Source organism: Paenibacillus arenilitoris (assembly GCF_014705655.1).
Taxonomy (GTDB): Bacteria; Bacillota; Bacilli; order Paenibacillales; family Paenibacillaceae; genus Pristimantibacillus; species Pristimantibacillus arenilitoris.
In genome coordinates this window covers 115,344-173,014 of sequence record NZ_JACXIY010000013.1, presented here as the reverse complement: position 1 = coordinate 173,014, position 57,671 = coordinate 115,344, and the positions used below count along the sequence as shown (strand labels likewise).

Below are 57,671 nucleotides of genomic sequence, written 5' to 3'. Positions count from 1 at the left end.
CGCCCCGCTCTTCAGCGCGTCGAGTGCATATTGATCGTCGTTAAAAGTCGTAAGCATGAGCACCTTGCAGCGCGGCCACCTCGATCGGATGATTCTCACCGCCTCCAGACCGTTCATCTCCGGCATCCGGATATCGAGCACGGCGACGTCGAACGCGTGCGTCTCGCACAGCGCCACCGCTTCCTTCCCGTTGCCCGCCTCTCCCGTTACGCGCATCTCCGGGTCGGTCTCGATCATCATCTTCAGCCCCTGGCGCACCATCGCCTGATCCTCCGCAAGCAATATTCGAATCATGTCTCTTCCCCCGTTCCCATCCGCAACGACACCGTACCGCAAATGACAAAACGATTGTCGTACGCTTCTACCTCCAGCTGCCCGCCGGCCTGCTCCAGCCGCTCGCGCATCGATCGCAGCCCGAAGCCTTCCTTGAACGGCTTGCCGCCGGTCCGAAGGTTCACCACTTCAAACCGGAATACGCTTCCGCCCCCGGGCGCCTCGAACATGATCTTGGCCTCCCTGGACTGACCATGACGCATCGCATTCGTCAGCGCCTCCTGTACGGCGCGGTACACCGCAATCGACTGGGCGTTGCTGAGGGGCGCCGACAGCGCTCCGTCCTTGACGGTAAAATGAATCCGCATGAAGCTCTCCGCCTCCAGCCTCCGGATGAGGCTCAGGATCGCCGGCAGCCCGCCGGTCTCTTGCTGCTTCAGCGCTTTAACGGCGTTTCTTGTTTCATCCAAGCTTTCCTTGGCAAGCTCTTTCAGCTTAAGCAGCATCTCTTGCGCCTGCTCGCCGGACTGCATCCGGTACACCTCAAGCTGCATCAGCAACGCGGTCAGCCTATGCCCGACCGAATCGTGGATTTCCCTGCCGACGTGAGCCCTCTCCTCCTGCCGCGCCGCTTCCTCGTCCGAGATGAGTCGGCGCTTCAGCATTCTGTACTCGCTGAGCAGCGCTTCATACCGCGCAACCGCCGCTTCCCGCTCCGCCGATAAGACGGCGAACACCGATAGCGCGATCGCAAGCAGCAAGGCGTATAAGCCGATGAACGGCAGCGGCAGGCCGGACGATCCGGCCAATCCGTGACCCGCCGCCCCCGCGAGAGCGGCAGCGCCTGCGACGGCCGCCATCTTCGCGGGCAGCCGGTAGACCGCTTTCCCGGCGAGCACCGTAAACACGAGAAGCGGATACGGATTGAACGGTCCGCCGGCAGGCGGCCAAAGCGCCGCAGCCCCAAGCAGCGCCGAGGCGCTCAGCAGGACCGTGAGGGCGACGGGCTTCTCCCTACAAATCGGCGACAGGAAGAACGCCGTCAGCGATAAAGCGCTAAGCAGCAAGCGCCAGGCCAGTTCGGCCCCTTCCGGGGCAATCCGCAGCATCGAGCCAAGCCACGCGGCGATCAACAACCCAAACCACAGCCAGAACGAACGCACGCGATCCCCCGCTTCCCATTTAAAAAGTGTTCCGATGCCAAAGTAGTAGGTTACCTGTTCAAAATTTATCATAGCAAAGCATGACAAAGGAGTCAGGTTTTAAATGAACATTCTATCAAGGGTTCTGTTAAGTGTGGTAGGTTTAATTCTTGTATTTACAATGAAAAGAAAAATCGTGAACATAAGAAAAATAAGGAGTAATTATTAAACAAAGGTTTCATTTAAAAAAACAGCCGGCCTTCCGGCCGGCTGCCCTCGTATCGCGGAGCGGAATTTTGCTATCTATTGCTGCGGCTGTTCGCCCGGGACGTTCACTTGGAACGTAACCCCGAACTTGTCCTTTACGATTCCGTACAAGGGGCTCCAATCCGTCTTCTGAAGGGGCATGACGACTTGTCCGCCGTCTTCCAGAGCGGCAAAGATTTCCCTCGCTCTTGCCTCTTCACTCGGATGGATGGCAATCTGAACCGTTTCGCCCGGTTGATGAGGCATACCCGGGAACGTATCGGAGAACATGAGAACCGCGTCGCCGACATTCAGAAGCGCATGCATGACGCGATCCTTCGCGTCATCCGCTAACGGATAATTCGGGTCCGCCGGCATATCTCCGAACGTCATGATGCTGACCACATTCCCGCCCAGCGCTTTCTCGTAATAATGGACCGCTTCTTTCGCTTTGCCTTCAAAAACCAAATACGGATTCAAACTGATCGACATCAGTCAACAGCTCCTCTGGAACGAAATGGACATCCTCTTTCAATATACACCAAAAAGAGCCGCGCAATTTCTTCTCGATTGCTGGTTTCAGTGAACCGTCATTCCTAACCGATATTTTCCGCGTCGATTTCCAGATTCAACGTACTCTCCCACCATACCGACCTATCTCCGTTAACGAGCTGCGGAATCAGCTTTCTGAACGGGAACGGTTGCAACCGGTAATTCTCAAGCTCATTAACGGACACCCAAATAAACTCGATGTGAGATTCGCGAGACGGCGGATTTCGGGATACGTCCAGCTCAGGTACGATCACTTTGAAAGCTTGATTAATCTCGCAATGCAGTTCATTGTTTTTTAGCCACTGATGCTCCACTAATCCCAAATACCCCTCAATGCGGCACGACAAGCCAAGCTCCTCTTCGATTTCCCGCTGTAAGGCTATTGGCGCGCTTTCGCCAAACTCGACATGACCGCCTGGCAAGAATGTGTTTTTATGCCCGATCGCCCGCGCCGCTAAGACCTTTTCTCCGTCCGTAATAATGCCTCTGACCAAATGATGAAAATTCGAGCTCATCTATTCCTCCTGTAAAGCAGCTTTTTTATTAAAATAAATCGTCAATTAACGAAAGCCCCTTAACGATCCGCATTCGACTATCTCGCAGAAAATCGCGTGTCCAATCGTCCGGTTGACTTAAATCCCAGCTCCGGTGCATACCGACGAATACGATTATTTCGCGAAGTCTAAGAAAGAGCGCCAGCTGCTCCTTCCAGCCGGCAGGCAACTGTCGGCCTTCCTCTGAATAGCCTCGTTCGAAATGTTTAATGAACATTTCGTACTGCGCCTTCCGTTCGGACTTCGAATCTTCACCAAATACATACAGCAAATAATAGAGCTGGATGGCAATATCCTCGGCATACCAACTGTACTGGCATTCGTCGAAGTCGAAAAGCGTAATTTTACCCGATTCATCGACCGTAAAATTGCCTACATTGATATCCCCGTGAATCAAACCGAAATGGTCCGGAGTAACAGGCAGCCTGACCAATTGTTCTTTAAGTTCATCAAGAGCCTGAAGAATGGGTTCATGCTCTGTCGGTAAATACTCTCTGGCTCGTAAGAGGTAATCGTTACCCTCCCACGTGTGCCGTCTGGCCAAAGGTTTATAGCGCTTCGCCAGTTCATGAAGTTTGCCTGTCATGCGTCCGCATTGTTCATAAAGTAAGGGATTTCCTAAGCATTCAGGGTATCCGATTTTCCGGCCGGGCGCATGCCTGAAGGCGGTCACGTAGAAATCCAACCTTTTTGCCGGGATTCGTTCAATGTCCTTCCCGTTAACTGAACATATCGGTTCTGAGACGGACATCCCCTCCTCCGCCAGATAACGAATCCATTCCAATTCGGCTTCAAGTCCTTCCGGCTTGCGCAGGGTGCTGGGGGTGAAACGAAGAATGTATTTGACTTCTTCGCGATTGTAGGAGTAGATAAAGTTTTGAAAGCCCCCGATGAAAGATAGGTCCTTTTGGCTGACACCAAATCGCGCAGCACCTTCTAAGACGTGCTCGTCCAGGAACAATAATTTTATTTGCGGATCCATGGGTCTTCCTTTCCTGATGAGATGAGATGCTTTTTTTATATCCACAATAAGCCGGCAATGGATGGATAACAAGGGATTATTTTTTTTAAGATCGAACACTTCCTATTTCCGGCTGCACGAATACATTCGAAACAGCTGAATGTACAACAAAATACTGATGAATGAACATACGAAAATAATGCTGAATATGCCCATAGGCGGCACCCAGCCAGACAGGAAAACCGTCACCGGCGCCAAAAATTTCCCGATCGTGAACTGCAGGCTATTCGCTCCCATGTACTGTCCTCTTGCATGCTCGGGAGCATAGCCGCTAATAAAGCTCTGGGTCACCGGGGAGCGCACCATCTCGCCAAAGGTGAACATGATCGTCACGATAAACAAATACCATATGTTGGAGTTGAGCCCTACGGCGAAGGTGCCTGCTCCGGACAACAGCGATGACAGAATAAAAACATTGCGCTCTTTCCAATTGCCGAACCACTTCGTAACCGGAAGGATGAACAGAACGAACAAAAGACCATTAAGCCCCAGTATCCATCCGAATATCTCCGTACCGGACAGCGTAAGGGAATCACCGTTCCATGCGATTAGAGTCTGGGCAGGGATTTCATGAATCACGTAAACAGGCAAATAAAGATCCAGCTGCATGATGGGTACCAGGGCAAAGATGCCTGCCAAAATATAAAGCAGGAATACTTTATCCCGAAAAATAAGGCCATACCCCTTCCACTGTTCCGTGATCATTCGGGAAACCGAAGTCGAGCCTTCCCGGCGTTTCGTCGAATCCGGCCATGTTTCACGAACCATGATCGAAATGGCAATCGAATACAGCAGCAACACCAATGCGCAAGTCCATAACAATTGTTGCCTGTATTGGAAGAAGAAAATAGCCCCAAGCGCCGGCCCAAGTACCGCGCCGATGTTATTGGCCGTCGTAAATGTTGCAAATACCTGGCGGCGGTTTTGCGCAGGAACCAGATCAGCAACCATAGCCGAGCTGGCCGGACTATAGAAGGCGCCCCCGAGCCCAATGCCGATAAAGGCGATATAATCCATCAAATGGGATGGTGACGCCGCAAACCATGTAAACATCGCCGTCTGAAGCACAGCACCCAGCAGCATAACCGGCCGCCGTCCTAACCGGTCCGCCATAGCACCTCCTAGCAGCGTTCCGATCATACTGAATAGCGGAGGGACGATCATCAGAAGGCCTGCGATATGATTGCCTAAAGCCGCGCCAAAATATACGGTTATAAACGGGAAGTATATCCAAAACAGCAGGTTAAACAGTGCTTCGCCGATTAGCCGGACTTTCAAGCTGGTATTCCATAAACGTACCGGCACAATCCCCCTCCTCTATGCGTCACGCACCTAACATTTTTCCAGGCCTGGTCCAAACTATATAACTTTACCCGGATAAAATATAGACTTATAATTTAGGCTGGTTTATACTAATAATAGGTAAGTCGAATAAGTGCCGATTTCATTTAATCGCTCCAAGAAACGAACATCCGTTCTGAAAATGGTAAAGACGCTCCCATCGGAAGCGTCTTTTTTGATGCAGATCGATCATCATTTAGATTCAGGCAACCTATCCTGTAAGAGAAGATTTATTATAGGTGTTCATACAGATTATCTAAAGTTGTTATCATTCGCTGAACAGGCCTCTCAAGACGTTCATTCTGCCTGTTTAACCAGATACCTCTCATATTGAGCTTTTCACAAGGAGCGATATCTGTAGAAAAATCATCTCCTATATATGTAATCGCATGCAGATGTTGACCCGTCATTTCAGATGCTACTTCAAAAATCCTTGTGTTCGGCTTTGAGACTCCAACGTCCCCCGAGGCAATTACAACCTCGAAATATTCCAAAATCCCCATTCGTTCCAGCTTTTGCTTTTGTTGATTTAGATCGCCATTCGTAATAATACCTAGTCGATTACCTTTTAAGCTCTGAAGACAAGGGATGACATCTTCATATGGCCTCCAATTGTATTCGAAGCTTTTTAAATAAAATTGAAAATACTCCGCAGCTTCACAATCCTGAAGCTCGCCTATAAGTTCTTTCATCCTCGCGATTTTTTGTTGCTCAAAGGACAGCTCGCCTTGTAAAAACCGCGAATAATGTTTTTTTCCGATACTGCACCATTCTCGATAAAAGTCACTTTGATTACCAGAAAAATTGAATAAAGAGCTGAATTGGTTGTGAAACGCAAGAACGGCTAAGAACTCTGCACCTTTAAAATCTAGAAGCGTCCCATCTAAATCAAAGAAAATCATTCCTATTCCTCCATTGGAGATTGAAATATTTCTAATAGTGTTTGTAGCCGGCAAAGGCTTCAAATACCTATCCATAAGGAACATAGTGCTTTAAATCGGCTTCGGTAATCCCTTTTTGTTTTCCTTCATCCGAAATGCCGTATCCAAATTGCAGTACGTCATTATGCGCAAAATAAATATATTCAACAAACGGTTCATCATTAAAAACAACAACCGCATAAAAAGGGGGTAGTTTAATTCCCCAAACTCCCTTAACGGACCTTATTTCCTCCGCCTTGTATCCTTCTTCTTCAATGAGGTAATTCGTTACTCTGTCATCGTATACTATTTTATTTATTTGAACATATACATACGGAGTAACAACAAGTGCAAATGCAAAAACCAAAACCATTACGATGAAGAACTTTTTCGTTTTGCTCATACCGAAACTCCTCCTGCTGCACTCTTGGTGGCATTTGAAGCCTCTCATTCTAGAACTCTCACTTCTTAGCAATCATACTAACCCAGCTTTTTACAGTCAATTACCTCAATGAAAAAACAGCCGATCGTTCTGAGCGGCTGCCTTGGTATTTCCTGCAAGTCATCACAAATTGCATCGGGTAACTTAGTTTATGTTATCAGGGTCCATCATACACGACTTCCGTTCCCGCGATAAAATCATGAATCGACCGTTTGTCTTCGCGGACTCCTACCATGATCGCACTTACTATAAAGGCAATGCCGAGTGTTATGGCGTAAATTAAGCCTGTCACCACATTTCGCAGCAGCATCGTGCCAAGACCCGGCGGCTGCCCGTCGCTCACCTTCACGATTCGAATCCCGCAAATCCGTTTGCCGATCGTATAGCCATTCCATAGGATTGGCGTAAGCAATGTATACAGGAACGATAAGATATCCGTGACATACTCCTCTCCCGTTCCTCCGGTGAAAACAAGCGCAATAATGGCCAGCGGGACTCCGACGATAAGCGCATCAAGAATCGATGCGCCGAATCGAATCCAAAAACCGGCAGGGTCCTTTGTGTTCAAGTCAAAACCCACTCCATTCGATTGTTCTAATTGCCTGCCAGTAGCACCATCTTTTTATTCCATTTTATATGCGGATACTCAGCCTGGTATTCGGTGTTGCAACGGATTTGGGCGCAGCGCTGGCAGCCCGGTAGGAATTACGGAGTGTATCGGGCCATCCAAGCTTTCTGCCATTCTTGAAACGACTTTGGTTGAATTTCCTCCAGCGTCTTGCCGTCCATGGACCAGTATCCGCCGTCGTCCCGTCTGCGATAAGGAACGGACGTTCCGCCAAATGGTTGGCCTTCGCTGGAATAAACATAGACTTCGACTTTTCCTTTGGCAAGCGGATGATCTTCCACGACGAACTTGTCAATGATAATTTCTTTTCCCACATAATTCAGAGGGTCGACGGACTGCAGCCCCCAATACATCATGTAGGGAAGTTCCGTCAGCTTTTCTTTGGTCAGCGTGTAAGAGTGAGCTACTCCTTCATAGGAATTAACCTTGTAATCCTTCGCTTCCAGAAGCGCCTGCGAGGCGTTTGCTCGACTGTCGCGAAGCGGCACTTGCTTTTCTTCGTTGGCGGCAGCGGCGCAAGCCGTGGACATTGCTAACAGTAGGAGCGCGACGATCAACCTCATTCGCATTCTTTCAACCCCCTTGTATCCTCTCTAACCACCAGACGAACGCACGAACGTGGTTGTTGCACTGCCACTTCGCATGCGAAAGGAACTTGCCGTATTTCCGTTTGCATAGTCGGCTTAATAATCATTATTGTTCATGTTCCCTTGTTCCTTCTGAAAGTTCCTCATAACTGCCCTGATCATGTAATAAGGACCAGCTGCCGTGGCAACTGATCCTTATCAAAGTTCTAATGTCCTTTTAACAAATACTGTTCGATGATCGGCAAATCGGGCGGACTGATATCAGCCGGCATTTCCTTCGCATCAAAAAAGCGTAATTCCATCGTTTCTTCTCCATCCATTTCTAACGAGCCGCTATAATCATGGCATTGATACGCGGTTACGACATTATACACTTCGTCGCCATGAGGATATTTGTAATAAAACGCATGGCCTGAAAACACATCAAACAAGGTTAACGCGTTCGCGATTAAACCTGTCTCCTCAAAAAGCTCTCTCTTGGCCACTTCCGGGAGACTCTCGCCCGGCTCTAATGCGCCGCCAGGCAGTCCCCATAACCTATTGTCGGTTCTGCGCTGCAATAATAGCCGATTCTTATCGTCGACCAATAACACGCATGCGCCAGCCATGATTATGGGGCGTGTGCCTATAAGCCGTCTTAATTCCTTCATGTAACCCAAGATCATTACTCCTCTGAAAGTGATCGAATTCTACGGACTGTTTACCAAAAAACGGAGCTCCCGATTATCCGAGAGCTCAATTCGTCCGAATACATTATAGATTTCCGCTCCATTCCGGTCAACACTCAGCTCATTAGTTCGGCCGGCAATCCGTGAAGGCACATTTGGACGCAGTCCGTGTTTTGTTTTAACGCCCGAATCGTATGGGGATGCGGATGCGCATAGATTTTCGGATAATCTATTTCGTTGCAAGCTTCCCGTACGGGGAAAGCGAGCTGTTCCCCATGCAGCGAAAATTCGGCATGAACGCCCGGCTTATTGCCCCGCGCATCGAGTCTGATCCAGCGGCCAAGGGACTTCAAGAAAACGGCATTTAGAGCATGAACGCAGTAGCCGGTATCCGGCGCATCGCCCAAAGTAAGCTTCTGATAACAAAAGCCCGCAGGAACCCCTTGGCTCCGCAAAACCGCGCATAGCAAATGAGACTTGGCGTAGCAGATGCCTTCCTTGAAATAGAGAACCTCCGACGCTTTGCGCGTAATTCGCGGGCTTTGAATATCCCAGGAATGCGAAATTTCGTCCCGGACGAATCGATATGCATGCCCTATGAACTCTTCATCGTTAGACGAGATTGCATATAACTCGGCCGCCTTCTCTCTGATGGAAAGATGGCTGAAATCTACTTCTTCCGATTCTGCCAAATAGTCTTCCAAGGAATCGGATTCGGTTATGAATATCAAAGAGGCCACCTCCCTATAAACTAGACAATACCGAGAACAAAAACCAACAATGCTGCATACCTTTTTTTCATGCTCCCTCCGATTACGCGATTATCTAAAAGCGTTAATCATCCAGCGAAATATCGATCCTGCCGTCTTTCGTTTCAAAACCGACTTCCTTCTCGTCTCGCCAAATCGGATGATCAAGCCCTAAGGTTTTCCGTGCGTTTGGGTATCGATCTCGATCTTGGTAATGAACAATGATTTTGAAGTTCTGTTCGGCCAGCTTTTTCATTACAATTCCCGACTTTCGATAAAACTCATAAAAGTATTGGCTCTCGCCCAAAGTGGCAACCCGATGCTTGATGATCAGCGTTTCAGTCCCTTTTGGGGAAACCGCATAGTCGTAATGCCAGCCATAAAATAAAAATCCTAATCGAAATAGAATTAAAAATAAGATTAGCACGGAAACGGGAATCCATAGGATCTTCTTTTTGGAGATAAAGAATAAGATTACTAACGACACGACATTAAACAGAATGGGCATATGCCATCCGGAAGTGTGCAAGAAATAAACCGCATAGTCATTAATGCTTAATAGGATGAATATTACATCTATCCCGGCCAGTGCCGCCAAGAAGAAAAATACGGTTTTGTTCTTTGTTCCCGTACCCCTTCGAATCATATTTGCTCCTCCTACACATTGATGTTCCAAATCCTTCCTCTTATTCGACGCGCGGAAGGAAGCCATTGTTGCGCAAGAGGTTAGCGGCATTAAAAAAAGCGCCTATTCAGGCGCAATGGTCTTGCCGATAACGCTCGTCATATAGTTGATCACCGAATGGGATACGACATGCCGGTCGCGGTATATCGAGCTTACGGCATCCGGATTGGCGCTGAGAATGCCCCGCTGCAATATGGCGGCAGGGAATCCTCTCTCCGCCGCGCCGTTCGCGGTAAACGTGACGCAATACTCGGCGGAGAAGCCGGAGACGACGACAAACTCGACGCCCTGATCGCGAAGCATCTGCTCCAGATCCGTTTTCCAGAAGGCGTTAGAATACTCCTTCTCCACCCGCAGGTCATTCGGTCCTACGACCACCTCCGGGATAATCGATCTCGCTTCCGGATCGGCGTCGTGCTGCGCCCCTTCCATATCCTGAATGTGAATAACGGGCTGCCCCGCCGCTCTGAGCAAGCCGGACACGTAATTGATATATTCGCAAGTTTCCGCCACTCGGTGCTTGTCCGCCACCTCATTCATGAACAAGCGCTGCATGTCCACGATCAGCAAACCGATTCTCATCGCTATCCCCTTCCCTTCATCAGGCTTCATAGTAGATGATACTCCCGCCGGCTAAATAAAAGCAACCGGTTTCCCATCCGTACGCGATCACCCGCCATGAAGCGCCGCTGCCGGTCAGGTCAAAATAGTATCGGTCGTTATATACTCGGCCCCGGCTTCTATGAAGGGCATAGCGTCCGCACGCGAATTGAGCGTCCACATCGAAACCTTCGTTCCGAGCTTCGCCAGCCTCTTGATGTCCGCCGCCGAAGCCGACTTGTAATCGTAATCGAGAAAGGCCGGGCTTAATTGTTCAACGAGATCCAGATCGGCGAACGAGGGGCGGCCGGCCGATAAATATCCGAGCGGAACGTCGCGGTCGATCGCCCGTACCTTCTTCAGATCGTCGGCATTGAAGCAGATGAAGCTGCACTGCCGCAGCATGCCGCACCGATCGACAAGCGCTACTAGATCGATCAGGTTCCGATCATGATGGTACAGCTCGATTTCAATGAATGCGTGCAGCTGATAGTTTTTGCAAACTTCCAAAACCTGTTCCAAAGCCGGGATGCGGAGTCCGGGATATTGCTCGATCTGACGGCCGCTCACGATATTCAATTTGCTTATCTCTTCGAAGGAGAAGTTTTGTACGATTCCCGTACCGTCGGTCATTCGATCCACCGTACGGTCGTGGTGAACGATCCAGCGGCCGTCCGTCGTACAATAGGTATCGCATTCGATACCCCAGAACCCGGCTTTTCCCGCCAGCTCGAAAGCGGGAATCGTATTTTCGGGCGCTTGCATGCTCAGCCCACGATGAGCGACATATTTGGTTGGCACAATGTAACCCTCCCGTCTTCGTTTCCTTACGTTCAACCTTTGACGGAACCCAGCATGGCCCCTTTATTGAAATGCTTTTGCATGAACGGATAAATCAATAATAACGGAAATGCCGTCAATACGATAGCCGCCATCCTCGAAGCCGGCGTGTAGCGGTACGAAACGCTCGATGCGTTGGTGATCGTCGTATCGTTCGATATACGAAAATACCTTGACAGATCCTTTCGGTTCTATCAAGGCATTTGTTGTTAACTTATTGTAAATGGCCGGTCGATCGATCCAGGCCATACTTTCCCGGCACATTAGACGTTACAAGGCCCGCATCCGGTTGTTTCTCGGATGATGCTCGACCTCTGCAAGCCCCAATGCTTCCATCAGCGGCGGAATGTACATGCCGAAGCGGCCGCGGTACCCTTTCTTCAAGCCGTACCATCCGCCGGCCGGATTGTCGGCCGAACGTCCCCATGCTTCGACGGTGCCTTCCTTCGCGGGCTTCTGCTCGTCCGCGCTGCCCAGCTCCATCCAATCGCCGTGCCGCTTCAGCATGGCATGCAGGTCGCCGATGCAGCGATAGTCGTAATACAGCACCGTTTTGCCTACGGTACACACCAGTATTTCCTTCCCGTCCTTCTCGTCCATGTACATTTCGTACTCCGACGTCTGCGGCGGCGTCTTCAACTTCCAGGGGTTTTCTTTCGTCCCCGATTCGGTTGCCATGATGCGTTCTCCTTCCGAATATTCATTAATTGCTGCATCGCTTCAATATAACATAGCCGGCGCGATTCCGCCTTAATCTTTGTGCGGGAGGATTGATCTCTCGATTCCAAAGTCAAAAAAACGGAGCCGTCTCTCCGGTCGCTGGATGACCTTTGGAGACAGCTCCGTATGACCTGATGAAACGGCCCTGTGTCTAAGCCGCGACGCGATTCTACGCCTCCTTGCGAGCACGGCGATGGTTGTCCCCGAGGACACTGGAAAGCTTGCGTTCAAGCGCGATCGCCATTTTTTCAACCGGGGAAACCGGCTCTTATTCAACCATTCCGTAAAATTTCCAGTTAGGAACTGCTTACCTTAGCAGGTTTGTTGCTCGGTGCAAACCACCCAATTAGAGCTATCGCTACCAATACGGTATAGAAGATGGAAGTCCAAAGCGTGCTATGAGGAAAATGATGATCCAAAACCCCGATATCCTCATGGGCAAGCGTAATGACGGCAAGCTTGACCCCGACCCAGGCAACGATCGCGTAAGCCGTTGTCTCAAGTGCCGGGCGTTGGCCAAGCAGTTTTACAAACCAAGTAGCCGCATATTTGATTAAGATTAAGCCGGCGATTCCGCCAAGCACCACGACAATAAATTGTCCGCCGTCCATCCCGCCGAAATCTCCGAGCGGCGAATCTGGCAGTCCGAGGGCAAGCGCGACCGCAGCTAGAATGGAATCGATCGCAAAGGCGAGGTCCGCCAGCGCAATTTTTCCAACCGTCGGCCAAAAGCCTTTCCCTGCCGCTTCCCGCTTCTGATCCTTGTGAATATTCTCGTTTTTCTTACCGAAACGCGCTTGGATGATGTGCTTTAGCCCAAGGTATAGAAGATAGGCTGCACCGATCGCCTGCACCTGCCAGACATTCGCGATAAAGGATATCGCAAAAAGGGCAGCAAAACGAAAGACAAATGCCATGATGATGCCATAGTTAATCGCCCGTTTCCTCTGTCCGTCCGGCAAATGCTTCGCGATGACCGCCAGCACCAACGCATTGTCAGCAGACAGCAATCCCTCCAAACCGATAAGAATGAGCAATGCCCACGCATACTCCAGCCACAATGTTTCCAACTTTAATTACTCCCCTCTGTATAGGCAGTCCACAAGTCATGTAGATAATATTCACCTGCCAGACAATAGGTATACGTAAAAATTCGCCAATGGCATTCAATTTTTCCAAACGCCTTCAGGCGGCTCCAAGTTTAACAGGCGGTCTACTGAGGAATTAATAAAAAAGCTCTCCGGAAATGACTTCCGGAAAGCTCTGTTTTGTACGGAGTCGTTGAAAAAAAGCGGTTGCGCCGTCAGCCGGGGCCGGAAAGCTTCCCGAATGCCTGATCGACGAACCGCCGGTGCCTCTCCCGCATCCGCCGCTCGACCTCCGGGGCGAGTCCCCAGGAAGACAGCCTGCAAGCCCGCAAAGCCGCGCACAGCTCCCAGTACGGCAGGCTCGCGTCGTCCAAATCCGGCATCCGGGCAACGTAGTGCCGCGTGAGCGCCCGCATCGCTTCCTCGCCGAACGCGAACAGCGTCTCCAGCCGCGCGTTCGCGAGATCGGCCAGCGGATCCCCGAGCGCCGCGTCCTCCCAATCGATCACCGCGGCGAGGCGTCCGTCCCGCCACAGCACGTTGCCCGGCCAGAAATCGCCGTGCAGCAGCACGCGCTTATTACGCCGCTCCGGCGGCCACCCTAGTTCCAGGCAAGCCCGGATGCGCCCCTCGTCCAACGACTCGTCCAGCCTGGCGGGCCTTGCGGCGATCATCCCGGCGCAGACGGCTTCCTGCGCAGGCAAGTACCCTAGCTCGTCCCGCTTGCCTTCCACGCGGTGAATGTCCGCCAATACGCCGGCCAACTGAGCGATAGAACCGTCCAAATCCACGGGGGCGAAGTCCGCCTTGCCGTCGACGAAGGCGATCGCCACATAAGGCGAATCGAAGATTTCGCCCGATTCGTCCGCGAAATACGGCTCCGGCACGGGCAAGCCCGCGCCGCGCAGCAGCCGCAGCAGCTTATATTCATCCGCGGCGACGCGCGGATTCCGCTCCAGGTCGGCGGCGCCGTGCCGCCGCACGACCATTTGTCGCTCGCGTCCCCCCGCGAGTACCGCAAGCTCCGTCACCTGCGCGGATACGCCGCCGGCCAGCTCCCGCATGCCGAGCAGCTCGGCCCCCGGGAATGCCTTCCGGGCGATCTTCTCGAACGCTTCCCTCGTCATACTCCAATCACCTTCCGCCTTCTCTCCGCTAAAGCTCCATTATACGCCAAACTTGCACACGTGCCGCAAGTACTCCTCCATCTCGTTCAAGTCGTATTGATGCCGGATGAAGGAATCCGGGTGGATGACGATCGTAAGCTCCTCCGTAAATTTATTGCCCTCGACCGCCTGCACGAAGGTACGGACGATGTCGTGCATCAGCTCGAACCGGTTTATATTGATCCGATGCCTCCCGCTGCCCATGATCGGAACGACGAGCGGCTCCCTGCTCCCCCTTGCCGCGATATAGTGCCAGACGGCCGTTAAGCCGTCCCTTAGATCGTCCCGGCTCGGAACCGCTCTGCCGTAGTCGTTCAGCCGGGCCGTCGCGACCAGATAAGCCGCCTTGATCGTCCGGGACGCCGGCTCCATCCGAATGACCGTGCCGACGGCATATTCCTTGACCGGCTCGCCGTTGAACGTACGCATAACGTGGGACTCGCTTGCCAGCAGGCTCCCGGCCTCCCGCTCGAATTCCGCCGCGCTGCCGTAATAGCGGCTGCAGAGCTGCGCCTGCACCGACGCTTCGGAGACATGGCCGACCTTAAACCAGCCGTTGGCGGGAATAATGGCCGCGCAGCCCTTCTGCCGGAACAGATCGTCCACCTTCAGACGGATCGCGACATCCTTATCCCGCAGTCTGACCGTGCGCGTCAGGCGCGGGCGGCTCAGCCACCCGGCGATCAGAATGCCGGCGAGCAGCACGCACCAGACCGGCGGATTCCATAGCTCCACCTTCGCTTTGGACGCGTAGAAGTCGGCGAAATCGATAAACGTCCACAGAATCGCGAACGTAGAGAACCATTGCAGCAGAAACGTCCGCAGCGAGAACGAAACCTTCCAGGCATGCCTCGAAAAAAACGCTTGTACCCGCTTCACCACGAGCCCCTCTCCTCCAATCCGGCGGATGCCTTCCTACAGCCGGAAGCTCCGCACCGGCTTCTCCCGCTGAGGGACGAATTGCTGGACCTGAATCCGGACCGGTCCTTCCGGATGGCGTTCGAACCGATACGCCCGGAAATCGTCCTTGAAAAAGCTGAACTTGCGCCGGAACAGCGTCGCGACCTGCGGATTGGCCGTCGTAAAAAAGATTTGCGTCCCTCTCGCGACCGCCAGCTGCCTTAAAAAATCGAGCAGGCCGAGCACGTTCAGCTCGTCCATGTTGGCCACCGGTTCGTCCAGCATCAGAAACTTCGGCGCCGTATCCATCGCCAGATGCATGACGAAGAAGATGGCCAGTATGACCGCCGTTCGCTGCCCCGTGCTCATCTGGTAGAGGGCGCAGCGGCCTCTCCCGCCTTTTCGTACGGCCGTCAATTCGTTGTCTTCGGACAGATGAAGCCCGGCGAACTCGTTCGGCGCATGGAGCGCGACGAACAGCTTGCCGATCGCTTCGAAATTGCTCTTCACGAACTCGGCGCCGTATTCGGTCAATGGCTTCAGCCGGGAGAAGGCTTCGAGCGCCTGCCGGCACCGGGCGTTCCGCTCCGTCAGCTGCCGGAGCTCGCTCTCGCATTCCTCCAGCCTTCTCGCCTGATGCTCGATCAGGATCGCGGGCTCAAGCGCCTGTCTCAGCGCGTCGGATTCCCTCTGCAATTGAAGCAGGCATGAGCGCCATTCGGACCAGGAATCCGCGTCGCTTAGCGTAACGTTGCGTTCGGCGAGCGAAGCGAAGGCGGCCTGCATGCGGCGGAACGTCTGCAGCCTGCTTGCGGTTTCGTTAAGCCGCGCATCGGCGGCCTCCAGCTCGTCCCGGTATTGCCGCCGCAGCTCCTCCGTCCGATCGGCCCGCTCCCGAAGCGCCGCCAAGCCGGCGGCCAGCCGGTTCCCCTCGTCCGTTAACGACTCCCGCTCGCGCTGCAGGCCGGTGATGGCCTGCTCGCACGTTCCACCGGATTCGCCGGCCTCGCCGGCGAGGGCAAGCTCAGGATCGGCAAGCAGCTCGTCCAGACCGGCGAGCGCCGCCAGCGTGAAGCCTTCGCGGTCGAGCCGGCCGATTTCGTCGTCCGCGCGGCGAAGCTCCTCGCGCCACGCCTCCAGCCGGCCGCTCATTTGCATGAAGTAATGCTGCAGCGCCTCGGGGGCAAAAGACGGCCGGGCGTCGAGCCCCGCCTCCCCGGCCGCTGCCGTAATGGCGGCAAAGGCCGCCCGGTGCTCCTTGTACCGGCGAATATGCGCCGCAAGACCGTTGCGGTCCGATTCGGCCTGCTCGGCCGCAGCCCGCTTCCGCGCCTTCTCCGCCAGCCCCCTAGCAAGCGCCTCGTCCTCGGCGAGCACGCCCCGCTCGACAGCCTCCTCCAGCATATGGCGGTCTTCATAGTCGTGCCCGCATAATGGGCACTGCTTCTCTTCGCCGTGATCATGCAAGTACTGCTTGCCGAGCTGCTTCAGCTCGGAGGCCAGCCGCTTCAGCCTGCCGACCTTCCGCTCGCGCGCTTCCGCCTGCTTGGCCGACTCTTCGTACCCGGACAACGCTTCCATATAATCCGCTTCGAGCCGGGCTAACCGCCGCTCCGCATCGGGCAAATCCAAGCGTTCCACCTTCTGCCCGGCCAGATGCCGGTATTCGGCGAACAGCCGCTTCAGCCGGGCCCCCCTGCCGGTCAGCTCGGCCTTGCGCTCCTGCAGCTCCCGCCTTAACCGGCGCAGCTGCGGCTGATCGAAGATCGCTTTCGCGCTTTGCAGGCGGGCTTCGAGTCCGCCGAGGCGTCCGATCCGCGCCGTCAGCTCCGCCAGCCTCGTCTCTTCCTTGCCCGCTTCGGCCCGCAGCTCGCCGGAATCCGGCAGCTCTTCAAGCTTCGCGGCGATCGCCGACTTGTCGCCGGCAAGGCCGAGCTCCGCCTCCGCCAGCCGGTCCATGGCGGCGCCAAGCGCGGCCCCGTTATCCGGCAGCTCGCCGCTTCCGTGGAGCAGGGCGGCGCTCATGACGACGAGCCCGTCGACGATCGGAGCGAAATGCCGCTGCCATTCTTCGATCTGGCGAAGCGCGGCCTGCTCGTCCAGGGTCGGGTACGCCAGCTTGCTCGCATGGATCCATTTCTTCATGCTCATGGCGGCGGATACCGCGCGTTCGCGCATCATCTCCGACGCCCGGAAATCGTCGTTTCGCAGCGACTCCATCGCCGCCATCCGCTCGTCGATGCGCTTCTGGTCGCGGCTGCTATGCAGCTCGAACTCCCTTTTATACTGATTCCACCGCTGCTCCATCCGCTCCAGCTGCTCCCCGTAGATCACCCTGGCGAAGTCGCCGCGGAAGTCCGAACGGGCATCCGGGTTATAGCAAAACTGATAGAGGGCTTCGGAGGAGAAGTAATTATACTGATGGAACGCCCGGTTGATCTGGCTGCGCGCCCGCGGGGCGACCTTGTGCTTGTAATACGCCGTCTCCCGATCCCGCTTCTCCTGCTCGTCCGGCATGCCGTCGAACGCCTGCCCGTCGCCGGCAAAGGTGACGATCCCGTCCCAGCCCTCCGGCTCGCGCGACTGGGAGAGCAGGTTCCGCTGCACGCTGCCCGTGAAGGACAGCTCGATGCCTTCCAATACCGACGTCTTCCCCATGCCGTTCGGGCCGTGCAGCAAATTCACCTTCACGAAATCGAGCCGCGACGCATCGGCCAGCAGATGAGGCCGGAACGCCGCACCGAACTCCAGCGAGCGTATGGGGCCCGCGGGCTGCGCGGCCGGCGCTCCTCCCTGGTCGTCGCCGGCCGGACGAACGAGCGGCTGCTCCTCGCCGCGCAAATAGGATTCGATTCGGGCTTCCCGGTAATCGTCATGCAGGCAGAACGCCAGCCCCGGCGGGGCAAGCTCCCGCAGCCAGTCGGCCGACGGATCGGCCGCCGCTTCGCCGGGCAGGCTGTCCGGGATTTTGGCCGCGGGGAGCCTCTCCCGCAGCTCCGAGAAGCCGAGCACGATTTTTTTGCCGTACTTCTTGCCCCTCTCCACCTGGGCAACCTTGTCCGGCGGAAGCCTTGGCAGATCGTCGTCGGCGAGAATCAGGCATAAGTACAAATTCCAGCCCCAATCCCCGCGCAGGCGGAAGTAGAACGGCGACAGCGCGCTTTCCTCGAAAGCCGAATACGCTTCCGGACTCTCCGTCGCCGCGAGGAACCGCGCAAGGCTTAGCGGAACGAGCAAATATTGGCCGAACGCCGCGTTGTCCACCTTGTGAGTCGCCTCATACAGCTCGATGTCGCCCGGCAGCCGGTGCTTCCGTACGTAAGTGAGGCCGCAAGCGCGAATCGTTTCAATCATGCGGTCATTCAATGGAAATCCCTCCCTGCGTATAATCGGCGTCCGGCTCGACCCGGAATGGCGCGGTCATGTCGTCGTTATGCTTCGGGCAATGGTCGATTTCCCCGCTTCCCCCTATCGTCGTGAATACGCATAGCCTCTCGGCCATCCAATAGCCGCCATGCGCGTCGATCATCCGCTGCGCGATCCGTCTCATCTCCCGGCCGTCGGCGGCATAGGCAACCAACGCGCCTTCGGTAGCGTAGGGCAGCTTCGAGCTTAAGTTGAACGGCAATCGAGGCGGCGCGGCGAACCGGAACCCGCCCGGGATGCGCCGGATTTGCGACGGATAGCCCTCATGCCGCAGCCGCTTCAAGCAGCGGATCAAGCTGACGATCCGCTCGACTTGTCCTTCTCGCAGACTCTCGCAGGCATCGTCGATATGGCGGCTCACTCTCGCGCTCAGCTCGCCGTCGTCGAGCGACAGCTCCTCCGCCGCGTCATGTCCGAGGCAATGGCCGTAGAACCGGTCCTCCGCCTCGAAGCCGAAGGCGGACCGCTCCGGCAGCCGGTAATCGCCCGTTGCCTCCATGGCCAGCGGCTCCGGCACGTCACTTCGGAACGGCAGCTCCGCTTCGCCCCACCCGTCGTTCGTTTCGTTCGGAACGTACGTCCGGCAGGCTTGCACCGTTCCGCCCGGCCTGCTCATCTCCGGCCCGCCGCCGTACGGCTTGCGCACCAGCAGGAGCTGCAGATGCTCGCCCGTATGGGCGTACCACACCTTGAGCTTTCGCCGCTTGGCGAAGCCGAAGCCGAGCCCGTGCCGGCCGTTATGCTCCCGATGCCCGCGAAGCTCCTCCAGCCAATGCCCGCCGCCGTAGCTGACGTACCGCCGGTACAAGCTCGACCAAGGGGTTCGAACGGTAATAACCGGCCTCTCCTGCTCCTCGAGGCGCACCTTCGTCCCAGCGGCCCAATTGGCCGTTATATACACCGCGTGGCCGCCGCGCTCCTCGAAGAACAGGTTGTTGCGAAGCGCCGCAAGCTCCTCGTGCCTGGGCCGTTCGTTCAGCTGGGGATGCAGCAAAATGTACCTCCGCTCCCGGTCCTCCGGGAACAGCAGCCGCGATCCGCGCACGTCCGGGTGAAACGCGTCCGCGCACATAACGGAGGCCAGCCGGTTGGGGCTGTCCTGCCCGACTACGATGATCCGGTTTCCGCGGGTCATCCCGGCGCCCTCGCAGACGTACCGCTCCTCCCGCATCGGCTGCAGCTTGCTCTGCGGCACGAGGCAGAGGCGCCCGCCTTCCTGGGCCTGGAACACGTACAAGAGGACGCAGGCGAATCGATTCGCCGAAGGAATGCCGTCGATCGCTTTTCGCCCGACGCAGGCGTAGTCCCCCCACCGGCTCAGATGCTCCTGGAACTCCGGCCATGACGCCCCTTCGCAGCAGAGGCACCATAATTTACGGGGAGGAGGCTGCAGGGACGGATCGCGCAACAGCTCATCGATAAGCGCATACGGCACGCAGTATTCCGGGGTAACCAACAGGTCCGCGTTCGTCTCTCTCGCCGCTCTAAGCGCTTCCCGGCATTTGGCGATATGCCGCGGATCGGCCGTCTGCACGCCTTTGTCCGGAGAAGCGGTCAAGTCGGCCTTGGGCTGCAGGCGCATGAAGCGGAAGTCGGGCGACTCCGCCTCGAGCGCGTCGAACTTAGGAATAAGCTGAATATCTGTCTCATAGAAAGAATCCTCTAACATGAAGATCGAAATACTCATCGCGTATACTCCCTTGTTTTTGATCGTGAATGGTATAATTTACAATTCGATGCGGATCCCCTCGAACCTTCCGCGATTGAAAACCGATTTCCGTTTTTTAGTCGGCCAACCGGACCATAAGACTGAATTGGTTTTAATCGGCTCCATCTTCTCCATTATCATCATCGCCGGATTCAAATGAAAGAACACCGTCTCGGCGGGAATTCTCGATGGGTACCGGGCGTACATGAAAGAGGGTCCCTTGGCCGCGCTGCGACCTAGGGACCCGTCATTGGGCATAAATTACTCCGATAAGGTGACCGGCCATGCGCGCAAGACGTCTGCGTGAAAAGGAAATTCCCCCTTCTCTACTTTCGCCTTCAGCCTTGCCAACGCTTGAACGGCATTGTCCTTTAACTCCGGGGGATATCGGAAGGTCTCGCTGTTCGCTTCAAATTCGTCCTCGTCAACGACCTTCCACGGCTCGTCGCGGCCCTGCACCAAATCCAGATCCAGGTCGACAAAACGAAGCTCGTCCCCGTCCAGAACCGACGGCATCGCCACATTGCAATAATACGAAACCGCCCGGCCCTGTTCCAGCCCGATCGCGACGGTATGCCACTCTTTTAAGAAAAAGATTTCCAACGAGGTGTTGTCGATCGTGAACACTTTGTTCTTGGTATAATGCACGAGCCGCCTGCCGGGCCTGCACAACACGATGACGTAATCGTCCGTCTGCTCCAGCAGCTCCCCCTCCCACTCGTAATGGTTGCGATCCGGGTACTTTAACGCTTTAAGCCTGATGTACTTGCCCATCCTGTTTCCCCCGCTCTCCCTATGCCGCTTCTTATTCGGACGAATCGCCGATCCGCTTCTCGTACTTGCTGTACACCCCCATCGCATTGGAAGCCGAGCCTGCATACGTATAGCCGCAGCGCTTGTACAACTCGTTCAGCTTCGGGTTGCTCGCGATGCAGTCGAGCCGGATGCGGTCCTTTCCATCGAAGGCGATGCCGGAATCGGCCCAGCGGACGATCGCCTCGCCGAGCCCTCCGCCCGCGGCTTCGCGGTTAATGTTAAGGCGATGCAAGTAGACGGAGGACTCGTGCCCTTCCTCGCCCCACAGCTGGCGATCCCAGGCGCTCGCCTTCTGCATGAGCATGACCATGCCGGCCAGCATGTCGCCCTTCATGAACAGGTAAACCTCGCCGCGTTTGATCGCCTCCGGCGTATTGTGCGAATCCTCGCCCCGCAGCAGCGCGTTCCACTGGGCGGAGCCTTGGCTCTTCAGCCACTCGGCCGTGCGGACGAGCAGCTGAGCGACCGCCTGCGTATCCGCTTCCCTCGCTTGATAGACCTTGATGTCCGGCTGTATGATCCCGATCGGATCCGGGCGGGTAAACGTCGTCATGTCGTTCGTCCTCCATCTGGTTCTTTTGCTGCTGCCCGCATACCTTTTTCTTCCCGATCCCGCGAGGGCGCGTCCAAGGAACGGGCATTTCGGCAAAAACGGCCCGGACGTCGTCTCCGCCGGGGCCGCAAGCGGGCTTGCCGCTATTTTTTTAATACGCCTAAATATTGGATCCACGGGCCTACGTCCGACTTGTACCGTTCGGCCATCACCCGCACGATTTGCGCCATATGCGTCAGATCGTGCACGACCCACGCCGACAGCAGCTCCCTTGCCTTCACGGGACCGAACGCCGGGTGCAAGCCCGTCTGTTCCAGGTCGGCTTCGGCACCGACCAGCTCTTTCAGCTTGCGGATATTTAACGCCCGCATGTCCTGAAACTCGCGCAGCTTCTGCTCGATCGTCGCCTCCGGCTTCGCGCTCAAGTGGGCGAACCGGTCGAACGGCGGGAACGGCTTGCTCTCGCCCTCCCGCAGCATGAACGCGAGCCTCGGCATCCAGTTCGTCCGCTCCCCCTCGATAAGGTGGCCGATGACCTCGGCCGCGTTCCAAGTCCCTTCACCTTCGTTGCCTTGCAGCCAGCCGTCCGACAACCCGATCAACCATTGCGCAAGCGTCCGCGGCGTGCGCTCCAATACTTCAATCGCTTCGTCGAGCCTAAATTGCATCCGGACTTCCCCTCCCCTGACCAACGCTTGCTTCCATTATACCGTAACGGGGTGAGCCAGCGCCTCCTCCGTAATCCTTCGAATATCGACGGAAGAGGTAATCTCGTCGTTAACCATGTCGGGCAGGATGTGATTCAAAAAATACGCCACGCAGTACAAATCGATATTTTTTATTTTTATTAAAGCATCTCGGTACATTTTGACGAATTCCTTCTCCGTGTTCCCCCGCTGCAGCTCGGCAAACGCCTCGTACACCTGGTCCATCTTGTCCGCCGCTTCCAGAATCAGCCCTTCGGTGGAATCGTCCTTGCCTTCGCGGAGCTGGCGGTGGAAAATCTCCTTGAAATCCCCTGGAATGTGCTCCTCGATAAAATTGTACACCATGCCTTCTTCGACCTGCTGGATCAACGAGCGCAGCTCCGGCGAAGCGTGCTTGACCGGCGTTTTGATATCCCCGATGAAAATTTCGCCGTAGTCGTGGCTGCTCGTAATTTCATAAAGCTTCTTCCAATCGATAGTTGCGCCGTTCTTCTCTTCGATGTCCGCGAGCGTCTTGGCGTATTGCACGACTTTCCAGGAATGCGCCGCCACGCTATGCTCTTCGAACTTGAATTTGCCGGGGCACCGAATAATTCTCTCCAATTCGTTCAGCGACCTGAAATAAGTGTGGATGCCCATCATGCGTACCCCCTGCTCCATAAGTTGTACAATCGCGATTCGTACGATCAGTTTAGTATCCGCATGTTAAGGCAAAATTAACTTTTATCGTCGCGAACATTAAAATGTTGGAATTATCAAACAAATAGGCGCAAAAAAGAAGGGCCGCATTCCATGAAGGCCATTAAATCAACCTCAAAGGAACGCTCCCTTCTTCCGCCGTGCATTACTTGCCTTCTTACGGCGCCTGCCCCGCGGCCTTCACCGCCGCCTTGTCGATCGCCTTCTTCAGCGCCTCGTAATCCGAGAAGTCCGTAAATTTCACCCCGTTGATGAACAGCGTGGGCGTGCCTGTCACGATCGCTTCGGCCTTCTCGTTATGCGCGTTCACTTCTTCGGCGTACGCTTCGGAAGCGATGTCCTGCCGCAGCTTGTCGTAATCGACCGGCAGCCCCTCGCTCTTCGCCAGATCGACGAGAAAGTCCTCCGTCGCCCAACGGACGGTCTCCGCCCCTTGATTCCGGTAGATCGCGTCGTAAAACTGCCAGAACGCCTCGTTGCTCTGCCGATAGATCGACTGGCCGGCCATCGCCGCCGCGAACGAATCCGGGCCGATGATCGTATGATTCATGAAGTAGAGAGCCGCCTTCCCCTGATCGATATAATCCCGCCGAAGCCGGGGCTTGATCTGCTCGCTGAAATAGCGGCATGCCGGGCACTTGAAATCGCCGAATTCGACGATCTTGACCGGCGCGTTCGCCTCCCCGAGCACGGGCAGCTCCCCGTAAGCGAATTCGACGGGCTTCGGCTTCGGCGCGTACGCCGCGGCCAGCGCGAGGAGCGCGACCGCGGCGAGGCCCGTCAGCAGGATGAGCCCTTTCATCCGCGACTGCCGCTTGAGGAGCGCCGCTTCCCTCCGGCGCTTCCGATCCAGCTTCTCCGTTGCTTTGTCCGAATGAACCGCCATCGCCATCGTCCTCGCCTCCCTTATTCGCGTCTCGTTATCTCGGCCAGCGCCGCTCTGCCGGCGGCAGCGCCGGGAACGGGGCATGCGGCTCCGCCTGATACCAGTAGGCCACCGAAGAGACGTCGTCGGTCCGCTCGAACAGCCCGCGGCTGTTATGCCCGATCTGCTGGATCGTGACGCGAAGGTCGTTCTCGAACCGGATCGGATCCATCAGGTGCCAGCGGTACAGCCCGTGCATCGGCACGCTGTCCTCGCCGAAGATGTCGCTGCGCGTCGTATCCGTCTTCGAATAATACGGATAGCCCATATACGGCGTATTGTACGGCACCTCGACGATTTTGCCGTCCCGCTTCTCGTAGAAGCACCAGGCACCGCCGAAGTAATCCTCGGTGCCCGTCCCGCAAATCGTCGGCCACTCCTCGTCGCCGTCCATGAAGAATTTGATTTCGCCCTCGCCCCACCAATAACGCTCCAGCGCCGCCCAGGCCAAATAAGTGCCGATATAATGGCCTTTGCCCTTCACGTTGTCGAGGATCGTGTAGTCCACGCCCTCCGTCGTTATATTCTCCCTCCGCCACTGCGCGTGGAAGTAGCCGGCTTCCTCCGGAATCCGGTCGACCAGCGTGTAATTGAATTGATAAAAAAACCCGCCGATGTCGGCCGCGTGCTGGTTCTCGACCGTAATTTTGGCCGATTTGCCGAACGGCATCGGGAAGTAGCAGTTCATGCCGCCCGTCGGATTGACGACGATCGGCAAGGAGTTAACGATGCTGCGGGCGCCGAACCCGTTGCAGAAAAAGTCGCCGAGCGGCACTTCGACCGATGGCGTCGCTTCCCCGTCCCAGTACATGCGGAGCACCAAATCCCGCAGCACGAAGTAGCCTTTATCGGTCCGGTCGGTCACCGTCATCCAAAATTGCTGGATGACGCCGGGGCCGTCCACCTCCATCAGTATCACCGTATCGCCTTGCGGCAGCGTGATGCACGGCCGCCCTTTCCGGCCGGCGCCCAGATTGCTCGCTTCCTTGCCGCCTCCGCCGGCCTCTCCCTTCGGATTTTCCGCGCTGATCGAGCGCGTCTTCCCGTTTGTCATAAGCGGCGCCGTGGCCAGCCCGAAGCCCAATCCTTGATTTTGCAGCATCGTTTCGTCCTCCTACATATTGAGATGGGATGTGTTGCCTTGCGGAACGTCGCGCGCGCCGGACCGTTCCCCGCCCGTTACGGCCTGATAGTCGCTATGCTTGAAGCAGAGCACTTGATGGTCCGGATTCAGCTGCAGCATGCCCGGCGGCGTCGAGCGGCAAATCTCTTTGGCGTAGACGCACCGTCCGGCGAATTTGCAGCCGCCGAGCCCGTACTCTTTGCTTTCGAAATCGAGCAGCGCCATATCCCGGTCCCACTTTTTGCCGACCCGCGGAATGGAGTCGAGCAGCAGCTCCGTATACGGATGCGCCGGGTGGTTCAATATTTCCTTCGCCTTGCCGAATTCGATCAGCTTCCCTCTATACATGGTCGCGATATAATCGCTAACGTAGTAAGCCGTGGACAGGTCGTGCGTAATATAAATGAAGTTCACGTTATATTCGTCCTTGAGCTTCTTGAACAGGTTCACGACGTTCATCCGAAGGGACGCGTCGATCATGGCGACCGGTTCGTCCGCGACGATGAGCCGCGGCTTCGGGATGAGCGCCCTGGCGATCGAGATCCGCTGCAGCTCCCCGCCGGAGAACTGGTTCGGGTATTTGCCGGCGACGCCGGCAAAGTCGAGGCCGACGGACTTCAGCACGTCCGCAATGATCGCCTTCGCTTCCTGCCTGGTGGCCGCGACGTCAAGATTAAGCGCCGTTTCGTACAGGTACGTATCGACGGTCTTCTTCGCGCTGAAGGTCGAGAACGGATTTTGAAAGATCGGCTGCACCTTTTGCAGAAACGCCTTCCTCTGCTTCCGCTTGGCGTAATGGGACAGCGGCGTTCCTTCGATGACGATGTCGCCGAACGACGGCGCGAGCAGGCGAAGCACCATTTTGGCGAGCGTCGTCTTGCCGCAGCCGGATTCCCCGACGATGCTCATAATTTGCGGTTTGTCTCCGGGCAGCGTCAGGTCGAGCCGGTCCACGGCCGTTATTTTGCTCCCGAGCAGCATGCCGCCGATTTTGAAATGTCGCGACAGATTGCGGATTTCCAGTAGGTTCGTCGTCAAGAAACAACCTCCTCCACGCTTTGGCTTCGCGCCGCGCCGGGCGCGCCCTAATGCAATAAATGGCAGCTGGCGTAATGATCGTCCCCCACGCCGACCCGCTCGGGCGCCACCAGGCGGCACAGCTCCGCCGCATGCGGGCATCTGGCGGCGAACCGGCAGCCGGCGGGCGGATTCCGCAAGCTCGGCGGCGTGCCCGGTATGCCTTCCTTCTGGCTGTTGTCCCCGATTTTCGGAAGCGCATTGATCAGCATTTTCGTGTAAGGATGCTGCGGGGCATTGAAGATTTGATCCGTAGGGCCGACCTCGATCATTTGGCCGGCGTACATGATCCCCATCCGGTTCGTAATTTGATAGTGCACCCCCATGTCGTGGGAGACGATGACCATCGCGTTTTTGAGCTTCTTCTGCACCTGCGACAGCATCGTCAGAATTCCGCGCTGCACGACGACGTCGAGCGCGGTCGTCGGCTCGTCGGCGAGCACGATGCCCGGATGCAGGAAGGTCGCCAGCGCGATGAGCACCCGCTGCCTCATGCCGCCGCTCAGCTGATGGGGATACGCCTTCAATACTTCCGGCGGCAGCTCCAATTCCTTCAGATACGCCTCGATTTCCTGCTCGAGCCGTTTCTTGTCCTTCACGGCGTGATACTTGCTGATCGTATCGAAAAACTGGCTTCGCACCTTCGCCACCGGATTCATGACGTGCATGGCGCCCTGCGGCACGTAAGAAATATCCTTCCACCAGCTCTTGTGAATGCCGCCGTTGCGATAGACGACCGGCTCGCCCTTCTTATCCAGCGAATGAAGCTCGACCGAGCCCGACGATATTTCGAGCGGGTAGCTGATCAGGTCGTACATGACCTTGAGCAGCGTCGATTTGCCGCAGCCCGATTCGCCCGCGATGCCGAATATTTCGTTCCTGCGCACCTCGAAATCGACGCCGTCGACCGCCTTCACGTACCCGGTCAGCATGTTGTACCGCGCGCTTACCTGGTTTAATTTCAGCATGTCACTTCCCTCTCCTTAACGCGGAATATTGCTGATAGCCCGTCATGACCAGGAACAGGGCGATGAAGATGAGCGCGATCGCGGCGACCGGCGAGCCGATCCACCACCAGCGCCCTGCCAGCATGGCCTGATGCTGGTTCGCCCAATAAATCATCGTGCCTAGCGTCGCCTGCTCGTTGCTGGACATCCCGATGACGGCAAGTCCCGATTCGGCGCCGATCGCCACGAGGATCGTATTGATGAAGTTCGCGACGGACCAGCCGGCGACGAACGGGAATATTTCCTTGACGATGATCTTCAGCGTGCTTTGGCCCGAGAAGAGGGCGGTGCTGATGAAGTCGCGTTCGCTGAGGGAGAGCGCCATCGAGCGAAGCTGCCGGGCCGGCCACGGCCAGTTGAAAATAATGAGCACGGCCGCGATCATGAGCAGGGATGCTTTGCCCTGCATGAGGCTTCCGAGCAGGATCAGGATCGGGAGCGTCGGAATGACGATGAACGAATCGGTCAGCACGGTGATCAGCCGGTCGGCGAAGCCGCCCTTGAAGCCGGCCCACAGCCCGAGCAGCGCGCCGATCAAGGTGGCGAAGAATGCGACGAGAATGCCGATGAGGAACGAGTTCTGCACGGACTTGGCGAGCAGCCAGAACGTATCCTGGCCCAGGTTCGTCGTGCCGAACGGATGCTCGCCGCTCGGCTTCAAATTTTTCAAATACGTTCCCCATTCGATCGGGTTCACCGGGGAGAAGAGGGGAACGACGAAACCGAGCACGATAAATGCCGCTAAAATGACAACGCCCAGTCTAAGGCGGAAATTCCAATGCTTCACTTCCTATTCACCCCCATCGTTCGAAAGCGTTCGCTTACTTATATCGCACCCTCGGATCAAAGAACGGATACAGAAAATCGACGATGAACGTCGCCCCGGCGACCGCGACGATGGAGATCGTGATCGTCCCCATGATCAGGTTGTAGTCGGCCTGGAGAATCCCCTGATAGATGAGGGTGCCGATGCCCGGATAACCGAACAGTATTTCCGTAATTAAAGCGCCGTTGAAGATGGACCCGACCTGCAGCGCCAGCATCGTAACCTGCGGCAGCGCCGCGTTCGGCAGCACGTACTTCGTCATGATCTTTCGTTCGCTGAGCCCCTTGAGCCGGGCGAATTGCACGTAATCCTCCTCCGCGATGCCGGAGGACAGCGTCTTCATGCTGATCACCCACCAGCCGGTGCCGACCAGGATCATGGACAGCGCGGGCAATATGGAGTTGTAAACGATGCTTCGAATGTGCTCCCATGTAAACCCTTCGCCTTGAAAGGTCGCGGTGAGCGGAAATATCGGGAAGATATAGGACAGCAGCATGATGAGAATGAGCGACAAAATATAGTACGGGATCGGATAGATGACGATGGACACGCCCTCCAGCGCCTTGGAATACGCCTTGTCCTTCCGAAAGCCGGCCAGCAGGCCGACGACGTTGCCGATAAGCCAGGCGATCAGGGTCGAGATGAGCAGCAGCCCCATCGTCCACGGCAGCGCGCGGGCGATCAATTCATTGACCGGGATCGGGTAGCTGGCAAGCGAAGGGCCGAAATCCTGGGTCAGAATGACGCGCTTGACGAACCCGAAGTATTGCTGCAGGACCGACCCTTCGAGACCGAACGATTCGTTCAGCGTCTCGCGCAGCGTCACGATCGCCTCCGGCTCCATGAACGCCTGGTTCGCGGTCATCTTGCCGATCATCGCCTCCACCGGATCGGAGGGCATGAAGCGCGGCACGAAAAACACGGTCGTAATCCCGATAAAGACAACGAGAATAAACGTCAGCAGCCTTGTGAGCAGAAACTTATAAAATCCCATAGAACGGCATCTCCCCGCCTTCCTCTCTTGTAGGAAGCATGCCGGGCCGGTTCGGCCCGGCATGCGCGAAAGCAGAATCCAGGCGATACGCCCGCCTTATCTTCCCGTAGGCTTCAGGTGAGGCGTGTAAAATTTAAACTGCGACCACCACCACCACGGGCCTTCGAACGCGTCCTCGGACGTTTGGTAGCCTTCCCAGTAATACGTGTCGACCGGCACGAACTTCGACGTGCCGAACATCGGCAGGAACGGAATGCCCTTGACGAATTCCTGATTGATTTCCGTAATGTTCCGAACGACCTTCGGATCGTCCGGCTTCAAGCCGTCGAGCTCGTCGAGCAATTCGCTCACCCGGTCGTTCGCCCACCGGTTGCGGTTGCCCGGCGCCTGCTCGCCGATCGGCACGATGTACTGCTTGTGCCAGCCGGTCATGTTCGCCGTCGTATCGGGCAGCAGGCCGCAGGCCGGCCAGTAGGAGCCGATCTCGAACGCGCCCGTCGACTCGCTGTCCCAGAAGGAGGCGCCTTCCATCTGCTGCACGTTGACGTCGATGCCGCCCTTTCGCCAGGAATCGGCGACCGCGAACGCCAGTCTCATCGACTGTACCTCGAAGTTGGCGGGCGCGTTGATCGTCATGGTCCACGGCTCGCCGCTTGGCAGCAGCCACTTGTCCCCGTCCTTCTTGAACCCGTTCTTCTCGAGCAGCTGCGCCGCCTTGTCCGGATCGTACTTCCACCAGCCGACGCCGAACGTGTCGGCGATCGCCTGCGGATCCGTCGGCAAGCCTTCGATGCCTTGCTGCTTCAGCATATCGACGATGCCTTCCGCGTACGTCTCGTCGAACGGCTTGTAGCCGTCCTCCAGCTGGAAGTCCTTCAGCCAATCGAGCATCGGCTTATGGTACGTCTCCTGCAGCACCTGAATCGGCGGCAGCTGGATCGGGGACACCCGCAGCATGCCTCCGAACGTCGCCATCGAGACGTTCTTGATATCCGTCATGAGCGCGAGCGCCCAGCGGACGTCCGGATTGTCGTACGGCTCCTTCGCCGTATTGAAGGACATGCCCCGCTCGCACGGATCGTCCATCGTCGCGTACGGGAATTCCTGGTACCACGCCCTGGCGTACTCGTTCTTCTGCTTGAGCACGTCCCAGCTCTCCGGCGTAATATCCTGCAAAATATCCATGTCGTGCTGGATCATGCCGATAATCCGCTTCTCTTCCGGTCCGAAATATTTGAAGAGGATGTACTTCGGTCCGGGCTCGCCGACCAGCTTGCCGATGTCGCTCTTCTGCCAATCCTCGCGCTTCTCCCAGAGGAACCAGTTCCCCTGCGGGTCCCGCTTGGACAGCTTGTACGGTCCGACGCCGATCGGATCCGGGAATTTGAACGTCGCGGGATCCTCGTTCTCCCAAATATGCTTCGGCATGACCCGGAAGTTGTTGCCCCAGATGACGACGCCGAGCTTCTGCGACAATCGGGTCTCGGGGTTCACGGTCTCCACTTCGATCGTATAATCGTCGATCGCCTTCATGCTTTTCACGAGGCTGGTGTAGTACCCGTTCCAGCCGAGCTCCTTCGTCTCCGAAATCATCTTGGACGTGAACTCGACGTCGTGCGCCGTGAACGGCGTGCCGTCGGACCAGGCAAGCCCTTCCTGTACCTTGAAGCGGAACTTCGTGTTCGTGTCGTCCAGCGGCTCCGGGAACGTCGCGGCCAGATCCGGAATTTGCGTGCCCTTCTGCGTGTCGATTTCCCACAGGTTGGAGAACATCAGCTGATGCACGCCCGCGTCCATGGCGACGGCTCCCGGCACGTACGGATTGAACCGTTCCGGATCGGGGCTTCGTCCGCCCAGGATGTCGACGATCAAGGTCTCGCTTCTCGGCGTGCCGACGTCCGTCATCTTGCCGCCTCCGCCGCCCCCGGCGGCTTCCGTGCCGGCGGGCTCGTTGCCTCCGTCCGCGCCGCCTCCGCCCGCGCCGCCCGTCGGCTCCGGCCCGTTATTGCCCCCTCCCGTACATGCCGACAACAGTACCGCCATGAGCAACAATCCGGTTGTAAGCCTTTTCATTTTGCTCATTTGCTTTCCTCCTTCGATCAGGATAGGCAAATTGTAGCACGGCCTTCATTCGAAAAATTGGAATAAACTTTGATTTCTTTAAGAATCATTGGGTGTTGCGCGCCCCGTCTAGAATGCCTTCTGAAACTCCTTCGGGCTCATATGCTCGATGCTCTTGAACACCGTGCTGAAGTACGCCGCGTCCTGGAACCCGACCATCTCCGCCACCTGGTACACCTTCAAATCCTTCTGCCTGAGAAAATCCTTCGCGATCCGAACCCTGACCGCGTTCAAATATTCGCTGAAGGACAAATTCGTATGCTTCTTGAATTGCGAGCTGAAATACCACGGATTCAAATAGACGGCGTCCGCGACCGTCTTGAGCGAAAGATCCGACATGTAGTTCATTTCGATATAGCGGATGGCCGACTGGATGTACTGCGGATTGCGGTTCTCGTCGTTCATGCACATGACGATCGCCATCAGCTCTTTTTTGAGCCACGCCAATAACGCCTGGAGCGTAGACGCGTTATGCAGCTCCTGCGCGATATCCGATTGCCTGCCGGCGTAGAGCCCGGAGCCATGCTCCTTCTGCATATGCTCCAAGTAGACGAGCTCGCTTAACAATTCCCGCTTCAGGCGCGCCGGATCAAGCAGCAGATCGAGCCGGTACAGCCGGTGCAGCGCCGCTTCCACGTACTTCCGCATTTTATTCGCGTCGGCCCCGGCGTAATAGTTCCCTAACTCCTTGCCCGATAAATAAGCGCCGACGGCGAAGCCCTTCTGCAGCTCCAATAGCTTCAGGAACCGGTCATGATCCATCTCGGCCGACAGCTCGTTGAATCGCATGAACTCGTTCATTCGGCTGCAGACGGCATAGGCGTCGGCAATGCCTCTTGCGCCCGGTTCAACGGCGTAAAGGCTTGAATACAGCTTGTAATTCTGCGTCCGCATATGCTGCCGGTAAGCTTGCAGGTGCCGCTTGACCGTCGCCGGGTCGGCTCCGCCCGAGAATAGAACGACGCATTCGCCCTCGCGGACGACCGTCTCCGGCGACGCGCCGTCAAAGCGCCAGCTTGCGATATGCCGTTCGATGCTGGCCTCCGGCAGCGGGTCCTCGCCTCCTTCGCCGGCGACGACCGCCATCAGCATGCCGGCATGCCGCTCCGAGCCCTCCGGCATCTCGCCCTTGCCCGCGAGCAGCTTCTCCAGCTGCTCCTTGCGCGACTGCTTCTCGAGCGCCTGCCCTCTCTCCTTCGCCTTCTCTTCGATTTTTTGCATCATGTCGATGACCGTCCGGTAGTGGCACGGCTTCAGCAAATAATCGAAGGCGCCGTCCTTCATCGCTTGCCGGACATAATCGAAGTCGGCGTGGCCGCTCAGGATGACGACGGATATGTCGGGGTAGGCTCGGCGAATTTCCCGTGTGAGATCGATTCCATTCATGCCGTGCATTTTGACGTCGGTAATGACCGCGTCCACCTTCGTTTCCCGCAGCAGCCGAAGCGCTTCCTGCGCGCTCTGCGCCATGCCCGCGATTTCGTGTTCGGGACAATGCTTTGCAAAAATATGGCGAAGACCGTGCAGCACCGCCTTCTCATCATCGACGACGACGATTCTCATCTTAACGCTCCCCCTCCGCATGAGTCGATCAGGCTTCCAATACATCGGTCCGCCACGGTTCCTCCTGAAGCGGCTCCGGTTTTTTCCTCAGCTTGACGATGATGCTCGTTCCCTTGCCGATGGCGCTTGCTATCGTTATTCCGTCCTCCTCCCCGAATCCGTATTTGATTCTTTGCCGCACCAGATGAATGCCGAGACCTCCTTCCCTGCCCTTGTCCATGGACGGGGCCAGCAGCGACGCCACCTGCTCGCTCGTCATGCCTACCCCGTTGTCCGCCACCTCGAACACGAGGTCGTCCTCCTCCATGAAGCCGCGAATCGTAATGGCTCCGTCCCGCGACATTTCCTGAAAGGCGTATTTAATCGAGTTTTCGACCAGCGGCTGCAGCAGGAGCTTCGGTATTCTCATGTCCGCCATGTCCTTGTCGATGTCGAATTCGTAGTGCAGCTTGTTCTCGAACCGCATGCCCTGGATCTTCAAGTAGTTGTCCAGCTGCTCCATGTCTTCGGCGACGGTGACGAACTCGTTGCTGTGCGAGATGGAGTAGCGCAGGATGTTCGACAGCGACAGGATCGCGTCCCCGATCTCCTCCTCGTCCTTCACGACGGACATCCAGTAAATCATATTCAGCGTGTTGTACAAGAAATGAGGATTGAGCTTCGCTTGCAGATTGACGATCTCGGCCTTCCGGTAGCTCAGCTGCTGATTGTACACCGTCTTGATCAGGCCGTTCACCTTCTCCACCATGTAGTTGAAATGGCGGGTGATCACGCTGAATTCGTCGTTGCCGACGTCCTCGACGATGACGTTCAGCTTCCCCTGCTGAATGCTTTCCATGCCCTTCATGATTTTCTTCAGCGGAACCAGGATCAGACGAAGGATGACCCGCGCGAAAATAAAAATAAGGACGAGCACGAGCATTTCCATCAGCAGCATGATGCGGTTAACCTGATTCACGCCCTTCGTAATTTCCGTGTTCGGCACGATGCCGATCAACTTCCAGCCCTGATAGTCGAGCGCGTAGTCCACCCGCGTGCCGGAGAGCCGCTCCAGCGCGGATGCGTCCCGGTTGACGAGCCTGCGGTCCTTCGCGAAGAGGACGGTCTCCCGATTCACCAAATAGACGCTGCCGCTCTCTCCCAATTTCACGTCGTTCAGCTGATCGTGGAAATTGTCGTTCAAGTCGACCCGGAGCACGCCGAGCGGATCGTCCCCGTCGTACATAAGCGTCATCATCGAAATTTGACGCGACTCCGCCTGCACGGTCCAGACGACGCCTTCCGGCCGGTTCGCCGGATCGGCGCTCAGCATCCGCTTCGTTTGTTCGTCCGTCTCGAAGACCGCCTTCGTGTAGAAGAGATTCATGGGCGCGTAGCCGACCGGAAAAATATAAATGTTGTCGATCATCTCGAGGTCCGGCAGCCGGACGATTTGCCGCGCGATTTGATATTTGGCGATCTGATAGTTGATCCGGTGGCTCTTCAAATCTTTCAAATAGTTTTTGATCACCTGGTTGTTATGGATGACCTTCGCGTTCTCGTCGATCTGGCGGTACTGAAGATCGACGCGCTTGCCGATTTGACGGACAGTCTCCTGGAAATAAGCTTCCGTCTGCCGCAGCATGATCGAGTCGATCCAGTGCTGGAACACGCCCATCTGCAGCGTGATCAAGGCGGCCGAGATGACTAGAAACGCCAAAATGATTTTGTGCTTCAGCGAGCGGATTCTGATCCGGTTCATCATGGGCATCCATCCCGATCGGTCATTTGTTGGCGAACATGGAACAGACAAAAAGCCTCCCGTTTCCTGCGCCCGATCTATTCGTTCGTAGGTGTTGCGGGAGGCCCGAAGCACGATCCGGCAGCTCGCTTCCAACCTTCGACAGGCGACAGCGGCGACTCGCATCGGCAATTGCTATGTAGTCGAAAGCACATGAATAATGCGATGATTGCGCTTTCACTTTAAGGGTAAAGTTATTATAATCCATAATCCGCGACTCTATCAATACGAGAATCGATAAGCAAGATTTTATTTTTACTCGGCTAGCGATTGGGCGTCAAAACGCGTTCTCGCCGCTTCGACAAGCGGAAGATTCGCGGCCGCCCATGTTTTCAGCTGCCGCATAAACGGCAGCAGCGATTCGCCGAGCGCTGTCAAACGATATTCGACGGCCGGCGGCACCGTCGGATGGATGTCGCGCTCGATCAATCCGTCCCGCTCCAGCTGCCGGAGCGTTTGCGTAAGCATCTTTTTGGAAATGCCCTCGATTCTTCGCGAAAACTCGCCGTAACGAACCGGACCATCCTCCATGGCGTAAATGACAAGCACGACCCATTTGCTCGAGATCATGTCCAACACCAGGCTGTAGCTGCATTTCGCGACGGATATATCCGGCGTGCGCGGCATTCGTTGTGCCATGCCATTCCCTCCTCGGCTAACTGGTTACTTAAAAGTTCCTACTTACTTAATTTTAGTTCATGTATTATCGTGTGTCTATACAACGAATAAAGGAGCGATTATCTATGAAAGCTTATGAAATCCAAGGTGAGCTTCGCCTAGACCAAGTTGCCTTAACCGAACGCCCTACGCCGGTTCCCGGTCCTAATCAAGTGCTGGTGCGCATACGTGCCGTATCGCTGAATGCCCGGGATTTGGGCGTCATCGGCGGCTTTTATGCGCCGGACCTGCCGCTTCCCTTCGTTCCGGCATCCGACGGCGTCGGCGAAGTGGTCGAAACAGGAGACCGCGTATCCCGCTTCCGCATCGGCGAACGCGTAAGCGGGATCTTCGCGCAGCAGTGGCTGTCCGGCGAGCCGCTCCCTGCCTATTCGAGCAGTACCCTTGGCAGCCCGCTTCCCGGCGTGCTTGCCGAATACGCCGTATTCGATGAAGACGGGCTCGTAGCCGTACCCGCCTATCTCTCCGATGCCGAAGCGGCCGCGCTTCCTTGCGCCGGCGTCACGGCCTGGCACGCCATCGTTTCGGAAGGCGCGGTCAAGGCCGGCGACACGGTCGTCGTGCAAGGCACGGGCGGCGTCTCCCTCTTCGCCCTTCAGTTCGCGAAGCTGCACGGCGCCGTCGTCATCGTGACCTCGAGCAGCGATGCGAAGCTGGAACGCGCGATCGCACTGGGCGCGGATTACGGCATCAATTACCGGGACCAGCCGGACTGGTCTCAGGCCGTCCTGGCGCGAACGGACGGCCGGGGCGCGGATCATGTGCTGGATTTGGGCGGCGCCTCCACTTTGAATCAATCGATCGCCGCGGTGCGCTTCGGCGGGCGGGTAAGCGTGGTCGGCATTCTATCTGGCATGCAGGCCAACGCCGTCCATTTGATCGCGATCATTCAGAAAAAAATCAGGCTGCAGGGCATCAACGTCGGCAGCCGAGAAATGTTCGAAGCGATGAACCGGGCGCTCGCGGCCAGCGGACTTAAGCCGGTCATCGACCGTGAATTCCCGTTCGAACAGGCGGTCGATGCGCTTCGCTACTTGGAGAAAGGCGCGCATTTCGGCAAAATCGTCATTACTGTCCCTTAATGGGGCCGGGGCCGACCCGTTATCCCGTCCGCAAGGAGTATGGCAGCGCGGCACCGAATACTAAAACGGAGGCGCGTAAGGAAGCCGCAGACGAGAAACGGAGGACGACCGCATGAGAACCGAACGGGAAATGATGAACACGCTGCTGGACTTTGCCAAGAACGACGAACGGATCCGGCTGGCTACGCTCGAGGGGTCGCGGACGAACCGCAACATCGCGCCCGACGCTCTTCGGGATTACGATATTTCGTATTTCGTGACGGATATGGAGAGCTTCAAGCAAAGCGACGAATGGCTGGACGCGTTCGGCGAGCGCATTATGATGCAGAAGCCGGAGGATATGGAGCTGTTTCCTCCGGAGCTGGGCAACTGGTTTTCCTATCTCATCCTGTTCGAAGACGTCAACAAGGTAGACCTGACCTTGATCCCGGTCGGCGAGACGGAGCAATATTTTCGCGATAGCGACGGCTTGGCGGAGGTGCTGCTGGACAAGGACGGGCTGATCGAAGACGAAGTGATCGCAAGCGATCGGCAATACTGGATCAAGAAGCCGACCGCCAGAGCTTTCGACGATTGCTGCAACGAGTTCTGGATGGTGTCGACTTATGTCGCCAAAGGGCTCGCAAGGAAGGAGCTGTTGTTCGCCATCGACCATTTGCACGAAGTCGCGCGGCCGAATCTGCTGCGCATGATGGCATGGCGGATCGGATGCGAGCACGGCTTCGCGTTCAGCGTCGGGAAAAACTACAAATTCATCGACCGTTATCTTCCGCCGGAGCATTGGGAGGCGCTGCTGTCCACCTATACCGGGCACGACGTTGAAGCCGTGTGGCGCGCTCTCTTCGAATGCCATGAATTGTTCAGGACGTATTCGAAGGCCGTGGCCGGGACGCTCGGGTATTCGTATCCGAATTACGACGGCGTCGTTACGGCCTATATCGGGAAGCTGCGCGAAGAATGGGGCTGAAGCGCCCCAATCGGACGGGAGAATCGATTGTATAGAAAAATGCCCCGAAAGTGCGGTTCGGAACCGTTCTTTCGGGGCATTCCTTCTTCTATTCCGACCGCTCCAGCAGTCCTTTGTTTTGTCGAAATTCGCTCGGCGACATCTGAAAGTAGATGGCTAATCGTAGCTCCGGACAGGACAGTGTGCCACGGAATGGACTAAGAAAGCCGGTATCGGCAACCTGTCGCAGCCCCCAAACCCGCGTCCGACGCGGCCTCTCAGCGCTTGCTCTCTGCGAGCTTCGGGGCAGTTTCCTCTCCCTGCCATAGAAGCCGCATTTCCTCGCTCGTTTTCAGCAGCTCGGACAGGCTGCCTTCCGCCTCGATTCGGCCGTCCTTCAATACGATGATATGATCGGCCTTCGACAGCGCGGCCCGCCGATGGGATACGGCGATACAAGTCATATCGCGTTCCTTGAACAATCCGTCCCATACCTTCTGCTCCGTCTCTATATCGAGCGCGCTGGACAGATCGTCAAATATATACAAATCAGCGCCCGTCATCAGCATGCGGGCAGTTGCGGCCCGCTGAATTTGACCGCCGGACAGCATGACGCCTCTTGGGCCGACGAATGTCTCCAGACCTTTATCCAGATCTTGAATGTCCTTATCCATAACGGATAAGTGAATCGCGCGTTCAAGAGCGAGCTCGCCGTCTTTCTTGCCTACCGCTATATTTTCCCTTAGCGTATCGCTGAACAAGCGCGGAACCTGCGGCGTATACGCGGCATAGGGCGGCATCAGAAAGCTCGCCGGGTCAACCTCCTGGCCGTTCCAGCGAATCATGCCCTGCTGCTTGGGCAGCAGCCCGAGCAGCGTCCTTACCAGCGTCGATTTGCCTGAGCCGATACGGCCGGTAATGACGAGGAACTGGCCTCGCTTCAGTCTGAGATGAATATTCTCGATCCCGTTGTCCGAATTCGGATAACGATAAGTCAAGCCGCTTACTTCTAATTCACTCAGCTTGTCTCGATCAACCCGTAAGGTCTCAGGCTGTGGAGGCGGGTCCTTATGGAGATACGTTTCCCGAAACTCCATGATGCGGTCCTCTTCGCCGGATCTGAACAGCTTCCGCATCCGGTCGAACGAAACCTTTAGCCGCTTATGCTGAAACACCATATAACCGAACAAAGAGATGCTGTATCCGATATTCATCAAGTAGCTTGTAAATAACGCAAAGTCGCCTACTGTAAATTGGCCGGCCTTCATCTCCGCCGCGCACATGAGTAAAACAAGCCCGGTGCTAATGCTCAGCACATGCTGGCTAAGCGATTTCATCCACTGCTTGAACAAATCATCCTTGAGCGCCGCCTGACGGCGGCTTTCGTTCAAATGCTCGAAACGTTTGGAGACATGCTCCTCAGCCTGCCCAAGCTTCAACGTCTGCACCGCTCCAAAGGTCTCTGCGATGAAGCTCGTCACTTTCCCTGTCGCCTCGCGATTCTGCTTGCCGTAGCGGCGGGCGCGGTTCCCTGATAAATTGTTGATCAGCGTCACCAGCCCGAACGGGAGCAACGCAACTAGTGTGATCTGCCAGTTGATCGAGGCCATAATGCCGACGGACATGACGCCGAACACGAGCATTCCCCAAAAGTCGACCCAGGATTCCACATATTCGACGGCTTCATTAACGTCATCCCGAAACCGGCTCATCGCCTCGCCCGGCGACGCCGGCAGATTCCTTCCCGGCCAACGCATAATGCCGGCCAGCATGTTCGTGCGCAAGATCGCATGAATATGATAAATATAAGTAATCCACTTATAAAATGCCGCGAAAAAAACGCCGACTCTTGCAAGCCTGACAACCGAGATAAATACAAGCGGCGCGGCAAGCCACATAAACGCCGAGCCCTCGACAGCCACCCTGTCAAAAAAATGCTGCATGCCGAGGCCGATCAGCAGCGGCAGCGAATGAAAGGCGCACCACAACACGCCATTCACAAGAAACAAGGCCAGTCTGAATCGAAAGAGCCTTCCGATAAATCCGGTGATGGTCATGCAAGCTCCTCCTCTCGTCCGCTATGCAGCAGCTTGGCATAATGCGATGCCGGATTCGCCGCCAGTTCTTCCCGATTTCCGAATTCCAATAGCCGGCCGTCGCCAACGACCATAATTTTATCCACCTGCTCCAAGGTAGCGAGACGATGAGCAATGATGACGCCCGTGCTGTGCTGCAGCAATTGATCCACCCCGGTTTGCAGCATCGCTTCCGTTGCGGCGTCAAGCCTGGAGGAAGGTTCATCCAGAACGATCAAGCTCGGTCTCGCAAGAAATACTCTGGCAAGCGCGAATAGCTGCGCTTCTCCTGCCGACAGCGACGAGCCGCCCGACGACAAATGCGTATCCAGCCCTTCCGGCTGAGCCAAAATCCAGGGACGCAGACCAAGCTGTTCAATCGTCTCCATAATGGACGCGTCGGACACGTTCTCGTTGAACAAGGTCAAATTGTCGCGCAGGGTGCCGTCGAACAATTGAACATCCTGCGTCACCATGCCGACCCGACGGTACAGCGCCGGCAATGCGAGCTTCGTTATATCAACCCCGCCAATGCGGATAACGCCGCTGTCCAGATTATAGAGGCGAAGCAGCAATCGACTAAGACTGGACTTCCCGCTGCCTGTTCGCCCAATGATGCCGAGGCGCTCCCCCGGCTGCAGCGAGAACGATATATTTTGCAAAACCGGTTTATCCTTGTTGTAGCTGAAGCATACTTGTTCAAACTTTAGACTGAGCGCACCCTCTGGCAGCCGCTTCTCTTCGCCGTCCATGATCTCCGTGCGCTGTGAGAGCAATTCCCGGGAACGAAGCATACCCGACTTTGCCTTTTGGAATTCCTGCACCTGATCGCCAAGCCTTTCAATGGGATCATTCAGCATTTGCGTATATTGGTAGATCAAATACAGCATGCCCAAGCTGATCTCGCCAAGCATATAGGAACGAACGCCCAGCAGCATAACAGCCGTCACCGCCAGCGCAAACAAGGCAACCGTCACATTAAATGGCACAACCCGAAGCATCCATGCTTTTCTCCCTTTCAGAAAGACGGCGCGCATGGAACGGAAGAAGCGATTCATAACGTAAGGGACATGCCCGTTCGCCTGCACATCTTCGATGCCGGCAATCCGCTCTTCGATCAAGCTGAACAGGGCGGCGCTTGCTTCACGATCTTTACTGGAAGACTGGACGCCGACATTGCGGATGATCATCATCGCCAGAACGGATAGAAGCGTAAACGCCGTCATCACAACAGCGATCGGCACATTGACCGTGTACATAAATCCGAGAATCCCGGTGAGCAGCACGAAGCTGCCGATGACTTGCACAATAAACATGGCAAAAAAATTAGAAATGCTGGACACGTCTCCGTCAATGCGCTCGATCATTTCGCCCGGCGTCTTCCGGTTATGGAACCGCATATCGAGCCGCAGGCAATGCTTCAGCAAATCGCCGCGAAGCCGATTCGTCGTGCGCCAAGACACATCGCTCCCCAAATAAGTGACCGCGACCCCTAGCGACTGATTGACGACGGCGAGTACAAGAAACAAGGCCGCAAGCTCCAGCAATTCTGCTACTCCCCCGCTCCCCGCCGCCGTATCGATAAAGCGCCCAATGACTTGCGGATTCATCAATTGCAGCCCCGTCGTTCCGAGCAGCAGGATGAACAGCAGGAAGATCCGCCCCTTAACCGGCTTCATGTAACGCAGCAGCCATAGCGTAGATATCTTCTGTTGGTCACCCATGGCATCCGCCCCCTTCTCATTAGCAATAATGAATAGTTTATTTGATATTTGGCCGTACCGCCAGATAAAAAACATTTATAATCATAGTCGAGAAGACTCCCTCTTCAACGAAGTAAGCGGGAGATATGAAGCCATCGGATAGCCTAATCCACGATTTGCCCGTTAGGGTGAAGTTCTTAGGAATCCCCTTTTAAACATTAATATTGATTTTAAGAAGGGGTAGTTCAAAATTGGAAAAGATCAGCGCTTTGATTGACTCCTGTTCGAAGAAAAGACTTGCTGCCGCAAAAGCATATTTGGCTCTGTATTGACGTAAAAGCACAAAAATACATCGCCAAATGGCTGTATGCATTTGGCGATGTATTCATCAGTAAAGCGCTGTTCCCTCTCGTTGCCATGTACTTCAACGGCTTCTACAAGTTTGTCCGCTTTTCCTCTTCCCCCGTCGCCATTTCGATCTCGGAAGCTTGGCGGCTTAGAAATTGTCAAACCGAATCATCTGCACTTAGTCCTAGAGCACGGCTATATGCTGAAAGGGCATCTTCTTTGTCTTTGGTGAGCTGATTAGCCATTAACCAATCCATTAAGTTATTTCGCTCATCAAATATGTGAATCTGCATATCCCAAGTCTACTCAGACAGCTGTATTTCCGCTAACGGGGTAGACTTGTTTTATCTAGTTCTTGTCAGAATCTTAGGGCAACCTCGCGTGCTTGTTGAATTGCCTTTTCTTTTATTGCAGGCTCTAGCTCAGGTTTCGCAGCCATACCTTCTACGAATATCGCTTCAAGACTAGGAACTCCAACGAAATCCATAATGACCTTCAAGTGGCGGTGACCCATTTCTAAGTCTGCATCATCCGAGCCTGATGACAAGAAGCTTCCGCTCGCTTGAATATGAACGGCTTTTTTATCACCGAGCAAGCCAACCCGTCCGATATTCGGCAAATAGTTAAAAGTCTTTCCCGCTATGCAAATGGAGTCGATGTAGGACTTCATAACGGGCGGGTACGAGTAATTCCAAATCGGATTAACAAATAAGTATTTGTCAGCGGCAACAAATTGGTCGACCAACTCTCCGATACGGCTTAGTTTCATTTTCTCCGGTTCGGTTAACTTTTCAAATGCAACACCCTCTTTCAGCTTTCCCCATCCACTAAAAACATCTTTATCAAGTTGCGGTATATCCCTCTTATACAGATCAAGATGGATCACTTCGTCATATGGATGTACTGATCGATATGCCTGTACAAACTCTTTACCTACTAACATGCTGTATGATTTTTCTTCATCGTGCGGATTTGCCGTAATATATAACACTGTTGCCATAATGAAAATACCCACTTTCACTTTTTTAAAAGCGATGATTCAGAGGGGCTAATTCCTGCAGACACGGTTACAACTTGTCTTGTGGAGACGTTTAATCGATTCCAGAGGTTGGCCGTTGCGATCCCGGCGATTAGGGTGGCCAGTGCCGCCACATTGAAGTGTCGGGCTGCCTCGTTCGATTAGAACCCTCTGTGGCTCTTTACTATGCTGACGAATCGACCCTCGGGAAATGTGACTGCATTTTACCGAAAAATGAAAAACAACGCATGTTTGGTACGCTGTCACATTGCAGAGATTGGATTCGTCAGTATCTATAGAGGTGTTTTACTTCTGTACGAAGGGGTTTGGATAATGAGCGAACAGGTTTGGTTGGCAGATACATTCGAAGCGCACCGGAAGCACCTTCGGGACGTGGCTTATCGAATGCTCGGATCTTTGAGCGAAGCGGAGGACGCGGTACAGGAGTCTTGGTTTCGTCTTAGTCGTGCGGATGCAAGAGTCATTGAGAACATAGGAGGATGGCTGACCACCGTTGTTTCACGGGTATGCATCGACATGTTGCGATCGCGTAAATCCAGGCGCGAAGAATCTATAGAAGCTCAGTTGCCCGAAACTTTCGGAAGCCAAGCGAATGTAATCGATCCCGAACAAGAAGCCATAATGGCTGACTCCGTCGGTATTGCACTACTGTTCGTACTTAGTAATTTAAAGCCAGCGGAACGGATCGCGTTCGTGCTGCACGAAGTTTTTGCCATGCCCTTTAAAGAGATTGCTACTATTATAGGAAAGTCGGAGATGGCAACAAGACAACTTGCGAGCAGGGCCCGTCACCGGGTTCGTGGAACGAAAGCAACGCCGGAAATCGATATTGCTCTTCAACGCGACGTTGTTCAAGCTTTTCTTAATGCAGCACATGCAGGCGATTTCGATACTTTAGTTGCTGCGCTCGATCCAGACGTTATTCTTCGTGACGATCGTCAATCTGGATCCACTAGAGTAACACGAGGTGCGATTGCTCTAGCGAAACAAGTTTCGGGACGTGCACAGAAGACTGCAGAACTAGCCCTCGTAGACGGAACCGTAGGAATCATTGTGGCTCCCCTTGGCCGGTTACTCTATGTACTCCAATTTACGATGAATCACGGAAAAATTACTGAAGTCGACTTGATCTCCAATCCTGAACGCATAAGCCAGCTTGGTCTAGCAGTGTTGAGCAATTGAACACAGTTACGGAAAAACGGGCCTTTTCACCCTAACGACCGAGCGGAATGCGCCATGACGCTTCGAATGAAAGACTGCAATTCTTCTATTAATAGTTTTGCAGCTTGCGAAGCCATGCACCTATAGCACGAGGCTGTTGCATTTGCGCAACAGCCTCGTTACGATCCAGTTGGTTCATCGAATGGTTGTTCATTTTCGTGAAAAGAGTTTTTCATTTCCAAAATCAAATACCGCTTTCATCAAATCGTGCCGCCCGCTTCTCCGGTTCTCCACACACCGTCGTAATGCCGACTAAATCACACTGTGGCTCTTTTAATAAATAGGCCGGACATATTGCATCACTTGAAGGGGCTCCGCTTTTCGTTGTACTTATAAACCTTATACCTTCAGGATGCCGCGAAAACCCCTGGCACCATAGTAGGATTCTGCTCCATTATGGTACACAAAAACAGTGTCGTAGCGGCGGTCACAGAAGATGGCCCCGCCGAGCTTTCTAATAGTAGCAGGTGTTTTCACCCAGCTCGATGTTTTCATATCGAAATTTCCGAACTCCTGCAGCTTCCGGTATTGTTCTTCCGTTAATAGCTCAATGCCCATGTCGGCAGCCATATTCACAGCGCTGTTTGCCGGTTTATGTTCTTTCCTTGACTCCAGCGCTTCACGGTCGTAACAAACGCTTCTGCGGCCTTTAGGACTTTCCGCTGAACAATCAATAAAGATGTATTCGTCCGTCTTCCTGTCATGACCAACAACATCCGGTTCGCCGCCGGTTCCTTCCATTTCATGGATCGACCACAATTTTTCAAGATTAGCTTCGAGCTTTGCTTTTACAACAGCCCATTCAAGGCCTTCATGGCGGTTCATGTTTTTTTCAAAACGACGTTGTAACGTTACAAGCAGTCCTTCACGTTGTTCTGCTGACAATTCCTTCTTTGTCATATGAAATTCCCCCTCAGATATAGGTTTTGCTCCAACAGAAATCATTATTTCCAATTTCCAAGAGAGCATTATGGCTTGAAAAACCGGAACGTTAGGTGTAGTAGAGAAGGTAAAGCATCAGCGCAGGTATATAATAACTTGGACACTTTTGCGATAAGTCCTGTTTTTTCTTTCCGTTCCCGTTCCAAAGGGACAATAATCACGGTGACGGCGGCAAATCCTTAAGAAGCTGGGAATCAGGATCAGGATAGCACGCACTTCTTTTTTCATTGTGTCAAACAAGAGGTGAATGGAGGTGCCATCCACCACCTGCGAAAGGGCTGTGTATCCGTATGTCTAGCCAAGCGAAATGCCTGCGATAGTGCAGCCTTGTAGCCATCGATTGGGCAGCCGGAAGAAATGCCTGCGTTGGTGCAGGCATTTCGAGACGAGAGCTCCCTTTTTTGCTTACCAAACGAGAAAAGATGCACATTCGCAGGCATTTGCTCCGCTGCACGCATGAAGCGCCAAAAAGCCTGCACTTCCGCCACAATCGCAGCCTTCTCGCTTTCCTATCGGTGCTGATGCGCTGCCTCTCCTTAGGCGGCTGGATGATGCCTCCATTTGCCGAGGAATTCGGTATCCCCGTCACCTCAGCGCTTCGTCGAACGCCCGCTCGATACGGTCGGCCTTCATCGACACCGCGAATAACACGAACCGCCCCTTCGCCTTCAGCACATGCTTCTCGACAAGCGCGTACTCCTCCGGGCGATAGTCTTTAAATTTGGCGATCTGCGCTTCGATGTGTTGCCCGATGTTGGTCAGAACAAGCTCGGCGTCCTTCTCGTCTTTCAGCTTGATGACGGCCAGCTCGTCCGCCTTCACATTGGACGAAGCCGTATACAGGATGAAGTCCTCGACTACCTCCGCTTCGATCCGATACAGCTTCTCCAGCTTCTCCGAATCTCCTTGCTTCATATCGGGAAGGGAGACCGTCTGCATAATGCGCCTCCCCGCTTCGGCGGCCGTGAGCCGTTCGAGGGACTCGCCGTTACCGTTGCCGTTGCCGGAGCCGGAGCAAGCGGCCAGCATTCCCGTCATGGCGGCAATGGCAAGCAGTATCGTTACATATTGCTTCATCTTGGTTCACTCCGTTAAGTTCATAATCGAAGGGTCGGCAAAAAACGTGTTCGTATTGTAAAGGATGAGCATGTCATCGTAATGCCGCTCTTGTACGAGGCTCGTCAGCGACTCGCCGTAATAGCGAAGATCGACGACGTCGATCTCGGCGAAGTGCTCCGTCAAGAACGGAATGAGGCTATTGGCGTACGAATCCTTGACGACCAGCAGCTTCTTCCCTCCCGGGACTGCTGTCGCGATTCTTAGCAAGGCGTGGTTGCCGTTCAGGAACACAGCGTATTTATCCTTCTTGCTTAGCTGATCGAGCGCGTACAGCGTATCCGCGGTGAGGCCTTCATCGACATATTTCACTTGGATGAAGCTCTCCTCTCTCGGAACATAGAGATCGATCCGGTCGGGTGGCAGATGGCGGAAGCCGCTTTTCGAATGAAGCGACCCATAGAACGTATCGGTCGCTTGCCGGATGTCGAACGCTTCCTCGTCTTTCGGCGTAATTCCCATCAAGTCGCATAACGCCCGATAAGCGAAATAAGCGCCTTTGGTCGTCCAGTGATGATCCGTTCTGTAGTAAAGGTACGCCTCCCGCTCGGCATCCAGCGCCGAGTAGACGTCCACGAACGGAATGCCGGGCCCGAGCGCCTCCCGAACCCGGTTCAGCGCAGCCCGTTCGTCGCCGACCGGCGCGAAGGCCGGCAGCTTATCGCGATGCAGCGCTGCGGCGGTCGGTACCAACATAACGTACTTGCGAAGGCCGGGCGTCGCGCGGTTGAACGAACGAATCGCCGAAGCCCTGCCGGCAATCTCCTCGTTCGTCGGCGCTTCGAAATGCTGGATAAGAACGTTATCCTCTCCCAAATAGACGCCGTTGCTGTCCCGCTTGCCCATAAGCCGATCCGTGTCGGTCTTGAGCCCGATCCAGACGTCCCGCAGCGCGAATTGATCGGTTGCATAGTCCTCGTAATCGGCGGCAAACGTTCCCGATAAGAACGATCGCAGCGTAAGAGCCGGAAGGCTCTCCAACACCCGGTTTTCCGATTCCGAGAATGACCGGTCGGGCGTCAGGAGGTTGGCAGCGGCCATCGCGCCCACGAATACGAGCAGCGCTAACGCCGTTATGGACCGAAGCTTCGCGTCGCGTCCTTGCAATGACATTCCCTCCCTCAGAACCGAAAGTATAAAAACGGATTATAGGATTCGTTGACCAAACAGGCCGTCGACAATACCAAGGCGACGACGTGCAGCGCCAAAACGGCAAGCCCGCCTCCCCGCTTCCACCGGGTTTGCAGCCGCTCGATCGCCTTCCGGGGATAGGGCGTCGCGCATACAGCCGCCAGCGCAAGCAAGCCTCCGCTCGTCCACAAGTCGTACATCGCATGGCGATCGGCCATGCCGTGCGCGTCGAAGCCGAATAGCGTTCCGACGAACGTCCATGCGGCGGGCAGCTGCTCGTATTCGAACAGCACCCAGCCGACGACGACGACGAGCAGCGTGTAGACATGTTTTACCCCGCTCGGCCAGCGTTCCATTCTCTTCAACAGAAGAAGCTTCTCGGCCGTCACGAACAAGCCGAAATACAAACCCCACGCAACGAAGTTCCAGCTCGCGCCATGCCACAAGCCGGTTAACAGCCATACGATCAATAGATTGCGAAGCTGCTTGCCGAGGCCGAGCCGGTTGCCGCCAAGCGGGATGTAGACATATTCCCGGAACCAGGAGCCGAGCGAAATATGCCATCTGCGCCAAAATTCCGTAATGCTCTTCGCGATGTAAGGATAGTTGAAGTTGGCCGGCAGGTCGAAGCCGAACATCTTGCCGAGCCCTCGCGCCATATCCGAATACCCGCTGAAATCGAAATAAATTTGCAGCGTGAACGCCACGATGCCGAGCCATGCGGAGAGAACGGTCACCTCCTCCACCGGCGCCGCCTTCACGCTCGTCCATAGCAGCCCGGCATTGTTGGCGAGCAGCACCTTTTTGGCGAGTCCCCGGATGAATAATTCCGCGCCTTCCCCGAATCGCGCTAACGTCACATTACGGGAGACCAGCTGCCCTGCGACTTCTCCGTATTTCACGATCGGTCCGGCGACGAGCTGCGGGAACATCGCGACGTAGGTGCCGAAGGCGACGATATTGCGCTGCGCCTGCGCCTTGCCGAGGTAGACGTCCGCCACGTAGGACATCGTCTGGAACGTATAGAACGAGAGGCCGACCGGCAGCGGAAGATCGGCCGCCTGCAGCTGCAGGCCGAATACTCCGTTGACCTGCTGAACGGCAAAATCCGCGTATTTGAAAAAGCCGAGTATCGCCAGATTGCCGCCGATCGAGCCGATAAACACGGCTCCGGCCAACCGTTTGCGCTGCCTGTATCGGTCGATTAGGAGCCCGTTGACGTAATCGAATACGGTGGAGAACACCATAAGCGCGATATAGACCGGCTCCCCCCACGCATAGAAGAAGAGGCTCGCGGAAAGCAGAACGGCGTTTCTCAGCTTCTTGGGCGACGCGTAGTACGCGAGCAGCGCCGCGGGCAAAAATTGAAACAGAAAGATCAGGCTGCTGAATACCAAGGTCCGTTTCCTCCCGTACCGTTACTGCGCGCCGCTGCGCCGATCCAGCTCGTCCTTCAAGTAATCCAGCAAGATCGGATAAAATTCCGCTTGAAAATGAATGCCGTCCGCATCGTACAGATCGGCATGCTCGGCCGTTAGCGGCGACAAATCGACGTAGCCTACATCCTCCCTGGCCGCCAGCTCCTTCAGTCCCTCGTTGTAATCGCCGATGTTCCGGTAACGGGGTTCCTTTCGCGTCGCTTCTTCCGTAACCGGAGTAACCGATAGCAGCGTCACCGCCGCATCCGGAAGCCTGTCCTTGATGCCGTCGATCAATTGGGCGTAATAGGCCAGCGAATAGCTCTTCGGATCGTCGGTCGGCCATAAAAGGTCGTCCGAACCGAGCTGGATAAAGATATGCTCCGGCTTACGCTTGGCCAGTTCCTCCACGTTCTCTAGCGCGAACTGCGCCGTCTTCCCCGCGCCCGCGAGCACGTTCTCCTCGTTCAGCGCGTCATGGTAAGCCAGCCCTTCCGTAATCGAATCCCCGAGAAACACGCTCGTTTCGTACAGGGATGTATAAGCGGCTTGCACCGGCTCGGAGTCGCCGGGCTCCTTATCGATCAAAGCGGGCGGCCGCCCCTCATTGCCGCAAGCCGTCGCCAATAACGCGACGAGCCCGATCAGCAGCATTCCCGTCCCTTTCTTTCCCATCCCTATCACTTCCCCTTTCTGGTTCGAGATTAGAGTAACGGGCCGAGATAAAGATCGGATGCAGATAGCGTGCAGTCCGCGTGCACATCCGCAAAAAAAATAGCGCAGAACCGAAGTTCTACGCTTGGGACGCCTTCTTTAATTCAAAATGGAACAGAACGCCCTCCTCCGTATTGCGAACGCCGTAAGGCGCTCCATGCAGCTCGAGAATTTGCTTGGCGATCGCGAGACCGAGGCCGGTGCCTCCGGTCGAACGGTGGCGGGATTGCTCGCCGCGGTAGAAGCGATCCCATATTTTGTCCAATTGCTCGGCCGGGATATGGACGCCTTTATTCTCGATGCCGATGATGACGGTATCCTTCCGTTCGGTTGCCGTAACGACGATCTCCTCTTGCTCCGGCGTGTAGCGGATGGCGTTCATCAAGAAATTAACGGCCACCTGCTCGATCCGCTGCCGATTGGCGACGACCTCGGCCGGGGCGAGCCGGGTATGCAGACGAAGCTGCTTCCCCGCAATGTCGGGCGCCAGCTTCTCGCAAATTCGCTCAAGTAGCGCATCGATGCGGAACGAATCGGTCTCCATCCGATACGTCCCGGACTCATATTTCGCCAGCTCCAGCATGTCCTGGATCAGCAGGCTCATGCTCTTTACTTCGTCTTCCATCGCCGTAAAATAATAGTCCCGTCTCGAGCTGTCCGCCTTGTCCTTCAAGATGTAGAGGCAGCTCTCCATGACGCTGAGCGGCGTCTTCAACTCATGCGACACGCCGGCGATAAACGCTTTACGCGTTTGCTCCAATCGCTTTTCTTGCTCGATATCTTGCTCCAGCCTGGCAAGATGCGCCTGCAGCATATCCGACAGCCGATTAATATTCCGGGACAGATTGCCGATCTCGTCCTCGTTTTGGATCGGGATCCGCTCCGTGAAGCTCAGCTTGGCCATATTTTGCGTCATCGCGTCTATTCGGAGCAATGGAGCGGCGATCGTGCGGGACACGTAGAAGGAGGCGAGCAGAACAAGCAGCAGCGTTCCGATCGCGATATAAACGTAGTAGTTTTGCATGACGCCCACGGCTTCGCTCACAGGCTGCAGCGAGGTCATGGCGAACAGGTAAAAGGGCTTTCCCGTGTGGTCGGTGACGGGCTCCACGAAAATTTTGTAGCGGATATCGTTGTCGTAGTAATCGGTTGTCGAGCCGGCCCTCCCCGCGGCGTCTCCGTACAGAAGGTCTGCCTGAAACGCCGTCACCCTATCGAGAAACAAGCGGTTCGCATACCGGGACGCCTGCGCGCCCTGCGGCAGCCGGATGCTCGTAATCGTTCCTTGCACAAGAACGCTGGGATAACGTTCGCGGTACGCGCTCGGGCTTTCGAAGCGCGGGACGACCTCGTATTCTTTGCGAACCAGCTGCCGGTTCTCCAGCCGGTTCTCCTCTCTCAGGTTGGACGGGCTCCTCCCGATCCGCTGCGGATACCATTGCTGCCCGATCATAAGGCCTTCCATCGCGATCCGCTCTCCTTCCAGGACGAACCTGCTGGAGAACAGCGGATGATCGGGGCTCGCCTCCTCAACGTCCATCATCGCGTACAGCGGCACGTCGATCGACGTGCCGGATAGGGCGGGGAACGAGTCCGAGCGATCCAACCGGACCTTCATTCCGAAATTGCCCGTATGTTTCAAATAGCCCTTGTCGTCCAGTATCGCGAGCCACGAATTCGTTTGTTCGTAAAACGCCCGCTCCGCCCTAACAACAGCCTCCGGGTCCCCGGAGCGGATCGCCTCGCCTTCCCGGACGGAGCGGAGCGCATCCTGCACCTTCTCCACCTTCTGATGCACGTAATATTGCTTGAAGAACACGGCTTGTCCGATCAGAATGCTCGCGATTACGAACAGGCATAAACCGGTGATGAGCAAAAACAGCTTGAATACGATGCTTCTCCTCATGCCCGGTCCTCGAATTTGTAGCCGGCACGGACGACGGTGACGATCAGCTTCGCATGCTCGCCCAGCTTGGCGCGCAGATTGCGAATATGGCTGCTGAGCGTGCGCTCGTCGCCGTCGAAGTCGTAGCCCCAAATTTTGGTGATGAGCTGCTCCCGGTTAAGGACGTTTCCTTTGTTCTTCATCAGATAAGCCAAAATTTCGAGCTCCGTATGCGTAAGTTCGCAGATCGTCCCCTCGATCGAGACCGACCGGGACGGCAAGTGAATCGTAATCCCGCCTCCGGTCAGCCGCTCTCCCTCAGTGCTCATCCGCCGGTGTTCCAGCAGCCGCTTCGCTCGCGCCAGCAGGATGGGAGGGCTGCACGGCTTCACGACGTAATCGTCGGCGCCAAGCTCGAAGCCAAGCAGCGTATCGTCCTCGTCCGAGCGCGCTGTCAGCATAAGGATCGGGACGTCCGACGCTTTGCGAATCCGCCGGCATACCGACCACCCGTCCAGCTCCGGCAGCATAACGTCCAGAATGACCAGATGCACGTCATGCTCTTGGAACAGCGCCAGCGCCTCGATCCCGTCGCCCGCTTCCAGCACCTCGTATCCTTCGTCAACCAAATATTCCTTCATGATCTCCCGCAGCACTTGCTGGTCTTCTACAATAAGTATCGTTTTCTTCATGGCTCGGCCCCTTGTTCTTGTCCCTCCTTAGGTATCTATTGAAAGGTTACCATGTTCCGTGGAGATGTCACAACAAGCGGCTACGATGGGATAACAAGCCTAACGTTTTTAATGGCTTACTCTAAGGCTAAATTAACTTGCCTCGTTCCTTGAGCGATTGCTTTCGTTTCATGAACTGTACCGTATGGATGCTCGGGTGGGGCGTAGATAACGTAAACTTTAAGAGGGCGATTGCCTGTATTGGTTATATTGTGCCATTTTCCGGCAGGTATCATAATTGCATAGTCATCATACGCCATTGCTTGAAAATCCAGGTAATCTCTTCGGTCACCCATTTGAACAAATCCCTGACCTTCTTCAATCCGTATGAACTGGTCAGTTGTCGGATGAACTTCCAAACCAATGTCTTCGCCCACATTAATGCTCATCAAAGTCACCTGAAAATATTTCCCCGTCCATAAAGCAGTGCGGTAATTGTTGTTTTGCTTGGTTGCGCGGTCAATATTCACTACAAATGGTCTCGTTCCATAGTCCTGCAATGTCATGTCTCCATAATAAGGATTATAGCTGCGATTGTTCCAATGGTAATAATGGAGATTCCAATCATAACTCCATTTGTTATTCCAGTTGCATTGCATCGGATTATGGCCTCGATGGTCATAGGATGTTTTAGGATGCATATTCATGCTCCTCTCGGTAAGTTTCTTATTGACCATTTATCCTATGCGGCTGCCTAGCTGGAGGAAAGCAAAATGGGCAAGAGTCTACGGAATCTTTTATACCTTCACCCTCAGCTCCTCCACAGAAACCCGTCTCGCTCCCGCGGAGACCGGCTCTGCCGGCTCGATGACCGGCGGCCGCTCGCCCGCCTCGGCCATTCTGGCGATCAGCCGTTCCTTCAAGTGATCCGCAACGCTCCGATACGATTCCATGCCGGCCAGGTTCGTCTGCTCATACGGGTCCGCCTGCAAATCGTACAACACATCCTCCCGGTACCGATCCGAACCGGAGTCGTTCCAGCCGTCCTTGTCCGCCGCGACGACGGCGTACTTCCACCGCTCGGTCCGGATGGCCCGTCCGACCTGGGATTCGCTGATTTGCAGGAAGACCTCGCCAGGCCAAACCGTCGCCTCCCTGCGTACCAGCGGCATAACCGATCTTCCCTGCATGCCGGCGGGCACCTCGATGCCGGCCGCGTCCAGCAGGGTCGGCGGGAGATCGAGCAGGCTCACCAAGCTTCGGACTTGTCCTCCCTGCATGAAGCCGGGGCCGTAAAGCGCCGTCGGAACGCGAATCGAAGCTTCATGCGCCGAGCGTTTGTACTCGCCGTTGCGCGTTTTGAAGTGATTGCCGTGGTCGGACGTGAACAGAATGATCGTGTCTTCGAGCTTATTCAGGCTCTTCAATGCGTCCATCAGCCTGCCGAGCGCCTCGTCCAGCCGCTTCACCATGCCGTAATACCCCGGAAGATGCTGAGGAGCGGTTCCGCCGAACTTCTTCAGATCGGGCGGCATCCAGCCGTCGATATAGTTGCCCTCGTAGCCGTCAGGCGCGGGGTAGTTATCCGTATGGTTCTGATGATGCGGCTCCAGGTAAGACAGGAACAAGAAGAACGGCTGCTCCTGGTACCGATCAATGAAACGGATCGCGGCATCCGTCTGGGCATCGACGCGGTAGCCCGGCAGCTTGACCGGCCGGCAGTCCTCATCGTATAGCACGGTATCGTAGGCGTCCGAAGAAAACTCCAATACATTGGACGCCAGCCAATATTCATAACCGCCTCTTTCTTCGGCCGGGACCGGCTCGCGTCCGCTTAAGTGCCACTTGCCGATATAACCGGTCTGATAGCCGTTCTCCTTGAAATAATGGGCCAGCGCCTTCTCATCCCGCGGCAGCGGGATGCCGTTGCGGTAACAGCCGGTCGTCGTGGCGTATTTCCCCGTTTGCAGGCAGGACCTCGCCGGTCCGCAGACCGGCTGGCACGTAAATGTATGATACAGATGGGTCCCTTCCCGGGCGATCCGGTCGAAGTTCGGCGTTAAGCCTAACGGGTTCCCATGCGCGCCCGTCGTGTCCCACCGCTGCTGATCCGTAAAAAAGACGATGACGTTCGGTTGTTTGCACTGCTGATTAAGATTGGACATCCTTCCCACTCCTCGCATCCGTATGATAGTTCCATTATAGGGCGCCCAGTCGGTTTTTCTTAGGGCGCAAACGAAGATATAATAGAACAAAACGGAGATACCGAGGAAAGGAGCGTACGGACCGCCATGCTGCCAGGCCTTTATCCGTCCTTGGCGGACAGCTTGCAGAACCAGTTTTATTTTGCCTTCGAATGGGAACGGGCGCCGGATTGGAATTTTACCGAGTATCAAATTCCGGCTATGACTATCTGGCATATCCTTGACGGGTACCGTGCGCTTCATGTCCGGGATGAGCAGCTTCTTCTCCAGCCCGGGGATCTGCTCGTGCTGCCGAACCAATCCGTCATCACGACGAGGCACGCGGAGACGAAGGGTCCGTCCCGGCCGTTTCATTATTTGTCGCTTGGCCTGCAATTCACGATCGGCGCGCGGGAATGGCCCGAACTCTACGGCATTCCGATCCGGATGCGCCCGGACGGCCGGGAGGAGCTGGTCCCCTGGCTCGAGCTATGGCGGCAGCTTGCCCGGAGATACGCCTTGCAGCTTCGCTCCCCCGCGAGCGATGCCGCTGCGCTGGCCGCCGCCTCGAGCGCGACGGAATATTTGGAATGGGGAGCCCGCTACGGCGCGTGGCTCGCCGGCCTGAATCGGATCGTTCAGCCCTTCATGGCCGAGCCGGAACCGCGGACGGACGAGCGCCTGTTCCGAATTTGCAGCTTTATCCAAGCGCATTATGCCGCCCCGCTCACCGCCAAGGAGATAGCGCGCTACGCGTGTCTCAGCGAAGGGCATTTGCGGGCGATTTTTCGCAGGTCGCTGCATATGTCGCCTTATCAGTACGTCCTTCATACGAGACTGACCAAAGCGAAGCAGCTGCTCATCACGTCGAACCAGACGCTCCTGGAAATCGCCGCCGCGGTAGGCTTCGACGATGTTAGCCATTTCATCAGCCTGTTTAAGCGAAAGATCGGTGCGACGCCCGCCCAGTACCGGAAAAAAGCGAACTGGAGCGTCTGACGCGAGCATGCAAAAAGTAGAGCGCCCCATAAGTCATCGCTAGATGACGGAGGGACGCTCCTTTTTCATTTGTCAAACAAAAGAAACCTTACCTTGGTGAATGGAGGTGCCATCCACCGCCTGCGCAACCAAGTGACTAGCCAAGCGAAAAGCCTGCGAATGGGCTGCGTATCCGTGAGTCTTAGCTAAGCGAAAAGCCTGCAATAGTGCAGCCTTGTAGCCATCAATTGGGCAGCCGGAAGAAATGCCTGCATTGGTGCAGGCATTTTGGGACGTAAGCCCCCATTCTTGCTTGCCAAACGAGAAAAGATGCACATTCGCAGGCATTTGCTCCGCTGCACGCATGAAGCGCCAAAAAGCCTGCACTTCCGCAGGCTTCAGCTTGCGACGCCCGCCTGTGGTCCGATCGCGGCTGCATCGGCATCCGGCGCCTCGACGGCGGTCCGATCTCGGCGGCTTCAGCTTGCAACGCCCGCCTTAGGCCTGATCGCGGCTGCATCGGCACCTGGCGCCTCGCCTGCGGTCCGATCGCTGCGGCTTAGGCGCGAGACTCCTTCTTCCGATGATGTCCCCCTACCCTTGCATTGGGCCGCGCCCGCTTGCCGACGGATAGGGCTGCGGGGTGAGCGTCGGCCCGGAGACGGCGATCGAGCCGTCCTCGCGGAACGTCATCCTGTCGATGCACACTTGACGGTCTCCGCCGCCCTTCGCCGGGTCCGTATGGGTATGGTAGACGATAAACAGCTCCGAATCGTCCGGCGAGCGGATGACGCTGTGATGGCCCGGGCCCGAGATATCGGCGTTATCCGTGAACAGCACCGGATTATTCGCATACTTCGCGAACGGACCGAGCGGCTCGGTCGACGTCGCATACCCGACGGAATAATCGCGGTGCGCGAAGCAGTTCGCGGAGTACATCAGATAATAGAGTCCATCGCGCTTCAGGACGAACGGCCCCTCGTTCCAGCGCCACTCCTCCCCCGACTTGAACTCCCATTCCTGATCCGGCTTCAGCAGCGGAATGCCCTCCTGCTTCGGCTGCAGCAGGTCGTCGGTAAGCTCGAAGCCGTATATATGGCTCTCGTGCCTGCCGTCCACGATATGCTCGGAGCAATCCCGCGAATAGTACAAATACGATCGGCCGTCGTCATCCGTCAAAATATGGGCGTCGATCGCGGCATAACCGAAGTCGAACATCGGCTTGTCGTAGACGTCGATGAACGGTCCGGCCGGACGATCGGCGATCGCGACGCCGATGCGGAGCGAGTCCTTCTCCTCCCATCTTGCCGTGTAGTACATGTAGAACTTCCCGTTTCGCTCGATGACCTCCGGCGCCCAGAACTGCCGGTACCCCCAAGCAAGCTTATTGGCCGCTCTCTCGTAGACGAAGCCTTCCGGGGTCCAGTTCACCAGATCGTCGGAGGACCAGGCATGGAAGCCCTCGCCTCTGCTCCCGGAAGTGGGGTAGCAATAATACTTGCCGTCCGACGCTTTCAGAATGTAAGGATCGCCGATCTGCTTGATGTCAAGCGGATTCGCGTACAGCCTTGTCTCCATGTCCATCGCTCCTTCCTCAACCTAATCGATTAATAAGAGTCCAACCGCTCCGCCCATTCATTCAGCCGTTCCTCCGCATCCGTCCCCCGCATCGCAAGCGTACGGGGAGCGAGCCTTCTGGCGACGGGACCGCCGCCCCGCGTCGTCTCGACGAGATGCTGCACGTCCGAGATGTCCGAGCGCCAGTGCAGCAGCGCCGTCAGCAGCTCGCCGCGAACGCCGCGATGCGCGGGATCGTCGTACACGTCCCGCTGCTCGTGCGGATCCTGCCGCCGGTCGAACATTCGGCCACGCCGTTCCTCGAAATAATACTCGAGCTTCCATCGCTTCGTCGCCAGTGCCGCCGATTTATACAAGCTGCCCACCGCGCAGCGCCGCGGGGAAGGCAAGCCTGCTGCAAGCGGCGTGAACAGGTCGAACCCTTGGATATAGGGACTTGCCGTCCCGGCAGCCCCCAGGATCGTGGCCGGAATATCGTTCCAGATCGCGAAATCCCTGCGTTCCCCGGAAGGCAAAGTGCCCGGCATGCTCATGATGAACGGAACCCGCCATGAGGCGTCGTAATAATTATGCTTGTCGTTAAAGCCATGGTCAAACATTTGCAGCCCGTGATCCGACGAGAAGATGACCAGCGTCCTCTCCCGGATGCCGGCCCTATCCAAAAAGGCGATCAGTCTCCCGATTTGCTCATCGCAATAGGCGGCCAAGCCGTAATACCGCTTGCGTATGCCGTCCACCTCTTCGGCCAATGCTTCGGCATTCGTCACGCCATCCTTCTCCGTGAAATGCTTAAGCTCGGCCGGCTTGTCCGGACCGGCGCCCGTCATACCCAGCATGACTTTTAACTGCTCCGGGAAGGCGGCCATCTCTCCCGGCGAGTAATTGATCGGGGGAAGCTGCGCGTCGTCCATCGCCCGCATGAACCGGCCCGGCGGATCGAACGGCTCATGGGGACTGACGAGGGAGCAGTAAGCGAAGAACGGCTGATCCCCATGCTCGGCCAAGCTTTTCTCCATCTCCGCGATCGCGGTATCCGCCAGGAAGGCTTCCATGAACCGCTCCTCGGGAATCTCGTTCGGGTGGTCCGACACCCTCGAATACCCGAGCGGACGAATGTACCTCGCGTACGCATCGTCGGCGTCGTTCGACTTCTCGCTCACCGCGTGGACGACGTCGAAAGAAGGCGGAACGGGGCCGAAATGCGTTTTGCCGATCATGAGATTACGGTAGCCTGCCTCCTTGAGCGCATCGGTGAACATCGGCAGCGGCTGCCTGCGCCCGATCCCGTTCTCGATGCAGCCGTGGATCGGCGTATGAAGCCCGGTCATCAGGCTGCACCGGGCCGCCGTGCAGACGGGCGACGACGTATGCGCCTGCTCGAAGAGCACGCCTTCCTCCGCCAGCCGGTCCAGATGCGGGGAGAGCGCGAAGGGGCTTCCCATGCATCGCAGTGTATCCCAGCGCTGGGAATCGGTCGTAATGAGAACAATGTTCGGTTTGTTCGGTCTGCTCATCC

The 57,671-nt window shown here is 55.9% G+C and carries 55 protein-coding genes and 2 pseudogenes (1 of these 57 only partly in view); 5 read left to right on the top strand and 52 right to left on the bottom strand.

Going from position 1 to position 57,671, the window contains the following annotated elements; genetic code table 11:
- The 36 genes and pseudogenes from IDH41_RS10800 to IDH41_RS10630 form a co-directional block, all read right to left on the bottom strand.
- Positions 1 to 294, bottom strand: partial view of a response regulator gene (locus tag IDH41_RS10800; RefSeq protein WP_190860867.1) — the start only. Its footprint begins 342 nt before the window's first position; only the first 294 of its 636 coding nucleotides appear in the window; the start codon lies at positions 292 to 294; the stop codon falls past the left edge of the window.
- Positions 291 to 1,436: a sensor histidine kinase gene (locus IDH41_RS10795; protein WP_317890723.1), complete on the bottom strand. Its 1,146-nt coding sequence runs from the start codon at positions 1,434 to 1,436 to the stop codon at positions 291 to 293. Before IDH41_RS10795 ends, IDH41_RS10800 begins: the two co-directional genes overlap by 4 nt.
- Before the next feature lie 282 nt (positions 1,437 to 1,718).
- Complete coding sequence (locus IDH41_RS10790; protein ID WP_190860863.1) at positions 1,719 to 2,153, bottom strand: VOC family protein; 435 nt, start codon at positions 2,151 to 2,153, stop codon at positions 1,719 to 1,721.
- 104 nt (positions 2,154 to 2,257) lie between these two features.
- Positions 2,258 to 2,728 (bottom strand): NUDIX domain-containing protein, encoded by a 471-nt coding sequence (locus IDH41_RS10785; RefSeq protein WP_190860860.1) that lies wholly within the window; start codon positions 2,726 to 2,728, stop codon positions 2,258 to 2,260.
- A gap of 28 nt (positions 2,729 to 2,756) precedes the next feature.
- Positions 2,757 to 3,749: a phosphotransferase enzyme family protein gene (locus tag IDH41_RS10780; protein ID WP_190860858.1), complete on the bottom strand. Its 993-nt coding sequence runs from the start codon at positions 3,747 to 3,749 to the stop codon at positions 2,757 to 2,759.
- 102 nt (positions 3,750 to 3,851) lie between these two features.
- Positions 3,852 to 5,093, bottom strand: a complete 1,242-nt coding sequence (locus IDH41_RS10775) for an MDR family MFS transporter (RefSeq protein ID WP_190860856.1) — start codon at positions 5,091 to 5,093, stop codon at positions 3,852 to 3,854.
- Between the two features lie 269 nt (positions 5,094 to 5,362).
- Complete coding sequence (locus IDH41_RS10770; RefSeq protein WP_190860854.1) at positions 5,363 to 6,031, bottom strand: HAD family hydrolase; 669 nt, start codon at positions 6,029 to 6,031, stop codon at positions 5,363 to 5,365.
- Between the two features lie 67 nt (positions 6,032 to 6,098).
- Positions 6,099 to 6,452: a DUF3139 domain-containing protein gene (locus IDH41_RS10765; protein ID WP_190860852.1), complete on the bottom strand. Its 354-nt coding sequence runs from the start codon at positions 6,450 to 6,452 to the stop codon at positions 6,099 to 6,101.
- A 196-nt stretch (positions 6,453 to 6,648) separates the two neighbouring features.
- The gene (locus IDH41_RS10760; RefSeq protein WP_190860850.1) at positions 6,649 to 7,059 is read right to left on the bottom strand and encodes an RDD family protein; all 411 of its coding nucleotides are present in this window, start codon (positions 7,057 to 7,059) and stop codon (positions 6,649 to 6,651) included.
- Between the two features lie 137 nt (positions 7,060 to 7,196).
- Positions 7,197 to 7,688: a hypothetical protein gene (locus tag IDH41_RS10755; RefSeq protein WP_223829625.1), complete on the bottom strand. Its 492-nt coding sequence runs from the start codon at positions 7,686 to 7,688 to the stop codon at positions 7,197 to 7,199.
- Positions 7,689 to 7,912: 224 nt separating this feature from the next.
- Positions 7,913 to 8,365, bottom strand: a complete 453-nt coding sequence (locus IDH41_RS10750; protein WP_190860848.1) for an NUDIX hydrolase — start codon at positions 8,363 to 8,365, stop codon at positions 7,913 to 7,915.
- A gap of 125 nt (positions 8,366 to 8,490) precedes the next feature.
- On the bottom strand, positions 8,491 to 9,105 hold the full coding sequence (locus IDH41_RS10745; RefSeq protein WP_190860846.1) for a transglutaminase-like domain-containing protein: 615 nt from the start codon (positions 9,103 to 9,105) through the stop codon (positions 8,491 to 8,493).
- A 103-nt stretch (positions 9,106 to 9,208) separates the two neighbouring features.
- Positions 9,209 to 9,769: a hypothetical protein gene (locus tag IDH41_RS10740; RefSeq protein WP_190860844.1), complete on the bottom strand. Its 561-nt coding sequence runs from the start codon at positions 9,767 to 9,769 to the stop codon at positions 9,209 to 9,211.
- 102 nt (positions 9,770 to 9,871) lie between these two features.
- Positions 9,872 to 10,390, bottom strand: a complete 519-nt coding sequence (locus tag IDH41_RS10735; protein WP_190860842.1) for a cysteine hydrolase family protein — start codon at positions 10,388 to 10,390, stop codon at positions 9,872 to 9,874.
- 114 nt (positions 10,391 to 10,504) lie between these two features.
- Positions 10,505 to 11,209, bottom strand: a complete 705-nt coding sequence (locus tag IDH41_RS10730; RefSeq protein ID WP_317890722.1) for a glycerophosphodiester phosphodiesterase family protein — start codon at positions 11,207 to 11,209, stop codon at positions 10,505 to 10,507.
- 32 nt (positions 11,210 to 11,241) lie between these two features.
- Positions 11,242 to 11,346 (bottom strand): annotated as a pseudogene (locus IDH41_RS31280) (ABC transporter permease); the annotation flags it as partial.
- 172 nt (positions 11,347 to 11,518) lie between these two features.
- Complete coding sequence (locus IDH41_RS10725) at positions 11,519 to 11,926, bottom strand: DUF6855 family protein (protein WP_190860840.1); 408 nt, start codon at positions 11,924 to 11,926, stop codon at positions 11,519 to 11,521.
- Between the two features lie 338 nt (positions 11,927 to 12,264).
- Positions 12,265 to 13,038 (bottom strand): TerC family protein, encoded by a 774-nt coding sequence (locus IDH41_RS10720; protein WP_190860838.1) that lies wholly within the window; start codon positions 13,036 to 13,038, stop codon positions 12,265 to 12,267.
- Between the two features lie 233 nt (positions 13,039 to 13,271).
- Positions 13,272 to 14,183 (bottom strand): phosphotransferase family protein, encoded by a 912-nt coding sequence (locus tag IDH41_RS10715; RefSeq protein WP_223829624.1) that lies wholly within the window; start codon positions 14,181 to 14,183, stop codon positions 13,272 to 13,274.
- A gap of 39 nt (positions 14,184 to 14,222) precedes the next feature.
- Positions 14,223 to 15,101, bottom strand: a complete 879-nt coding sequence (locus IDH41_RS10710; RefSeq protein ID WP_190860836.1) for a macro domain-containing protein — start codon at positions 15,099 to 15,101, stop codon at positions 14,223 to 14,225.
- Positions 15,102 to 15,137: 36 nt separating this feature from the next.
- Positions 15,138 to 18,488, bottom strand: coding sequence for an SMC family protein (locus tag IDH41_RS10705; RefSeq protein WP_190860834.1), 3,351 nt, complete (start codon positions 18,486 to 18,488; stop codon positions 15,138 to 15,140).
- A complete protein-coding gene (locus tag IDH41_RS10700) occupies positions 18,481 to 20,235 on the bottom strand; it encodes a hypothetical protein (protein ID WP_190860832.1) in 1,755 nt (584 codons plus the stop codon). Before IDH41_RS10700 ends, IDH41_RS10705 begins: the two co-directional genes overlap by 8 nt.
- 282 nt (positions 20,236 to 20,517) lie before the next feature.
- Positions 20,518 to 21,030, bottom strand: a complete 513-nt coding sequence (locus IDH41_RS10695) for a DUF402 domain-containing protein (RefSeq protein WP_190860830.1) — start codon at positions 21,028 to 21,030, stop codon at positions 20,518 to 20,520.
- Between the two features lie 31 nt (positions 21,031 to 21,061).
- A complete protein-coding gene (locus IDH41_RS10690) occupies positions 21,062 to 21,625 on the bottom strand; it encodes a GNAT family N-acetyltransferase (protein WP_190860828.1) in 564 nt (187 codons plus the stop codon).
- Between the two features lie 143 nt (positions 21,626 to 21,768).
- Positions 21,769 to 22,293: a DinB family protein gene (locus IDH41_RS10685; RefSeq protein WP_190860826.1), complete on the bottom strand. Its 525-nt coding sequence runs from the start codon at positions 22,291 to 22,293 to the stop codon at positions 21,769 to 21,771.
- Between the two features lie 36 nt (positions 22,294 to 22,329).
- The gene (locus IDH41_RS10680) at positions 22,330 to 22,971 is read right to left on the bottom strand and encodes a YfbR-like 5'-deoxynucleotidase (protein WP_190860824.1); all 642 of its coding nucleotides are present in this window, start codon (positions 22,969 to 22,971) and stop codon (positions 22,330 to 22,332) included.
- A gap of 217 nt (positions 22,972 to 23,188) precedes the next feature.
- Positions 23,189 to 23,923, bottom strand: a complete 735-nt coding sequence (locus IDH41_RS10675) for a DsbA family protein (protein WP_223829623.1) — start codon at positions 23,921 to 23,923, stop codon at positions 23,189 to 23,191.
- Positions 23,924 to 23,951: 28 nt separating this feature from the next.
- Positions 23,952 to 25,058 (bottom strand): glycoside hydrolase family 172 protein, encoded by a 1,107-nt coding sequence (locus tag IDH41_RS10670; protein WP_190860822.1) that lies wholly within the window; start codon positions 25,056 to 25,058, stop codon positions 23,952 to 23,954.
- A 12-nt stretch (positions 25,059 to 25,070) separates the two neighbouring features.
- The gene (locus IDH41_RS10665; protein ID WP_223829622.1) at positions 25,071 to 26,117 is read right to left on the bottom strand and encodes an ABC transporter ATP-binding protein; all 1,047 of its coding nucleotides are present in this window, start codon (positions 26,115 to 26,117) and stop codon (positions 25,071 to 25,073) included.
- Between the two features lie 47 nt (positions 26,118 to 26,164).
- On the bottom strand, positions 26,165 to 27,124 hold the full coding sequence (locus IDH41_RS10660; RefSeq protein ID WP_190860820.1) for an ABC transporter ATP-binding protein: 960 nt from the start codon (positions 27,122 to 27,124) through the stop codon (positions 26,165 to 26,167).
- A 1-nt stretch (position 27,125) separates the two neighbouring features.
- Positions 27,126 to 27,950, bottom strand: coding sequence for an ABC transporter permease (locus IDH41_RS10655; RefSeq protein ID WP_190860818.1), 825 nt, complete (start codon positions 27,948 to 27,950; stop codon positions 27,126 to 27,128).
- 34 nt (positions 27,951 to 27,984) lie between these two features.
- Positions 27,985 to 28,983 (bottom strand): ABC transporter permease, encoded by a 999-nt coding sequence (locus tag IDH41_RS10650; protein WP_190860816.1) that lies wholly within the window; start codon positions 28,981 to 28,983, stop codon positions 27,985 to 27,987.
- A gap of 96 nt (positions 28,984 to 29,079) precedes the next feature.
- The gene (locus IDH41_RS10645; protein ID WP_190860814.1) at positions 29,080 to 31,065 is read right to left on the bottom strand and encodes an ABC transporter substrate-binding protein; all 1,986 of its coding nucleotides are present in this window, start codon (positions 31,063 to 31,065) and stop codon (positions 29,080 to 29,082) included.
- A gap of 108 nt (positions 31,066 to 31,173) precedes the next feature.
- Complete coding sequence (locus IDH41_RS10640) at positions 31,174 to 32,667, bottom strand: response regulator (protein WP_190860812.1); 1,494 nt, start codon at positions 32,665 to 32,667, stop codon at positions 31,174 to 31,176.
- Between the two features lie 28 nt (positions 32,668 to 32,695).
- Positions 32,696 to 34,408, bottom strand: a complete 1,713-nt coding sequence (locus tag IDH41_RS10635; RefSeq protein ID WP_190860810.1) for a cache domain-containing sensor histidine kinase — start codon at positions 34,406 to 34,408, stop codon at positions 32,696 to 32,698.
- A 294-nt stretch (positions 34,409 to 34,702) separates the two neighbouring features.
- Positions 34,703 to 35,086: a winged helix-turn-helix transcriptional regulator gene (locus IDH41_RS10630; protein ID WP_223829621.1), complete on the bottom strand. Its 384-nt coding sequence runs from the start codon at positions 35,084 to 35,086 to the stop codon at positions 34,703 to 34,705.
- Between the two features lie 104 nt (positions 35,087 to 35,190).
- Here IDH41_RS10630 and IDH41_RS10625 point away from each other — a divergent pair, with 104 nt between their 5' ends.
- On the top strand, positions 35,191 to 36,207 hold the full coding sequence (locus tag IDH41_RS10625) for a zinc-dependent alcohol dehydrogenase family protein (RefSeq protein WP_190860808.1): 1,017 nt from the start codon (positions 35,191 to 35,193) through the stop codon (positions 36,205 to 36,207).
- A gap of 112 nt (positions 36,208 to 36,319) precedes the next feature.
- Positions 36,320 to 37,174, top strand: coding sequence for an aminoglycoside 6-adenylyltransferase (gene ant(6) / locus IDH41_RS10620; protein ID WP_190860806.1), 855 nt, complete (start codon positions 36,320 to 36,322; stop codon positions 37,172 to 37,174).
- A 257-nt stretch (positions 37,175 to 37,431) separates the two neighbouring features.
- Here ant(6) and IDH41_RS10615 read toward each other — a convergent pair whose 3' ends face one another.
- A complete protein-coding gene (locus tag IDH41_RS10615) occupies positions 37,432 to 39,210 on the bottom strand; it encodes an ABC transporter ATP-binding protein (protein WP_190860804.1) in 1,779 nt (592 codons plus the stop codon).
- The gene (locus IDH41_RS10610) at positions 39,207 to 40,952 is read right to left on the bottom strand and encodes an ABC transporter ATP-binding protein (protein ID WP_190860802.1); all 1,746 of its coding nucleotides are present in this window, start codon (positions 40,950 to 40,952) and stop codon (positions 39,207 to 39,209) included. Before IDH41_RS10610 ends, IDH41_RS10615 begins: the two co-directional genes overlap by 4 nt.
- Before the next feature lie 276 nt (positions 40,953 to 41,228).
- On the opposite strand from IDH41_RS10610, the gene IDH41_RS10605 reads away from it, so the two are divergent.
- Positions 41,229 to 41,516 (top strand): hypothetical protein, encoded by a 288-nt coding sequence (locus IDH41_RS10605; RefSeq protein WP_190860800.1) that lies wholly within the window; start codon positions 41,229 to 41,231, stop codon positions 41,514 to 41,516.
- On the opposite strand, the pseudogene IDH41_RS31275 reads toward IDH41_RS10605, so the two are convergent.
- Together IDH41_RS31275 and IDH41_RS10600 are read right to left on the bottom strand one after the other, a co-directional pair.
- A pseudogene (locus IDH41_RS31275) lies at positions 41,495 to 41,575 on the bottom strand (DNA alkylation repair protein); the annotation flags it as partial. The gene IDH41_RS10605 and the pseudogene IDH41_RS31275 overlap by 22 nt on opposite strands.
- A 62-nt stretch (positions 41,576 to 41,637) precedes the next feature.
- Positions 41,638 to 42,279, bottom strand: a complete 642-nt coding sequence (locus IDH41_RS10600; RefSeq protein ID WP_190860798.1) for an NAD(P)H-dependent oxidoreductase — start codon at positions 42,277 to 42,279, stop codon at positions 41,638 to 41,640.
- Between the two features lie 351 nt (positions 42,280 to 42,630).
- On the opposite strand from IDH41_RS10600, the gene IDH41_RS10595 reads away from it, so the two are divergent.
- Complete coding sequence (locus tag IDH41_RS10595; protein WP_190860796.1) at positions 42,631 to 43,500, top strand: sigma-70 family RNA polymerase sigma factor; 870 nt, start codon at positions 42,631 to 42,633, stop codon at positions 43,498 to 43,500.
- A 378-nt stretch (positions 43,501 to 43,878) separates the two neighbouring features.
- On the opposite strand, the gene IDH41_RS10590 is transcribed toward IDH41_RS10595, so the two are convergent.
- The 9 genes from IDH41_RS10590 to IDH41_RS10550 all read right to left on the bottom strand — a co-directional run bounded on the left by IDH41_RS10590 (position 43,879) and on the right by IDH41_RS10550 (position 53,581).
- Complete coding sequence (locus tag IDH41_RS10590) at positions 43,879 to 44,439, bottom strand: DUF4256 domain-containing protein (protein WP_190860794.1); 561 nt, start codon at positions 44,437 to 44,439, stop codon at positions 43,879 to 43,881.
- 627 nt (positions 44,440 to 45,066) lie between these two features.
- Positions 45,067 to 45,558 carry a DUF4358 domain-containing protein gene (locus IDH41_RS10585; RefSeq protein ID WP_190860793.1) on the bottom strand — a complete coding sequence of 164 codons (492 nt, stop codon included), beginning with the start codon at positions 45,556 to 45,558 and terminating at the stop codon, positions 45,067 to 45,069.
- A 6-nt stretch (positions 45,559 to 45,564) separates the two neighbouring features.
- Positions 45,565 to 46,710: a DHHW family protein gene (locus IDH41_RS10580; protein WP_190860792.1), complete on the bottom strand. Its 1,146-nt coding sequence runs from the start codon at positions 46,708 to 46,710 to the stop codon at positions 45,565 to 45,567.
- A gap of 8 nt (positions 46,711 to 46,718) precedes the next feature.
- Positions 46,719 to 48,125, bottom strand: a complete 1,407-nt coding sequence (locus IDH41_RS10575) for an MBOAT family O-acyltransferase (protein WP_190860791.1) — start codon at positions 48,123 to 48,125, stop codon at positions 46,719 to 46,721.
- 21 nt (positions 48,126 to 48,146) lie between these two features.
- Entirely contained in the window at positions 48,147 to 48,821 is a 675-nt protein-coding gene (locus IDH41_RS10570) for a GDSL-type esterase/lipase family protein (protein ID WP_223829620.1), read from the bottom strand.
- Positions 48,822 to 48,939: 118 nt separating this feature from the next.
- Complete coding sequence (locus IDH41_RS10565) at positions 48,940 to 50,766, bottom strand: sensor histidine kinase (RefSeq protein ID WP_190860790.1); 1,827 nt, start codon at positions 50,764 to 50,766, stop codon at positions 48,940 to 48,942.
- Positions 50,763 to 51,437, bottom strand: coding sequence for a response regulator transcription factor (locus IDH41_RS10560; RefSeq protein ID WP_190860789.1), 675 nt, complete (start codon positions 51,435 to 51,437; stop codon positions 50,763 to 50,765). Before IDH41_RS10560 ends, IDH41_RS10565 begins: the two co-directional genes overlap by 4 nt.
- 116 nt (positions 51,438 to 51,553) lie before the next feature.
- Entirely contained in the window at positions 51,554 to 52,117 is a 564-nt protein-coding gene (locus IDH41_RS10555) for a cupin domain-containing protein (RefSeq protein ID WP_190860788.1), read from the bottom strand.
- Positions 52,118 to 52,213: 96 nt separating this feature from the next.
- Positions 52,214 to 53,581, bottom strand: a complete 1,368-nt coding sequence (locus IDH41_RS10550; RefSeq protein WP_190860786.1) for a sulfatase-like hydrolase/transferase — start codon at positions 53,579 to 53,581, stop codon at positions 52,214 to 52,216.
- A gap of 126 nt (positions 53,582 to 53,707) precedes the next feature.
- Between IDH41_RS10550 and IDH41_RS10545 the strand changes: the two genes are divergently transcribed.
- Positions 53,708 to 54,598 (top strand): AraC family transcriptional regulator, encoded by an 891-nt coding sequence (locus IDH41_RS10545; protein ID WP_190860785.1) that lies wholly within the window; start codon positions 53,708 to 53,710, stop codon positions 54,596 to 54,598.
- Positions 54,599 to 54,670: 72 nt separating this feature from the next.
- Here IDH41_RS10545 and IDH41_RS10540 read toward each other — a convergent pair whose 3' ends face one another.
- From IDH41_RS10540 to IDH41_RS10530, 3 genes are all read right to left on the bottom strand, one after another.
- Positions 54,671 to 54,964 carry a hypothetical protein gene (locus tag IDH41_RS10540; RefSeq protein ID WP_190860783.1) on the bottom strand — a complete coding sequence of 98 codons (294 nt, stop codon included), beginning with the start codon at positions 54,962 to 54,964 and terminating at the stop codon, positions 54,671 to 54,673.
- A gap of 207 nt (positions 54,965 to 55,171) precedes the next feature.
- Positions 55,172 to 56,155, bottom strand: a complete 984-nt coding sequence (locus IDH41_RS10535) for a glycoside hydrolase family 43 protein (RefSeq protein ID WP_190860782.1) — start codon at positions 56,153 to 56,155, stop codon at positions 55,172 to 55,174.
- 29 nt (positions 56,156 to 56,184) lie between these two features.
- Positions 56,185 to 57,669, bottom strand: coding sequence for a sulfatase family protein (locus IDH41_RS10530; protein WP_190860780.1), 1,485 nt, complete (start codon positions 57,667 to 57,669; stop codon positions 56,185 to 56,187).
- Positions 57,670 to 57,671: the final 2 nt, after the last annotated feature.

Bases quoted from the DNA above. Each gene is read 5' to 3' on its own strand.
- IDH41_RS10790 (WP_190860863.1), bottom strand. From the start codon at position 2,153: ATGTCGATCAGTTTGAATCCGTATTTGGTTTTTGAAGGCAAAGCGAAA.
- IDH41_RS10785 (WP_190860860.1), bottom strand. From the start codon at position 2,728: ATGAGCTCGAATTTTCATCATTTGGTCAGAGGCATTATTACGGACGGA.
- IDH41_RS10780 (WP_190860858.1), bottom strand. From the start codon at position 3,749: ATGGATCCGCAAATAAAATTATTGTTCCTGGACGAGCACGTCTTAGAA.
- IDH41_RS10770 (WP_190860854.1), bottom strand. From the start codon at position 6,031: ATGATTTTCTTTGATTTAGATGGGACGCTTCTAGATTTTAAAGGTGCA.
- IDH41_RS10765 (WP_190860852.1), bottom strand. From the start codon at position 6,452: ATGAGCAAAACGAAAAAGTTCTTCATCGTAATGGTTTTGGTTTTTGCA.
- IDH41_RS10755 (WP_223829625.1), bottom strand. From the start codon at position 7,688: ATGCGAATGAGGTTGATCGTCGCGCTCCTACTGTTAGCAATGTCCACG.
- IDH41_RS10740 (WP_190860844.1), bottom strand. From the start codon at position 9,769: ATGATTCGAAGGGGTACGGGAACAAAGAACAAAACCGTATTTTTCTTC.
- IDH41_RS10735 (WP_190860842.1), bottom strand. From the start codon at position 10,390: ATGAGAATCGGTTTGCTGATCGTGGACATGCAGCGCTTGTTCATGAAT.
- IDH41_RS10725 (WP_190860840.1), bottom strand. From the start codon at position 11,926: ATGGCAACCGAATCGGGGACGAAAGAAAACCCCTGGAAGTTGAAGACG.
- IDH41_RS10715 (WP_223829624.1), bottom strand. From the start codon at position 14,183: ATGACGAGGGAAGCGTTCGAGAAGATCGCCCGGAAGGCATTCCCGGGG.
- IDH41_RS10700 (WP_190860832.1), bottom strand. From the start codon at position 20,235: ATGAGTATTTCGATCTTCATGTTAGAGGATTCTTTCTATGAGACAGAT.
- IDH41_RS10695 (WP_190860830.1), bottom strand. From the start codon at position 21,030: ATGGGCAAGTACATCAGGCTTAAAGCGTTAAAGTACCCGGATCGCAAC.
- IDH41_RS10690 (WP_190860828.1), bottom strand. From the start codon at position 21,625: ATGACGACGTTTACCCGCCCGGATCCGATCGGGATCATACAGCCGGAC.
- IDH41_RS10685 (WP_190860826.1), bottom strand. From the start codon at position 22,293: ATGCAATTTAGGCTCGACGAAGCGATTGAAGTATTGGAGCGCACGCCG.
- IDH41_RS10680 (WP_190860824.1), bottom strand. From the start codon at position 22,971: ATGGGCATCCACACTTATTTCAGGTCGCTGAACGAATTGGAGAGAATT.
- IDH41_RS10675 (WP_223829623.1), bottom strand. From the start codon at position 23,923: ATGGCGATGGCGGTTCATTCGGACAAAGCAACGGAGAAGCTGGATCGG.
- IDH41_RS10670 (WP_190860822.1), bottom strand. From the start codon at position 25,058: ATGCTGCAAAATCAAGGATTGGGCTTCGGGCTGGCCACGGCGCCGCTT.
- IDH41_RS10660 (WP_190860820.1), bottom strand. From the start codon at position 27,124: ATGCTGAAATTAAACCAGGTAAGCGCGCGGTACAACATGCTGACCGGG.
- IDH41_RS10650 (WP_190860816.1), bottom strand. From the start codon at position 28,983: ATGGGATTTTATAAGTTTCTGCTCACAAGGCTGCTGACGTTTATTCTC.
- IDH41_RS10645 (WP_190860814.1), bottom strand. From the start codon at position 31,065: ATGAGCAAAATGAAAAGGCTTACAACCGGATTGTTGCTCATGGCGGTA.
- IDH41_RS10640 (WP_190860812.1), bottom strand. From the start codon at position 32,667: ATGAGAATCGTCGTCGTCGATGATGAGAAGGCGGTGCTGCACGGTCTT.
- IDH41_RS10635 (WP_190860810.1), bottom strand. From the start codon at position 34,408: ATGAACCGGATCAGAATCCGCTCGCTGAAGCACAAAATCATTTTGGCG.
- IDH41_RS10630 (WP_223829621.1), bottom strand. From the start codon at position 35,086: ATGGCACAACGAATGCCGCGCACGCCGGATATATCCGTCGCGAAATGC.
- IDH41_RS10625 (WP_190860808.1), top strand. From the start codon at position 35,191: ATGAAAGCTTATGAAATCCAAGGTGAGCTTCGCCTAGACCAAGTTGCC.
- IDH41_RS10615 (WP_190860804.1), bottom strand. From the start codon at position 39,210: ATGACCATCACCGGATTTATCGGAAGGCTCTTTCGATTCAGACTGGCC.
- IDH41_RS10610 (WP_190860802.1), bottom strand. From the start codon at position 40,952: ATGGGTGACCAACAGAAGATATCTACGCTATGGCTGCTGCGTTACATG.
- IDH41_RS10600 (WP_190860798.1), bottom strand. From the start codon at position 42,279: ATGGCAACAGTGTTATATATTACGGCAAATCCGCACGATGAAGAAAAA.
- IDH41_RS10595 (WP_190860796.1), top strand. From the start codon at position 42,631: ATGAGCGAACAGGTTTGGTTGGCAGATACATTCGAAGCGCACCGGAAG.
- IDH41_RS10590 (WP_190860794.1), bottom strand. From the start codon at position 44,439: ATGACAAAGAAGGAATTGTCAGCAGAACAACGTGAAGGACTGCTTGTA.
- IDH41_RS10585 (WP_190860793.1), bottom strand. From the start codon at position 45,558: ATGAAGCAATATGTAACGATACTGCTTGCCATTGCCGCCATGACGGGA.
- IDH41_RS10580 (WP_190860792.1), bottom strand. From the start codon at position 46,710: ATGTCATTGCAAGGACGCGACGCGAAGCTTCGGTCCATAACGGCGTTA.
- IDH41_RS10570 (WP_223829620.1), bottom strand. From the start codon at position 48,821: ATGGGAAAGAAAGGGACGGGAATGCTGCTGATCGGGCTCGTCGCGTTA.
- IDH41_RS10565 (WP_190860790.1), bottom strand. From the start codon at position 50,766: ATGAGGAGAAGCATCGTATTCAAGCTGTTTTTGCTCATCACCGGTTTA.
- IDH41_RS10560 (WP_190860789.1), bottom strand. From the start codon at position 51,437: ATGAAGAAAACGATACTTATTGTAGAAGACCAGCAAGTGCTGCGGGAG.
- IDH41_RS10555 (WP_190860788.1), bottom strand. From the start codon at position 52,117: ATGCATCCTAAAACATCCTATGACCATCGAGGCCATAATCCGATGCAA.
- IDH41_RS10550 (WP_190860786.1), bottom strand. From the start codon at position 53,581: ATGTCCAATCTTAATCAGCAGTGCAAACAACCGAACGTCATCGTCTTT.
- IDH41_RS10545 (WP_190860785.1), top strand. From the start codon at position 53,708: ATGCTGCCAGGCCTTTATCCGTCCTTGGCGGACAGCTTGCAGAACCAG.
- IDH41_RS10535 (WP_190860782.1), bottom strand. From the start codon at position 56,155: ATGGAGACAAGGCTGTACGCGAATCCGCTTGACATCAAGCAGATCGGC.
- IDH41_RS10530 (WP_190860780.1), bottom strand. From the start codon at position 57,669: ATGAGCAGACCGAACAAACCGAACATTGTTCTCATTACGACCGATTCC.